General features: G+C 62.7%; 37 protein-coding genes and 5 pseudogenes (1 of these 42 running past the window's edge). 20 read left to right on the top strand and 22 right to left on the bottom strand.

What is annotated here, in order from left to right:
- From ACVWY0_RS13720 to ACVWY0_RS13710, 3 genes are all read left to right on the top strand, one after another.
- On the top strand, positions 1–2,163 hold a 2,163-nt coding region (locus ACVWY0_RS13720), incomplete at its 5' end, for a PKD domain-containing protein (protein ID WP_485837174.1).
- Between the two features lie 1,416 nt (positions 2,164–3,579).
- Positions 3,580–4,182: an HNH endonuclease gene (locus ACVWY0_RS13715; protein ID WP_485837173.1), complete on the top strand. Its 603-nt coding sequence runs from the start codon at positions 3,580–3,582 to the stop codon at positions 4,180–4,182.
- Positions 4,183–4,544: 362 nt separating this feature from the next.
- Positions 4,545–5,228, top strand: coding sequence for an HNH endonuclease (locus tag ACVWY0_RS13710; RefSeq protein ID WP_485837172.1), 684 nt, complete (start codon positions 4,545–4,547; stop codon positions 5,226–5,228).
- Between the two features lie 141 nt (positions 5,229–5,369).
- On the opposite strand, the gene ACVWY0_RS13705 is transcribed toward ACVWY0_RS13710, so the two are convergent.
- The 3 genes from ACVWY0_RS13705 to ACVWY0_RS13695 all read right to left on the bottom strand — a co-directional run bounded on the left by ACVWY0_RS13705 (position 5,370) and on the right by ACVWY0_RS13695 (position 10,932).
- Positions 5,370–7,085 (bottom strand): DNA/RNA helicase domain-containing protein, encoded by a 1,716-nt coding sequence (locus ACVWY0_RS13705; RefSeq protein WP_485837171.1) that lies wholly within the window; start codon positions 7,083–7,085, stop codon positions 5,370–5,372.
- A gap of 142 nt (positions 7,086–7,227) precedes the next feature.
- Positions 7,228–7,548: a nucleotide pyrophosphohydrolase gene (locus ACVWY0_RS13700; RefSeq protein ID WP_485837170.1), complete on the bottom strand. Its 321-nt coding sequence runs from the start codon at positions 7,546–7,548 to the stop codon at positions 7,228–7,230.
- Positions 7,549–7,812: 264 nt separating this feature from the next.
- Entirely contained in the window at positions 7,813–10,932 is a 3,120-nt protein-coding gene (locus tag ACVWY0_RS13695) for a DEAD/DEAH box helicase (protein WP_485837182.1), read from the bottom strand.
- Positions 10,933–11,122: 190 nt separating this feature from the next.
- Here ACVWY0_RS13695 and ACVWY0_RS13690 point away from each other — a divergent pair, with 190 nt between their 5' ends.
- The 5 genes from ACVWY0_RS13690 to ACVWY0_RS13670 all read left to right on the top strand — a co-directional run bounded on the left by ACVWY0_RS13690 (position 11,123) and on the right by ACVWY0_RS13670 (position 17,933).
- Positions 11,123–13,276: an AAA family ATPase gene (locus tag ACVWY0_RS13690; RefSeq protein ID WP_485837169.1), complete on the top strand. Its 2,154-nt coding sequence runs from the start codon at positions 11,123–11,125 to the stop codon at positions 13,274–13,276.
- A gap of 3 nt (positions 13,277–13,279) precedes the next feature.
- Positions 13,280–14,470 (top strand): McrC family protein, encoded by a 1,191-nt coding sequence (locus ACVWY0_RS13685; RefSeq protein WP_485837168.1) that lies wholly within the window; start codon positions 13,280–13,282, stop codon positions 14,468–14,470.
- Between the two features lie 175 nt (positions 14,471–14,645).
- On the top strand, positions 14,646–16,331 hold the full coding sequence (locus tag ACVWY0_RS13680) for a nuclease-related domain-containing DEAD/DEAH box helicase (RefSeq protein ID WP_485837167.1): 1,686 nt from the start codon (positions 14,646–14,648) through the stop codon (positions 16,329–16,331).
- Positions 16,332–16,461: 130 nt separating this feature from the next.
- On the top strand, positions 16,462–17,187 hold the full coding sequence (locus ACVWY0_RS13675) for a hypothetical protein (RefSeq protein ID WP_485837166.1): 726 nt from the start codon (positions 16,462–16,464) through the stop codon (positions 17,185–17,187).
- Complete coding sequence (locus tag ACVWY0_RS13670) at positions 17,184–17,933, top strand: S1C family serine protease (RefSeq protein WP_485837165.1); 750 nt, start codon at positions 17,184–17,186, stop codon at positions 17,931–17,933. Before ACVWY0_RS13675 ends, ACVWY0_RS13670 begins: the two co-directional genes overlap by 4 nt.
- Positions 17,934–17,990: 57 nt before the next feature.
- On the opposite strand, the pseudogene ACVWY0_RS13665 reads toward ACVWY0_RS13670, so the two are convergent.
- The 3 genes and pseudogenes from ACVWY0_RS13665 to hisC form a co-directional block, all read right to left on the bottom strand.
- Positions 17,991–18,563 (bottom strand): annotated as a pseudogene (locus tag ACVWY0_RS13665) (amino acid ABC transporter ATP-binding protein); the annotation flags it as partial.
- 249 nt (positions 18,564–18,812) lie between these two features.
- Entirely contained in the window at positions 18,813–20,225 is a 1,413-nt protein-coding gene (locus ACVWY0_RS13660; protein ID WP_485837164.1) for an amino acid permease, read from the bottom strand.
- 55 nt (positions 20,226–20,280) lie between these two features.
- A complete protein-coding gene (gene hisC, locus ACVWY0_RS13655) occupies positions 20,281–21,420 on the bottom strand; it encodes a histidinol-phosphate transaminase (RefSeq protein ID WP_485837163.1) in 1,140 nt (379 codons plus the stop codon).
- Between the two features lie 93 nt (positions 21,421–21,513).
- On the opposite strand from hisC, the pseudogene ACVWY0_RS13650 reads away from it, so the two are divergent.
- Positions 21,514–21,693, top strand: a pseudogene (locus tag ACVWY0_RS13650) (AsnC family transcriptional regulator); the annotation flags it as partial.
- Positions 21,694–21,730: 37 nt separating this feature from the next.
- On the opposite strand, the gene rbsD reads toward ACVWY0_RS13650, so the two are convergent.
- The 7 genes from rbsD to ACVWY0_RS13615 form a co-directional block, all read right to left on the bottom strand.
- Entirely contained in the window at positions 21,731–22,114 is a 384-nt protein-coding gene (gene rbsD / locus ACVWY0_RS13645; protein ID WP_485837162.1) for a D-ribose pyranase, read from the bottom strand.
- Positions 22,111–23,043, bottom strand: coding sequence for a ribokinase (locus tag ACVWY0_RS13640; RefSeq protein WP_485837161.1), 933 nt, complete (start codon positions 23,041–23,043; stop codon positions 22,111–22,113). Before ACVWY0_RS13640 ends, rbsD begins: the two co-directional genes overlap by 4 nt.
- Entirely contained in the window at positions 23,040–23,984 is a 945-nt protein-coding gene (locus ACVWY0_RS13635) for a substrate-binding domain-containing protein (RefSeq protein WP_485837160.1), read from the bottom strand. The genes ACVWY0_RS13640 and ACVWY0_RS13635 overlap by 4 nt, the downstream gene beginning before the upstream one ends.
- 63 nt (positions 23,985–24,047) lie before the next feature.
- Positions 24,048–25,019, bottom strand: a complete 972-nt coding sequence (locus ACVWY0_RS13630; RefSeq protein ID WP_485837159.1) for an ABC transporter permease — start codon at positions 25,017–25,019, stop codon at positions 24,048–24,050.
- Between the two features lie 62 nt (positions 25,020–25,081).
- The gene (locus ACVWY0_RS13625) at positions 25,082–26,623 is read right to left on the bottom strand and encodes a sugar ABC transporter ATP-binding protein (RefSeq protein WP_485837158.1); all 1,542 of its coding nucleotides are present in this window, start codon (positions 26,621–26,623) and stop codon (positions 25,082–25,084) included.
- 1 nt (position 26,624) lies between these two features.
- Positions 26,625–27,656, bottom strand: a complete 1,032-nt coding sequence (locus ACVWY0_RS13620; RefSeq protein WP_485837157.1) for a LacI family DNA-binding transcriptional regulator — start codon at positions 27,654–27,656, stop codon at positions 26,625–26,627.
- A 433-nt stretch (positions 27,657–28,089) separates the two neighbouring features.
- Complete coding sequence (locus tag ACVWY0_RS13615; RefSeq protein ID WP_485837156.1) at positions 28,090–28,257, bottom strand: hypothetical protein; 168 nt, start codon at positions 28,255–28,257, stop codon at positions 28,090–28,092.
- A gap of 80 nt (positions 28,258–28,337) precedes the next feature.
- On the opposite strand from ACVWY0_RS13615, the gene ACVWY0_RS13610 reads away from it, so the two are divergent.
- The 5 genes and pseudogenes from ACVWY0_RS13610 (at position 28,338) to ACVWY0_RS13590 (ending at position 33,273) form a co-directional block, all read left to right on the top strand.
- Positions 28,338–28,841 (top strand): Lrp/AsnC family transcriptional regulator, encoded by a 504-nt coding sequence (locus ACVWY0_RS13610; protein ID WP_320537683.1) that lies wholly within the window; start codon positions 28,338–28,340, stop codon positions 28,839–28,841.
- Positions 28,842–28,961: 120 nt separating this feature from the next.
- Positions 28,962–30,635, top strand: a complete 1,674-nt coding sequence (locus ACVWY0_RS13605) for a thiamine pyrophosphate-binding protein (protein ID WP_485837155.1) — start codon at positions 28,962–28,964, stop codon at positions 30,633–30,635.
- Between the two features lie 67 nt (positions 30,636–30,702).
- Positions 30,703–31,215 carry a methyltransferase family protein gene (locus ACVWY0_RS13600; protein ID WP_485837154.1) on the top strand — a complete coding sequence of 171 codons (513 nt, stop codon included), beginning with the start codon at positions 30,703–30,705 and terminating at the stop codon, positions 31,213–31,215.
- A gap of 118 nt (positions 31,216–31,333) precedes the next feature.
- Positions 31,334–31,540 (top strand): annotated as a pseudogene (locus tag ACVWY0_RS13595) (hypothetical protein); the annotation flags it as partial.
- A gap of 191 nt (positions 31,541–31,731) precedes the next feature.
- Positions 31,732–33,273, top strand: a complete 1,542-nt coding sequence (locus tag ACVWY0_RS13590) for an alanine/glycine:cation symporter family protein (RefSeq protein WP_485837153.1) — start codon at positions 31,732–31,734, stop codon at positions 33,271–33,273.
- A 737-nt stretch (positions 33,274–34,010) separates the two neighbouring features.
- On the opposite strand, the gene ACVWY0_RS13585 is transcribed toward ACVWY0_RS13590, so the two are convergent.
- Both ACVWY0_RS13585 and ACVWY0_RS13580 read right to left on the bottom strand, forming a co-directional pair.
- The gene (locus ACVWY0_RS13585) at positions 34,011–35,375 is read right to left on the bottom strand and encodes an MFS transporter (RefSeq protein ID WP_485837152.1); all 1,365 of its coding nucleotides are present in this window, start codon (positions 35,373–35,375) and stop codon (positions 34,011–34,013) included.
- 39 nt (positions 35,376–35,414) lie between these two features.
- Positions 35,415–35,961: pseudogene (locus ACVWY0_RS13580) on the bottom strand (hypothetical protein).
- A gap of 117 nt (positions 35,962–36,078) precedes the next feature.
- Here ACVWY0_RS13580 and ACVWY0_RS13575 point away from each other — a divergent pair.
- From ACVWY0_RS13575 to ACVWY0_RS13565, 3 genes and pseudogenes are all read left to right on the top strand, one after another.
- Positions 36,079–36,834 (top strand): ArsR/SmtB family transcription factor, encoded by a 756-nt coding sequence (locus ACVWY0_RS13575; RefSeq protein WP_485837181.1) that lies wholly within the window; start codon positions 36,079–36,081, stop codon positions 36,832–36,834.
- A gap of 124 nt (positions 36,835–36,958) precedes the next feature.
- Complete coding sequence (locus tag ACVWY0_RS13570) at positions 36,959–37,165, top strand: hypothetical protein (RefSeq protein WP_485837151.1); 207 nt, start codon at positions 36,959–36,961, stop codon at positions 37,163–37,165.
- Positions 37,166–37,256: 91 nt separating this feature from the next.
- A pseudogene (locus ACVWY0_RS13565) lies at positions 37,257–37,430 on the top strand (serine hydrolase); the annotation flags it as partial.
- 42 nt (positions 37,431–37,472) lie between these two features.
- Here the strand turns inward: ACVWY0_RS13565 and ACVWY0_RS13560 are convergent.
- The gene (locus tag ACVWY0_RS13560; RefSeq protein WP_485837184.1) at positions 37,473–37,727 is read right to left on the bottom strand and encodes a hypothetical protein; all 255 of its coding nucleotides are present in this window, start codon (positions 37,725–37,727) and stop codon (positions 37,473–37,475) included.
- Positions 37,728–37,922: 195 nt separating this feature from the next.
- Between ACVWY0_RS13560 and ACVWY0_RS13555 the strand changes: the two genes are divergently transcribed.
- Together ACVWY0_RS13555 and ACVWY0_RS13550 are read left to right on the top strand one after the other, a co-directional pair.
- Positions 37,923–38,816: a potassium channel family protein gene (locus ACVWY0_RS13555; RefSeq protein WP_485837150.1), complete on the top strand. Its 894-nt coding sequence runs from the start codon at positions 37,923–37,925 to the stop codon at positions 38,814–38,816.
- 332 nt (positions 38,817–39,148) lie between these two features.
- Positions 39,149–41,644: an ATP-dependent Clp protease ATP-binding subunit gene (locus tag ACVWY0_RS13550; protein WP_485837149.1), complete on the top strand. Its 2,496-nt coding sequence runs from the start codon at positions 39,149–39,151 to the stop codon at positions 41,642–41,644.
- Between the two features lie 314 nt (positions 41,645–41,958).
- Here the strand turns inward: ACVWY0_RS13550 and ACVWY0_RS13545 are convergent, their stop codons facing one another.
- The 5 genes from ACVWY0_RS13545 to ACVWY0_RS13525 form a co-directional block, all read right to left on the bottom strand.
- Positions 41,959–42,510, bottom strand: a complete 552-nt coding sequence (locus ACVWY0_RS13545) for a flavin reductase family protein (protein WP_485837148.1) — start codon at positions 42,508–42,510, stop codon at positions 41,959–41,961.
- A 150-nt stretch (positions 42,511–42,660) separates the two neighbouring features.
- Complete coding sequence (locus ACVWY0_RS13540) at positions 42,661–43,089, bottom strand: mycothiol transferase (RefSeq protein ID WP_485837147.1); 429 nt, start codon at positions 43,087–43,089, stop codon at positions 42,661–42,663.
- Positions 43,090–43,181: 92 nt separating this feature from the next.
- Positions 43,182–43,598, bottom strand: coding sequence for an ester cyclase (locus tag ACVWY0_RS13535; protein WP_485837146.1), 417 nt, complete (start codon positions 43,596–43,598; stop codon positions 43,182–43,184).
- 44 nt (positions 43,599–43,642) lie between these two features.
- Positions 43,643–44,461 (bottom strand): DUF2182 domain-containing protein, encoded by an 819-nt coding sequence (locus ACVWY0_RS13530; protein WP_252563701.1) that lies wholly within the window; start codon positions 44,459–44,461, stop codon positions 43,643–43,645.
- 46 nt (positions 44,462–44,507) lie between these two features.
- Entirely contained in the window at positions 44,508–45,113 is a 606-nt protein-coding gene (locus ACVWY0_RS13525; RefSeq protein ID WP_485837180.1) for a DUF1326 domain-containing protein, read from the bottom strand.
- 334 nt (positions 45,114–45,447) lie between these two features.
- On the opposite strand from ACVWY0_RS13525, the gene ACVWY0_RS13520 reads away from it, so the two are divergent.
- Complete coding sequence (locus ACVWY0_RS13520; RefSeq protein ID WP_485837145.1) at positions 45,448–47,136, top strand: sensor histidine kinase; 1,689 nt, start codon at positions 45,448–45,450, stop codon at positions 47,134–47,136.
- A gap of 139 nt (positions 47,137–47,275) precedes the next feature.
- Here ACVWY0_RS13520 and ACVWY0_RS13515 read toward each other — a convergent pair whose 3' ends face one another.
- Positions 47,276–47,609: the end of a methyltransferase gene (locus ACVWY0_RS13515; protein ID WP_485837144.1), read on the bottom strand. Its footprint extends 743 nt past the window's final position; 334 of the gene's 1,077 nt are visible here — the last part of the coding sequence; its start codon lies off the right edge, out of view — the gene reads right to left on this strand; its stop codon occupies positions 47,276–47,278.

The following is a 47,609-nucleotide window of genomic DNA, read 5'->3' as shown; positions in this document are numbered from 1 at the left end:
CCCACTTCCGGCACCGCGCCGCTGGACGTGGCCTTCACCGATACCTCCACCGACTCGCCGACGTCGTGGTCCTGGGCCTTCGGCGACGGCGGCACGTCCACCGCGCAGAACCCTGCCCACACCTACACCGCCGCCGGAACCTACACCGCGACCCTGACCGCCACCAACGGCACCGGCTCAAGTTCGACCACCTCGACCATCACGGTCAGCCCGGCACCGCCGCCCGGTGCCTCCTTCACGGCCACCCCCACTTCCGGCACCGCGCCGCTGGACGTGGCCTTCACCGATACCTCCACCGACTCGCCGACGTCGTGGTCCTGGGCCTTCGGCGACGGCGGCACCTCCGCCGCGCAGAACCCGGCCCACACCTACACCGCCGCCGGAACCTACACCGCGACCCTGACCGCCACCAACGACACCGGCTCAAGTTCGACCACCTCGACCATCACGGTCAGCCCGGCACCGCCCCCCGCCGCGCCCACGTTGGACGCACCCTCCGTCGTCAACGTTGCCAATGTCACGGCCGTGCCCGTCTCCGGCATCGCCGAGGCCGCGGACACCGTGAGTGTCGCAGCGTCCGACGGCGCGGGCCATGCCGTGAGCGGAACGGCCACGGCCAGCTCGACGGGAGCCTGGTCCCTTCCGACACTCAACCTTTCGAGCCTCAACGACGGCACCGTGACCCTGACCGCAACCGCAACTGATACGGCGGGCAACGTCAGCCCGGCAACGACGGCAACGGTCCCCAAGGACACCGTGCCCCCCGCCGCGCCCACGTTGGACGCACCCTCCGTCGTCAACGTTGCCAACGTCACGGCCGTGCCCGTCTCCGGCAGCGCCGAGGTCGGCACGACCGTCACGCTCAACGTCACGGACACCGACACCGTTCACACCGTCACCGTCACCGCGACCGCGGACGGAACCGGGTACTGGTCCATAACGCCACTGAACCTGACGAGTCTGAGCGACGGTCAGCTCACATACACCGCAACCGCGACCGATACGGCGGGCAACGTCAGCCCGGCAACGACGGCAACGGTCCCCAAGGACACCGTGCCCCCCGCCGCGCCCACGTTGACGGTCCCCGCCACGGTCACCGGCGCGACCGCAACGTCCGTGACGGTCAGCGGCAGCGCCGAGGCCGGCACGACCGTCACGCTCAACGTCACGGACACCGACGCCGTTCACACCGTCACCGCGACCGCGGACGCGGACGGAACCGGGTATTGGTCCATAACGCCACTGAACCTGACGAGTCTGATCGACGGCCAACTCACATACACCGCCACCGCGACGGACACGGCGGGCAACACCGGCGCGTCCGCAGCGCAGACCGGAACAAAGAAGACGACCGCAACGGCACCGCAGTTCACGAGCGTGCCGTCCCAGATCACGGGCGACACGGTGACCGCCGTGCCATTCGCGGGCACCTCCGATCCGGGGGCAGCCGTGGCGCTCACGGCCACCGATTCGGGGAATCACAGCCTATCGGCCACGGCAACCGCGAACGGCTCGGGAAACTGGTCCGCGACGATGAACCTGAGCCAACTCGACTCGGGCCTGGTCACGTTCTCGGCCCAGGCCACGGACGTCTACGGCAACATCAGCACGGTGACGACGGCGACGAGCCGCATCGGCCCGAGGGTCGTGTCCGTCACGCTCCAGAACGGCGGGACCGCCGGTAAAGCGGACATCAACGACAAGGTCGTGGTCGTGTTCAACGAGCCGATGAACCCGAGCTCGTTCTGCAGCACCTGGACGAGCACCACGGGGCCGTGGACCCAGAGCAGCAACAGCGTCAGCGTGCTGATCAGCCGCAACACCTCTGCCCCCTACGACGCCCTGACCCTCTCGGCGGGATGCACGACCAACAACTTCGGCACCGTCAACCTCGGCGCCCACTACACCACCAGCACCGGCGGAAACCTCACCTTCAAGGGGACCGGCACGCGCGGGGCGTCCTCCGTCTCGCTGAGCGCGGACGGCAAGACCCTCACGATCACACTCGGAGCCTTGAAGAGCGGTACCCCCGCCACGGGCGTCATCGCCGGCATTCCCTCATACCAGGGGACAGCGAGCGGACAATCGGGCATCGCGACGGACACGAGCGGAGTCCCGGTCGGACGCAATCCCTCCGGCTCCGGGACGGCGTCGCGCTTCTGATCCTCGAATCGCGCGGTTCGATGGTGCGGATGCAGGGGCGGCCAGCCTGCCCACCCCTGCGCACCTGCAGATCACCCTGCGTCCGACGGCGGCGGGGTTACTTCCGGTTCGCCTGGAGCTTCGGAAGCCTCAGCCGCCTTCGGCAGCATGAATTGCGACGCCGGTGCTGCCGCCGGCGGGTTTGTCACCCCAGGCACAAGCTCCGCGAGTTCCCTTCGTCGCGATAGCCAGTTACTCCGAGACAGCCACCGCGAGCGTCGACGACGCCTACCCCGGCGGGCTATACCAGGGCATGCCCGTCTGGCCACGCCTTTCTCGAAAGTCACCGCGCAAGCTACGTGCCGGCTGAAAGGGAAGGACGCGAAGTCTTCTGTGGTGGGTGTTCTTGCGCCAAAGCTGGGAAGAACCTGCGGAGGCCTTGACGCAGGGCGGTCAGAATTGCCTCCATCGCCCTGCCTTCCTGCTTTAGGCTACGCGGTTACGCTCGGCGAGCAATTTCGCATGATCACTACTTGATTTATGGGGGCAATAAATGAATACACTTTTTCGACGCAATGAAGCGCGAAAACCGGTCACCAATGAAGTTGGCCATGTGGTCCGGACTTCGCCGCGGTCACGCATTTCCCGACGGCAAGTGGCTGGTGGAGCTCTTGCGGTCGCCGTAGTCATTTCAGCGACGGCCTGCGGAGGTCAATCGGCGGCCTCTGTCGGTGCTTCCCTTGCCAGCGAGACCGCATCCGCCACGGCAACCCCGACACCCACTCCAACCGCGCCGGCTTCTTCCGCCTGCCTCACCGAGAATGCGACTGAAAAGTACCTGCCGAAGATCTTCATCTGCACCAAGACCGACGCCGGAAAACTACTGTGGTTGGAGCAGTCGGAATCGAAACGGATAACGGACGCGCGAGCGGCAGCGGCGGCTAAGGTTGCGGCAGAGAAGGCGGCCACAGACAAAGCAGCGCAAGAAGCTGCTGCAAAGGCAGCCGCAGAGCAGGCCGCTGCGGAGGCGGCCCGTCAGGAAGCTGCTGCAGCAGAAGCGGCCCGCCAGCAGCAAGCCGCTGCAGCAGCAGCCGCCGCGGCAGCCGCAAAAGCCCCGGCGCCCGTGCAGCCTGCCGCCCCCGCAGCGCCGTCCGGATGCGACGCGAACTACTCGGGAGCGTGTGTGCCCATTGCATCTGACGTCGATTGCGCCGGAGGGAGCGGCAACGGTCCTGCGTATGTGAGGGGACCTGTCACCGTCGTGGGATCTGACATCTATGGTCTCGACAACGATCGAGACGGTGTGGGTTGCGAAGGGTAACCAGCTAATCCACGGCGGCAGGTCCGTCTCCTATTGCACCTCGGGCAATAGGAGACGGACCTGCCCGGAGGCTTGACGATACTTTTGAAGGTCTTAGCGAGGTTGGGGAAAACTCTATGATGGAACTGAAACGCCTCTACTGGAGCCGCCAGGCTCTGCGCTTGGCATACACGACTGTAATGCTGTGGCTAGGAGTCTCAGTTTTCCTGGCCCTCATGCCAAAGTCGAAAGTGGTTTCCGGGACTGGCCTCTCCTCGGTGACCGAAGTCCTGCGCGGAATGCTAGAAAGCGTTCTGGCTGCGGCTGCCCTGCCCGGCGCATTTCTTGTCGTTCTGATCATCGTTGCTGCCGTCATCCGTGCCCAGGACCTCCGACGTCGGGACTCAGTAAGGCGCTTCAGCCGCCAGCAGCGCCGCGAAGGCATGACACGGGCCGCCGGCCTGTGTGAAATGGAGGCTGGGTTCCGGCGCCGTTGCTCCCGGCCCGCTGAACACGGCGACCATTTCTACCCCTGGTCCAAGGGCGGATCCACCAGCCTGCAGAACTTCGTCGCCGCCTGCGCCAGGTGCAACCGGGCGAAGGGCGCCAGGATTCCTTCCCCAGGCCAACAGGAGCGGATAGAACGACGACGGCGGGAATACGTTGCGCCCGACGGCGCGGTTAGCGTCGGCGAACGGCAGCCGCTCACTCGACCGGCGGTCAATGGGCGTAACGGATGAGCCGAAAGACAATCGCCTAGAAGAGGCGGAAGGAGTATTCGTAACTAGGATCGTGAACCTAATCCTGGCCTTCGCCGCGCCGATCCAAGCCGTCCGGTTTTCGAAAGCATTCCAACCACTATTACTGATCACATGGTTGAAGTAGACCAGCATGGGTAATTGCGGCGACTGCAGGGCGCTTTCCTCCCGCTTGCGACGTTGACTACCTTGGATGCTGAAGGGGCCAAGCTAACGTCAAGCGCAAGTCATTTCTGCGCCCCGCCCCGTGCAAGTCACTGCTGAGTCTGAAAATTCTGGTAGGCCGAACATCTCTCACTTGTGGTTGTGAGGCGCGGCGCAGAACGACGGGCGATGATGTGCGCATGAACCTGACACGCTTCAACGTGACAGAAGTTGGACCATCTGCGACCGGTCTAAGTAGTAGGCTCAGGTCAATTCAGAACGGGAAGCAGTCAGCTTGTCCGGGCGACTTATCAGGTAGGTATTTGGGGATGCTTCGGAGAGCCGAAAATGTCACGTACACCCAGGAGCGGGTCAGCTTCTGGACTGGTCGCGGTCGGGCCATACTGACGATAGGGAAGAGAGCCTTCGAGCTCGGCAAGTGGACACGGGAAGAGTTTCAGGAACGCCAGAACTATCAACTCCGTCGTCCCCTAAATATCACAACAATAAGTAGCAGACGGTACTGGCTGTTTGAGAACAAAATGTACTGGGAAAACGACGGTCTTAGCTCCGACCAGGTTTACGCCTTGATCGTGGCGCGACAGCAACGCGCCACGCAACACATTGAGCGCGCTCAAGCAACGGTTGCCATGGGATCGACCCCGCGAAACTCGACCGCCCGGCGATCCATTCCTGACGACCTCAAGCAGTACATCTGGACCCGCGACCAGGGCCTTTGCCAGGGCTGTGGTTCGACGTCTGAGCTCCAATATGACCACATCATCCCACTGGCCATGGGAGGCAGTAACAACGGGGAGAACTTGCAGATCCTGTGCGGACCCTGCAATAGGTCCAAGGCTGCAGGGCTGACCACTCGGCGCTAAGCCTATGTAGTCCACTCCTGGGAGGTCGTGGACTATCCCAACCTCGGATTCCCTATCGGCCTACTCGCGTATGGGAGCCCCGTGGAAGTGAACAACAGGGTGTGGGCCCTCCTTTTTTGGGGGCGGTGATGGCTACTGCAATCATCGTGATTCCGAGCGCCCGGCGCGCAAGTGGCGAAGTCCTGCGAGCTTTTTGGGACGCGGCACACCTTGGTGCCTTTCGGGCTCATGGTGCTTTACACCGCAGGGGTCATCACTTTTGCAGGGTGGTTGCAATTGTGGGACCTCGCTAGCCCCCAGCGGAATGAAATAGCGCAGGTATTCGCGGAGTGCATTGTCATGCACGTAAACGTAGGTCCCATGCATGCCCCTTGTCATAAGTACGGCATATATATTCGTGATGTATCTAAGCAAGTCACTGTCGGTGTACACCAACCCAAGCTTGGGGTTGTTTTCTTTGCCTTTCTTATCGAAGTAGCTAGCTCGATCGACAGCGATAGATTGAGTCTCCAGATCAAAGCGGAGATCAGGTCCGATAATGACACCTGCATAGTTTAGATCGTATCCCTGGACTGTATGAATAGAGCCAACCTCATCTATTGAATTCTTTGAGTTGATCCAGTCAGTTTGGGTCTGGTTCCAGCGAAGACGATGTCCATCAATGTCGATGTCAAAAGCATTAGGATCGGTTTTTGTTTTCCAGGGCCAAGCGAAGCCTGCGACAAGTCGCGCAAGTTGTACCTCTGACTCTCGCCTACGGATGGCCTCGTGCATATCCCTGACATCATCAAAGAATCGAAAATCGTAATTCTCGATCGGTGTATGAACGGGAGGTTCTGACGAAAAAATTTTACGAATATATTTGATGTAGTCCGTTCCACCCTGGACGCGCATCTGTGAATGCAAACGGTAAAACTTTTTCTCAACTTGCGAACGAAGTATGAGGGATCGGACTAAGTCCTTCGGCAAGTCCGCGGGCCTAACGCTCTGTTCAGCGTCCACTAGCAGAATCTGGTGCTTGCTGCTCTCGCGAACCCAGTCCAGCTGCGTGATCGACAGGTTATCTAAGCCAAATAGGGCTTCGGTAATCTCACGATATTTCTTGTTTTGAGGACCAGACGGCTGGTTTGCGCGTTGGCTGAGCCTATGCGCTTCGTCCACTATCAGCAAATCGTAGGGCTCTTCGGAGGGTGAGAGGTCAAATGGGCTCAGGACCATGCCGGGCTGAAGAGAAGGCGTCTTGTTGAAAACCTTTTTGATGGTTGAACGTAGTGACTGCTGCGGGACGACTAGGCCAACCTTGAGATTGGCAATGAGATCACGGTTGCCTTCTACAAAGTAATCCGAAAAGATTGAGTCACTATCGAAACTTTCACCTTCTTGAGAAAGCTGAATGTCGCGGAGCAGCTTCATTAGATATATTGCAATTATTGTTTTTCCAGTGCCCGGATCTCCCTGAATGACGCTGGTACTTGGCTCTCCACGCTCTATATCACTGAGAAGGCCATCCAAGATCTCTCCGACGGCACCCGCCTGATCGTGGTTAAGAGCTTTAAACGGCGAAAACTTGAAGAGATCGCTGTTCTCAATCTCAGGGATCGAGCGTTCAAACATTCCTTCTGCGCGCAGTTCCTCGAATATTTGCTCAAAAGACGTTGTGTACTTTGCGCGATCATAGTAGTCCGAGTCGCTGCCCCCAGCATTTCCATTCAGTACCTGATAGCGCCCTTCGCCAGCGAAAAGTCTAATTAGGAACGCCTCTAGATCAAGGCAGGCGGACTTATGAAAAGTATCATCAATGACAAGATGCATCCTTTGTAAGCCACTCTTTTCGCGCGTCTTCAAATGCTGCCGCATGCGAGAAGCTACACTTCTCGACTCGCCGACGTACACGTCTCTTGAGTCATTCAACGTGTAGACAACTGGCCAGTTAGTGAATTGGTCGCCGCTGCGGCTCAACAGCTCAATCTCGTGAGGCGAAAAATTCCGTCGTTCAATCCTAAAGCTCGTCATACTTCGAACTCCGCCCCCGAGCCTTCTCTACTGGGTATTTAGTCCGAGTCTCTTCCAGTTTTTCGGCCACAATCGTGTCAGGATCAAGGCCTAAACGATCAGCCAATAAATAGGCATATGTCAATACATCAGCAAGTTCTGACTGAACTCGCATCGATTCAGCTTCTTCGCCCCACTGGAAGCATTCCAAGAGCTCGCCCGCCTCAATTGAGATCGATTTCGCCAAATTCGAGCTGCTGTGGAACTGACTCCACTCACGCTCCGCAACGAACTCTCGGAGCAACCGAACTACAGAATTATCAGACATGATTTCACCGTAACATGCACCCCATGAAGCAAGCCCGAGCGTCCGTATTTTTGTTCAGTCGCCGGCACTAGTTCCCCAGGGTCGCGCGAAGCTCCTCGGTAACTTCGACTATCTGGCAACCGCGCGGACGCAAACAAAGCGAGTAGGTCCCTAAGCACGAATTATCCATCCACTGACCGTCAACTCTTCCCTAAAGTTCGAGAAATTGTGAACCATCTATGGCCGCCTAGAAAAAGTCACGAGCTGACCTCGCGTCATACGGAACTACTGCGCCACTGCAGCAGCCGTCGCATACACATCCGCGGGCATGGGGCGGTGCAGCTTCCACGTGATGGCAATGGGCCTCTCTCCTGAGTGCTGCACGTAGTCCACCTCCCCCAGGCACGTGTAGGGAACTGTCAGGCCAGTCTCGTCGTCCGCCGTGTCCCTCGTGAAGATCAGAACCTTCGTACCCTGCGCAGCTCGGTCGAGGTATCGGCGTCCTGTGGGGCTGGTGGGTGAGGTCGCGTTCTGCGATTCCCAATGGAACAGCTCAGGGCTGATGGCATAGTCCTTATACATCGTTGTGGCCGAGTGTTTCTTGTCATCCTTATTCAAGGTGACAAAGAAGGCGTCCGTCGAAGTCGCCGGACACCAAGCGACCCCCTCGCGGTGCTGGACGTTCTTGCCCTGCTCCAGCGAACCGTACTGCAATGCTGCCAGTATCTCCTCTCGCCTGTAGGTAGCGTGCGAGAGCAGCGGAACGTGCTGCAGCCCGGCACCGAGACTCTTCGCTGCGTGTTTGGAAGCGGCCACTCCAAGCGTCACGACCTGGCGAATCTCGCTGCACACAAACTGGTACCCGCGCAGGTAATCCAGTCCGGCGTCGTACGTCTGGAAACCGCCGCCGTCGTCCCAAAGGGTATAAAAAAGCATCCGCGCGAACGTCTGCTCGCGCATTCCAAGCTCCGCATAGCGGGACGCGTCGGGAGCAACCAGCATCGAATAAGCGGCGGCACGCTCCGGATCGTCAACATGAATCAGCGCAGCCATGCGGCCCAGCAGCTTCTTCTCCTCCGTGTCCGACACCGCCTCGATCTTCCCGCGGAGTACGGTCTCCAGGGGCGAGAACCCTTCGATCAGCCCAGCCTGGCGAAGGTAGCCGGTCCACGAATCCTTGGTCGAACGGTAGATCGCTTTCACGTCGTTCCCGGACCGCTCGAGGTATGCCTCCAGCTCCGTCTCCGCGTACGAGGCGATGTCCCGGACCAGCTGCGCCCTGTTGAACCGCAGCTGGGCCTTGATGTTGTCCAGCACCACTTTCTGCGCCACCCGGTCCAGCACGATCTGCGAGCCCGACGGCAGGTAAGGGAATTCGTCCTCAACGGCCTTCTCCAGCTCCTTGCGCCCGTAGCCTGTGAGCGCGCGGTACCGCAGATCAAAGCGGAACTCTCGCCGTTGCTGGCCGATGAAGTCCATAACCGTCAGGACCGCCTTTCCCTCGGCACGGCGTAGCCCCCGCCCCAGCTGCTGCAGGAAGATCGTGGCGCTCTGCGTGGGCCGGAGCAGCAGGATGGTGTCCACCTGCGGCAGGTCCAGACCTTCGTTAAAAAGGTCGACGGCGAAGATGCAGTTGACCTCTCGATTTCGGAGTCGGTCCAGCGCCGCTGCGCGGTCGGCGTCGTCGGTGCTTCCATCGACGGCAACGGAAGCTATGCCGGCACGGTTGAACACCTCTGCCATGTAGTGGGCGTGCTGGACCGATACGCAGAAGCCGATGGCCCGCATCAGGTCCGTGCTGGTGACCTTGTCGCGGAGTTCGCGGATCACCTTCGCAGCGCGGGCGTCGTTGCCGGTGTAGAGATTGCTGAGTTGGGTGGTGTCGTAGTTGCCGCGCTTCCATTCCAGCTGGCTCAGGTCGACGTCGTCCGAGACGCCGAAATAGTGGAATGGCACCAGCAGGTCAGCGTCCAGGGCGTCCCACAGCCTGAGTTCGCTGGCCGTGCGGCCATCAAAGAACTGCTTGGCTACGTCGACGCCGTCGCCACGTTCCGGTGTCGCGGTGAGCCCGAGAAGTTGCTGCGGCTTAAAGTGATCCAGCAGGCGTCGGTATGTGGGCGCCATGGCGTGGTGGAATTCATCGATGACGACGACGTCGAAGAAATCCGGTTCGAGCTGTTCGGTGCCAAGCGATGACAGCGACTGGACGGAGGCGAAGATGTGCTTCCACTGCTTGGGTTTGTGGTCCCCGACGTAGAGTTCGCCGAAGGCACCGTCCTGCATGACGTCCCGGTAGGTACGCATTGCTTGCTTCAGAATTTCCTGCCGGTGGGCGACGAAAAGCAGCCTCAGGCCGCGGCCGGCAGCCTCGCACAGGCGTTTGTAGTCGAGGGCCGCGATGACGGTCTTCCCTGTGCCGGTGGCCGCGACCAGAAGGTTGTGGTTGAAGCCCTTCAGCCGCTCGGATTCCAGTTCCTCGAGCATCTCCTCCTGGTGGAGGTAGGGCTGGACTTCAAGCCCGGTGGCTGCGTCCGGCGCTGCCATTCGCCGGCCCCCGTTGCGCTCCAGGGCAGCATCCAGCTTTTCACCGTCGCGTTCAGGATCGTAGCTTTGGAAGGCGCGCTGTTCCCAGTAGCTGTCGAAGGTGACCTCGAACTTCTGCAGCAGTGTTGGCGTGCCGACTGAGCTGAGTCTGACATTCCATTCGAGACCATCGAGGAGGGCTGCCTGGCTCAGGTTGGAACTGCCCACGTAGGCAGTGTCAAAGCCGGAATTGCGACGGAAGAGCCATGCTTTGGCGTGGAGTCGGGTGGCGTGGGTTTCGTAATTGATTTTCACTTCGGCGCCGTACCGCTTGACGAGCTCGTCAATGGCGCGGCGTTCCGTGGCACCCATGTAGGTGGTGGTGATGACTCGCAGTCTGGCGCCGCGGTCTTTGAGCTCCTCGAGGGCCGGCTCGAGCAGGCGGAGGCCCGTCCAGCGAACGAAGGCGCAGAGAAGGTCGACAGTGTTAGCCGACTCAATCTCGGCGCGGAGTTCCGCGGCAAGATTCGGCTCGTCCTTGCTGTTTGTCAGCAGTGCTGAGTCACTGAGCTTGGTGGTGGGCCGTCGGAGTTGGCGGCGCTTGAGGGCGTCCGGGCGGTGAAGGGACTGGAGCTGCGTGGGGCCCTCAACGATGCGGTCTGCGCTGTTCAGTTCCTGGAGGAGCCGGTTGGCCAGGCCGACTCTGTCAGCTGGGTTTGCCGCCGCGAGGGCTCGGCGGACAGCGTCGGTGACGTGGCGGGAGAGGATGTCCGGGGTGTCTTCGTCTTCGATCTCCCCGAAGACCGGCTGAAGATCCGACTGCCTGTTCAGGAGATGACCAAGTGCATCTGTGTTGAGTAGTTCGTACAAGCCCTCGGGCAGCCTCTCCGCTGGCTCTCCCCCAATGAAGTTATTCACATCGCCAGGGTATTGGGCCACACGCAGGAGGCCAAACGTCAACCCACCTTCCGTCGCTATTCTTCCGCTGAATGTTCATGTCGTATGTGGGCTGCAGGCACAAATTGTCAGGACCACGGACTAATCTGCGAGTAAGTCAAAAAAGGGAGTTCCAATGTCGGCTGCAGAAAGCAATGCACGACGCCTGCGTCTCGTTCTCGAGCTGCTGGCGGATAGTCCAGACGGCCTACCGAAGACGTCGGGCTCTGGAGCGGTCTTTCCGGAGGTATTTTCCCGTATCCCGCAGGTGGACTCGGAGGCAGACATACTTGACAGTGGGCTCTCACGTGCAGAGGCCTACCTGACATGGACGACCGTGGACCTGGTCAAGGCGGGCTGGCTGGAAAAGAGCGGCACGGGCCTCTGGAAAATCAAGGCAGAGGGCCGCCAGGCACTCGAGGACTACCCCGATGCGACGGCACTCGCAGCCGAGGCACGAAACCGATACAACGCATGGAGCGCCTTGAGCTATAAACAAAAACAGGAGCAGCTCAGCACCACCATCATCGCTGTGGACAAAGACGAGGAAGCGGTCCGATTGGCCGCTCTGCCTTTCGTCGAACGCGGGCTGCAGGAGGGCGATTCGGTATTTGCACCCGGCCGGGCTGTTTGGGGACCTGGCCCGGTCAGTGAGCTTCGCTCGGTGTTCGTCGACGCTCCCGACCCCGAGGCGGGGAACTTCGTAGACAAGCTCAAAGTCCAGATGGCAAAAGTCTCAGACGACGCACGACTCCTAATAGCGGAGCTGGTGTGTTGGCAGCTGCTGCCAATCAGCTCTGGAACAATCGGCGAGAGGGCGAAGAAAGAGCGCATACAGACCCTGCTTGGTTACATGGATCATCCTGTCCAGATACCCGCGGAGGTGGCGAAAGCATTCAAATCAGGGAGCTTTAATCCCGGCCTCGCCATGAATAACAACCTCTATTCTGCGCTCGTACTCATAATCAGACTGCTGGAGAACTGGCTCAAGAAAACCGAGACTGACAAGGAAATGCTTCTAGGGGACGCATGGACCTGGCGTGACTTTGTGAATGGCTTGCCTGGCCAGAGCTTTCCCACGCAACGGAATTCGCTGGCTTACATCGTCCACCCGCAAAACATCAGTTCGATTGTTTCGGAAAGACACAAGTTAGCTATCCGGGGAGCGTTCGTCGGTGAGATTACTGAAAGCTCCTCCGACATCGACCGCGACCTGCTGGCTATCATTTTAAGACTCCAACAAAAGGCCGGCGGATCCGTGAATTTCTATGAGGAACCGTTTGCCCATGAATGGAAACAGCAGCCAGTGGACTCAATTCAGCTTGACCTCGAGCCAGATGTTGAACCCCCGAGCGCCGATAAGGCGCCGTCTGGTCAACGGCATCGGTTCCGCCCTGCCGATACCGACCTGGCAGAATCGCTCTACTCTGACCAGGAATGGCTGCAAAAGCAATTGAATCTGCTCGAACGCCGGGGACAGGTCATCCTTTTCGGACCACCCGGGACCGGAAAAACATTTGTGGCGATGAAATTAGCAGAACACATTGCGGGCGATGACAAATATACGGAAATTGTCCAGTTCCATCCGAGCTATTCCTATGAGGACTTTTTTCAGGGATACCGCCCCGTAACCTCACATTCGGGGTCGCTGACATACGAGCTTAAAGATGGGCCGCTCCGCCGGATCGTCGATCAGGCTATCAAGAATCCCGAATTCAACTACGTTCTAGTGATCGATGAAATCAATCGGGGCAATCTGGCTAAGATCTTCGGTGAACTTTACTTCCTTCTCGAATACCGAGACCAGCCCATCAAATTGCAGTACAGCAAGGACGACGAAGATTTCTTCGTTCTACCTGCGAATCTCTTCTTCATCGGCACTATGAACACGAGCGACCGTTCCATCGCACTGCTCGATGCCGCCATGCGTAGGCGCTTTTCCTTTGTAGAACTGCATCCGGATAAGCACCCAACCAAAACTGTTCTCAGCAGGTGGCTACATCGCCACGGACTCGACACGGAGCCTGGGGACCTTCTGGCTGCAGTCAACAGTAAAATTGCAAACTCCGATTTCAGGATCGGTCCAAGTTACCTGATGCCCAGTAGCTGCCACTTCGGCCCTGGCCAGCTGGAGGAAATCTGGGAGTACGAAATCCTGCCCCTCCTCAATGAGCATCATTATGGCGAAAGAATTGATGTTGAGAAGGTCTATGGACTCGCGTCGCTCCGCACCCAACTGAGAACCCCTCCTCCGCCCGCCATTAGTCCCACGGAAACGCCGGCTGAATAGACAATGAGGTGGCTGCAACTGCGTGAAAGCAGTCTTCCCAAACGCTATAGTCTTCCCGAGAATGTGGCGACCGTTCTAAACCAACTCGATATCGCGACGGCGACGCCGGTCGGTGGGAACGACTGGTTGGTAGCCAACATCCGCAAGGTCGGCGTCGTTCGGGTGGGTGACTGCCAGATCACGATTCACCCCAAGGTCCCCGTGACCAGGCTCTTCTTCATGATGGGCTACTCCCTTGACCGTGACTTCTGGCGCGATGAGGATGTCACCATCAGCCGTGATACAGATCTGCTGAATACCATCGCTGCATCGTTCCTCTGGCACGTCGCCAGGGCAACACGGCAGGGGCTCATCCAAGGTTACGAATCCTACGAAGAATCCTTACCCATGGTGCGGGGGAGGATAAACATACCAGTTCAAATTGGCCGGCGTGGGGGGCTGGCCTTCCCAGCTCAAGTAGTCTTCGACGAATTCACGGTCGACGTGACCGAAAACCGACTGCTCCTGTCCGCGGCCCGGCGCCTCCTGAACTTACCAACATTGAGTAGTCAAACGCGGACGGACCTACGGAAGGTAATGCAGAAACTGGACGGGGTCAGCCCCTTGCCCAGCAGTCACCGCGTACCTCGCGTGCAATTCACCAGGTTGAACTCCAGATATAGGGCAGCGGTTGTTCTTGCAGAAATAATTCTCGGAAACTCTTCGCTCGAACAAGACCTCGGGGCTGTTACCGCCACAGCCTTCCTGTTCGACATGTGGAGGATCTTTGAAGACTTTGTCACAGCCGCACTTGCTCGTGATCTGGAGAACCGTCGAGGAACAGCGAGGACTCAGGCAACAGGCATGTACCTCGATGCCGGTTCACTAGTGGCGCTCCGGCCCGACCTGTTATGGCACGATGGCAATCGTCCCATTGCAGTCATTGATGCCAAATATAAAGCGACAAAATTCTCCAACTACCCCAACACAGACGTTTACCAGATGCTGGCCTACTGCGTCCGCTTCGGCCTCGATGTAGGACACCTCGTTTATGCCAAGGGTGAGGAAGAAACCGAGATCCATCAAGTCATAGGGCACCAGGTCTCAGTCCATTGTCATGCCGTCGACCTGGACCAGCACCCGACGGCGCTTTTGGACCAAATTTCAGGGTTGGCCGAAACGATAGCCAGATCAGCATCAAATTCTCCTGCATAAGGCAAGAACCGAGACTGGCCACAGCGCTTTTAGCGCGATGTTGATATCTTCAGTCCTTCCTGAACGGGGCCCGCACGGAGAGAGAGTTCGTGTCGCCGCAGCGAGCAGCTGCTGCCGGCTAACGTTGCAGCAGTGCTAACCGGACAGCCGGTTCATCAGTTTTTGGGGGGCGTCATTGAGGTGCATACCGGAGGACCCGGAATTCGGCGATGGACAGCTCGCGGAGAAGGCGGTCTGGACCGCTCTGAAAAACAGCCTCCCCGACGACGCCGTCCTGGCACACTCCGTCCAGCTACGCGATGGCCGGAACGAATACGAGATTGATCTGCTTGTCCTCTGGCCTGGACTGGGAATGGCGGCCATCGAAGTCAAAGGCGGACACGTCACCATCGCCGACGGGCAGTGGTACCAGTCAGACCGAAACCGAAAGCGCAAGATTCAGAGCGCCGTGGCGCAGACGCAAAGCTCGCTCCACGCGCTCAAGAACTGGCTCGAAATCCAGCTCGTTTCGCGCGTGAGTAGCCGTTGTGTGTACATGGTCAGCCTTCCCTACACCGACGTGCCCGGTGAATGGACCATGGCCGGCTGCCCCCGCGCTCTGATCCTCGACCAGACCGAGAGCAGGTCCCCCGCTGAGCTGGTGCGGCGCGCGATCGAGAACGAAGGGGGCGGTGCCGCCCCGCTGGCCCCGGCGTTCCTGGAACGCATCGTCCGTCAGCTGAGTGGAAACCTGGACACCGCTGTCGGGACCTCCGGCAATCCCCAGGAAGATGAGGCTGCCCAGGATCACCTCACCGAGCGTCAGGCCGTGTTGCTCCAGGCGACCCGGTCACTCCGCCGGATCCGCTTCACCGGCGGAGCGGGCAGCGGAAAGACCTGGCTGGCAGTGGAGAAGGCACGGCTGCAGAGCAGGCAAGGCAAACGCGTGGGCCTCTTTTGCTACAACAGGGGCCTCGGCCAGTATCTGCAGGATCGAGTGTCCACGTGGCGTCAGGCCAAGCCCGTGTTTACCGGTGAGTTCCACGAATACGTCCGCGGGCTGGGGGTTCCGGATGGCTCCGGGCAGGACTACTTCGACGTCGACATGCCCCACATGCTGAAGGAACTAGCAGCCAAAATGGATCCGCACGAACGACTGGATGCCGTCATCGTCGATGAAGCCCAGGACTTCGCCCCGCTGTGGTGGGATGCGCTGCTCGCCTGCACCAAGGACCCCGACGGCGGCGAGGTGTACGCCTATATGGACGACCGCCAGGACGTCTACCGCAGGTGGGGAGGCGCGACGGCGGATCTGGCCTTCGGCCCCACCGCGACGTTTGTCCCCATCCACATAGATGACAACCTGCGCAATACCCGCAAGATCGCCGAAACGCTCAAGCCTTTCTCCGGCGAGCACTTCACGCCGCGTGGCAGTTCGGGACTGCCCGTCCGGGTGGTGGACTGCCCCACCGACCAGGCACTCGATGTGGCCGGAGACTGTGTCGACGCGCTCATCAATGAAGGCTGGGCCAACAACCAGATTGCACTGCTGACCACCAAGGACCGGCACCCGATCCATCTGGACTTCTACCAGCGCAACGCCACCGACGAGTACTGGCGTGAGTTCCACGCTGGGGACGCCGAATTCTACGGCCACGTGCTGGGATTCAAAGGACTGGAACGGTCCGTGGTGGTGCTTTGCGTCAACGGTTTCAAGGACATGGACCGGGCGGCCGAGCAGCTCTACGTCGGGCTGTCCCGGGCGCGGAGTTTGCTGGTGGTGGTTGGCGATTCCGCGTTGCTGGAGGAAGCCGGCGGCCGGGAGCTGAAGGCCGTGTTGGGGCGGGCGCAGACGTGGACGTCACTCTTCGAGAAGGGTTAAGCGCAGGAGCGATGCCGAACAGTTTTAGGGATTCCCGAGAGGCATAAATTAGATGGCGCTCCAGCCAAAAAATGTCGGCGCGGTGGGTCATACTTCTTTCACCACAACAACAGATTGAGAGGAGCGCGACGTGTCAGTCGAATGGGCAACAGTGCTGGGCGCTTTATTGCTAATCGTCGCTTTCCTCGTCTGGGTCCTACTCCGGACTCGGACCACGAGCAGCCAGCCCAAGAGTAACTCCCAATCACAGCCCGACGATGAGTTGCCGCGAATCACCACCCGCCCCGGCCTGGCGGAGATTCCACGGACAGATGCGCAAAATCCAACCAGTGATCTGACTGCGCCATCCCCCCGGAAACCCATAAAGCGGTGGCCCTTCGTCGTATCAATTATTGCTTTGAGCGTGATAGCCGCCGGACTGGCTGCTGGATTGGCTTACTCAACCAATTCGGCACAGGAATGGCGAAATTCGGCGCAGGAATCAGATGCCAAGCTCGTATCAATGACAACTCAGCGCAACGATCTGAGCAAGCAAGCGGCCGACCTTCGCAGCCAACTGGGTGACATGACTGCGCAGTACAATACGGCATCGGATCGAATCCGATCCCTTTCGAATGAAAAAGCCCAAACCGGTGATGAAGCCGCCTACTACGCTACGATTTTGGTCTTGTCGCGGTCAGTGACCAGTGGTATGGATGCTTGCATCCGAGACTTACAGACACTTCAAACCTATCTCGTCAAGTATGCGTCCTACGATCCAGTTGCGCTGGGAGACTACGCCCGCCAAATCAACACCGGCTGCAACCAAGCGCGTTCCGCCAGCGATGACTTGTCAAGGAAATTGGCCGGCCGATGAAACTATGCAAAACCGGTCTTCGATACACCGCATTTTCCTCGCTTACATGCGCCGTCCTATCGGGATGTGCCTTCCTTCCTGTCCCGCCGCCGGCTCGAGTCAGCGAAAGTCCTGCCGGAAGTGCCATCAGCAGGCCCGCCGTGGTCCCAACAACCGCACCCGTCGTACCCCATGGGTTTTCGGACTATGAGAAAGCTTCTTTGCGTGTACGTAATGTCGGATGTGGCAGCGTCGCGAGCGGGTCAGGATTCGCAATCTCAGATCACGTGTTCGTGACAAATCGGCACGTCATCGGTGGTGCTGCGGTGATACAAGTCAGCACCTACGATGGCCATGATCTTACCGTCACCGCCGTTGGCGCCGCTGTGGTGGCTGACCTCGCACTGGTCTGGACAAAGGAATCGCTGCCCACGCAGATCCAACTGGCCCCGGATAACCCCCCACTGGGTTCAAAGGTGACGGCGATTGGGTTTCCCCTCGGCGGTCAGCTGACGACAACCCACGGCAAGGTGCTGGGCTACGGCGCGGACCCCGTCGGCTGGTCGACCCTGCCCATGCTGATCAACGACGCCCCAATTGAGCACGGGAGTTCGGGAAGCCCGCTCATAAACGACGGAGGCCAACTCGTGGGCATTGTCTATGCAACTGACGGGGATCAGTTCGCCGTTCCAGTCAACGTTCTGCGGCAATATTTGACCAATCCGCGAAGTTATTCGGGTCCTGCCAATTGCGATGGGAAGCTTTAACGCAGCCCGCCCCATCCCTCACAAAACCTTCGATAAAAACGCCTTCGTCCGGTCGTGCTACGGGTCGCTAAGGACCTGGCGGGGCGGTTCAGCCTCCACCACCACGCCGTCGTCCATGAACACCAGCGTGTCCGCCACCTCGCGGGCGAACCCCATCTCGTGGGTCACCACGATCATGGTCATGCCGCTCTTGGCCAGTCCTTTCATGACGTCCAGCACCTCACCCACCAGTTCCGGGTCCAGGGCACTGGTGGGCTCGTCAAAGAGCATCAGCTTCGGATCCATGGCCAGGGCACGGGCAATGGCCACGCGCTGCTGCTGGCCGCCGGACAGGTGCGCCGGGTAGGCATCGCCCCTGTCCCCCAGCCCCACGCGCTCCAACAGTTCATTGGCCCGGGCCACTGCTTTGGCTTTGGAAATGCCCTTCACCCGCATGGGGGCCAGGATGATGTTCTCCACCGCCGTCAGGTGCGGAAACAGGTTGAACCGCTGGAACACCATCCCGATCTCCTGGCGCTGGAACGCTGCCTCCTTGAGCTTGAGCTCGTAAAGCTTGTCCCCTTTCTGGCGGTAGCCCACCAGCTGGCCATCCACCGAGAGCCGGCCGCCGTCCACCCGTTCCAGGTGGTTATGGTGCCACTTTTGGCACCACATCTCAAGGCGTGCCTGCCCTTAAAACCGCCGCTGCCGGAACTTCTGAACGATCACGGACCCCGGCTCACAGCACGGGTGCCGCCGTCGGCCATGACAGGTTCCGGCAACCCCAGCCCGCCTCCCCGACGCCGGAAACCCCGGTATGCATGACAAGGGCGCGTCCGGACAAACCGGACGCGCCCTCCATGTGCAAGGAACCCGCGAAGTGGTCCAAAAGCACCTGATTCAGTCGATAAGCACCGGCTGCTTGTCACCGTCCGAAGATTCGATACGCGGCGCAGCCTTGCCGGAACGGTGGTGGAGCCAGTTTGCCACCGCCAAAAGCGCCACGAGTGCGAAAGTGCTCAGGAGCTGGGGACGTGAATCCTCGCCGATGAAGCCCACCGTGAAGATCGCCGCGAGGATGAGCAGGCCAAAGCACGTGAGCCAAGGGAAGCCGGGCATCCGCAGGGGAAGTTCCGTTCCGTCGCGGTCGGCGCGGAGGCGCAGCGCGAGCTGGGCGAGGAGCGCGGACGTCCAGACCAATAGGCAGGTCGAGCCCACAATGTTGAGCAGGATGGGAAGGACCTTCTCGGGGAAAGCCAGCTCCAGCACAACCGTGACAACGCCGAAGGCGACGCTGGCCAGGACGGCGACAACCGGTACCCGGGCCTTGGACACGGAAGCGAGCAGCCGTGGTGCTTCGCCCCGTTCCGCGAGGGAGAACGCCATCCGCGAGGCACCGTAGAGGTTGGCGTTGAGGGCGGAGAGCAGTGCGGCGACGGCTACCAGGGTGATGGCGGTGGCTGCTCCGGGCATGCCGGCGGCCTCCAACACGGCGGCGAACGGGCTCTTCAGCCCCGCCGAACCCACGGGAACCACAGCCGCGATAACGAAGATCGCACCAATGTAGAAGACCAGGATTCGCCACAGCACGGTCCGGACTGCCTTCCGCACGCTGCGGGCCGGCTCCTCTGTCTCAGCTGCCGCAACGGAAACGATCTCGGTGCCGCCGAACGCGAAAGCCACCACAAAGAGTGCCGTGGCAATTCCGGCGAAACCGCTGGGCGCGAATCCGTCTCCGGTGAAGTTGGCCAGGCCCGGCGATTGAACGCCCGGCAGCCAGCCGAAGAGCAGGGCAGCGCCGACCAGGAGGAACCCGACGATTGCTGCCACCTTGAGCAAAGCGAACCAGAACTCGAACTCACCGAAGTTCTTCACACTGGTGAGGTTCACTGCGGTCAGCACCACGATGAACACGAAGGCCATGAGCCACACCGGCAGGCCGGGGAAGATGGTGGACAGCAGGCCTGCCGCACCGAGCGCTTCCGCGGCGATGACCACCACGAGTTGCAGCCACCAGAGCCACCCCACCGTGGCACCGGCCACCGGCCCGTAGGCCTTGGCGGTATAGACGGAGAAGGCACCGCTGTCCGGATTGGCGGCGGCCATCTCGCCGAGGGCCCACATCACCAGGATGATGAGGGTGCCGGCCACGAGGTAGGAGATGAGCACGGCCGGCCCGGCAGCCTGGATGCCGGCGCCGGAGCCGATGAAGAGGCCCGCGCCGATGGCGCTTCCGAGGCCCATCATCGTGAGCTGGCGGGGTTTGAGTGCGGCGCCCAGTGCGCGGCCAGACGTCATTGTCTGTTGTTCCATGGGGAGTCCTCTGGTTGTAGGTGGAACGGATTGGGGTTTCAGGTCAATCGGTTATTCAGGCTGCGTGGGCTTCTAGGAGCCGGAGCACGCGATCGTTGGAGGCGGGGCTGGCAACGGTGATCCGCACACCGTCTCCCTGGTACGCCCGGACCAGGATGCCTGCGCGGTCAAACGCATCCACCAGCCTCGCGCAGAGATCGTCATCCGCACGGATCCAGAGGAAGTTGCCCTGGCTAGCCTGCAGCTTCCAGCCCTGGGCTTCCAGCTCCGCGGCCATCCTGGCGCGCTCCTGCTTGACGGCGGCCACGCGCGTTTCCATCTCCTCCTCGGCGTCCAGCGACGCAACGGCCGCCTTCTGGGCCAGCGCACTCACCGAGAAGGGAAGGGCGGTCCGGCGCAGTCCCTCGGCGATGCCCGGCGCCGCCACGGCGTATCCCACGCGCAGGCCGGCGAGTCCGTAGGCCTTCGAGAAGGTGCGCAGGATGCAGACGTTAGGGTACTGGCGGTAGAGCGCCAGGGAATCGGGGCCGCTGCCCGCTTCGGCGTATTCCACGTAGGCCTCGTCGATCACCACGAGAATGTCGGAGCGGACGGATTGCAGGAAGGCCTCGATGCGTCTGTGGCTGATCGGTACGCCGGTGGGATTGTTGGGGGTGCAGAGCAGGATGACCTTCGTGCGGGCAGTGACGGCCGCGGACATGGCATCGAGGTCGTGGCCCTCATCGACGTCCAGCGGGATGCGGACCGGCCGGGCGCCTGCCAGCTCAATCAGGATGGGGTAGGCCTCGAACGAGCGCCACGCGAAGATCACTTCATCCCCGGCGTCGCAGAGTCCGGTGATGATCTGCTGGAGGACGCCCACACTGCCGGGTCCCACCGCGATCTCTTCGGCCGTGACGCCGAGGTGGCGGGCAATCCGTTCGCGGAGCTCGACGGCGGCACTGTCAGGGTAGCGGTTCATGGTGCCGGCCGCTTCTGCCACCGCAGCCGCGGCAGCAGGCAGCGGAGCGTAGTGGCTTTCGTTGCTGGCGAGGGCTGCGATGTCTGTGCCGGCGCCGCGGCGGCCCGGAACGTAAGACGGGAGTCCGGCCACAGCGCCACGAAGGGTGGGAACGTAAGACGGGAGTCCGGCCACAGCGCCACGAAGGGTGGGAAGCGCGGTGTCCGGTGCGATGAGGAGCTGATCACTGGTCATGAGGAACGATCATGATTGTGACCCGCCCCACAATGCAAGATACCCTCAAGCCATTGGGACTTCTGCTCAACTTCTACTAACCGTGGTGAAAATATGACCATCCCGACACCCCGCACCCTGGATTCCCTCGACGGCAGGATCATCCTGGCCCTCGACAAGGATCCCGAAGCCAGCGCCCTGGCACTCTCCCGCACGCTCGGCGTCGCACGCAACACCGTCCACGCCCGGCTGGCGAGGCTTGAGCGCAGCGGCGCCCTCCGCTCCTTCAGCCGAATCCGTCTCTTCGGGTTGCAGACGTTTCCCGGGATGGCTAGAAAGGCACCCCGCAGGTCAACAGCGCATTGGCATAGGGCGTAGCTTCCCCTGTCCGGATGAACAGTCTGGCCGACCCGGACAAGACCTTGAGCTCCTCATGACTGACGTAGCTCAGTTGCCCGATGCGGCTGCCGACCCAATTTTCAGTGTCCGTGCCGCGTCCTTCCTTCGCCACCGTGGCACTTTCGAACACGAGGTCCCCGACTAGTGCCGCCAGAACGTCGTCAAAACGCGGTATGCCCTGGACTAGCGCCAGGTCGACCACCGGGACCCCGCAAGGGGCGGGCATGCCGCAATCGGCGAGCAGAACCAGGTCGCCATGGCCCAGCCGGCTCAGGGCAGCGTTGAGCTCGGCGTTGAGAATTCCGTGGCGCTTCACGCTTTCACCTCAGGGAGCACATCGGCCAGGGTCGGATAGGACGGCTGGGTTCCGTGTCCTTGCACCGCGAATGCGCCGACCCGGACCGCATAGCGGGAAGCCTCCAGGAGTGACGCGCCAGCGGCAAGACGCGTACTCAAGGCACCGACGAAGGCATCGCCCGCGCCCGAGGTGTCCACTGCTTGGACCGTCGGGGCCGGTACCAGGTGAGTGCCCGCACCGTCTGAGCAGATGGCGCCGTCCGCGCCACGGGTGAGGACGACAGACGGGATCCCTTGTGCCCGCAGTGAGGCGACCAGCGCCTCGTCATCCGCCGGCACCGGGGCGAGAGGGTCCAGCTGCGCAAGCACCAGGACTCCCTCGTGCTCGTTGACCACCAGCGGGCTCGCTGCACGGATAACCGCGGGGTCCACGGCGACCACTGGGGCTAGGTTCAGCAGCACCCGCCCGGTTGCAAGTTTGGCCGCCGCTGCAATCCCCTCCGCGGGAATTTCACCCTGCAGAACCACGACGGCTGCTTCGGCAATCCGGGCAGCAGCCCGTTCCACCGCCTCGGCGTCCACCGAGGAGTTGGCCCCCGGGATGACAACGATGGTGTTTTCGCCGCCATCCGCTACGCAAATGACAGCCACCCCCGTGGCTCCGTCCACAGTCCTGACGGCACCGAGGTCCACCCCTGAGGTTTCCAGGAGTGCCGTGGCAAGCGCGGCGTTTTGATCGTTACCCACCGCGCCGACCAGGCTTACAGTTGCGCCGCATTGAGCCGCAGCAAGGGCCTGGTTGGCTCCCTTCCCTCCGGGAAGCAGTGTGATCGAGCTGCCGAGCAGCGTCTCCCCCGGCAAGGGGTGACGCGTCAGGCGCACTACCTGATCCAGATTAATGGAGCCAACTACCGCGACTTTTCCGCCTGGCCCTTGCTGTTCTGTCACTTGCTGAAGTCTCCCACGTTGGTCTTGTTCACGGTCACGACGCCCACCGGGACCGTGGCGTCGATCTTGTCGCCCTTGAGGACCTTCGCGGCCTGCTCGACAGCAAACTGACCCAGCTTGGCCGGCTGCTGCGCGATCGACGCCACCAGGGTGCCGGCCTTGATGGCGGCAAGCCCATCGGTGGTTCCATCAAAACCAACGACCTTGACGTCCTTGCCGGCCTTGGCGCCCAAAGCCTGAACTGCGCCCAAAGCCATTTCGTCGTTTTCAGCGAAGACCCCCGTGACACCGGGGTTCGCCTGCAGCAGGTTAGTGGTGACATCCAATGCGGCTGCCCGATCGAAGTTGGCGGTCTGCTTGGCGACAATCTTGATGTCGGGGAAGGCCTTCATGCCCTCTGCGAAGCCGGCGCCGCGGTCACGGCTTGCGGAGGTTCCGGCAACGCCCTGCAGCACGATGACGGTGCCCTGCTTGCCCAGCGCTGCACCGAGCTCCTCCGCAGCCTGCTTGCCGCCGGCAACATTGTCGCTGGCCACCAGAGAGGTAAGGGTCGCGTTGTTGACCGTGCGGTCCACGCCGACTACCGGAATGCCTGCCTTGGTCAAGGCAGTCACTGATGCCGATGCTGCATCAGAATCCACCGGGTTGACGATGACGGCCTTGGCGCCCGACGTCTGGGCGTTGGCAAGCTGGTTGGCCTGCGTTGCGGAGTCATTTTGCGCGTCCACTACATCCAGCTGGATGTTTGCGGCCTTGGCGGCGGCCTGGGCGCCGTCGCGGACCTCGACGAAGAAGGGGTTGTTCAGGGTGGAAAGTGCCAGAACCACTTTGGGATTGCCGGCTGCGGCTGAATCGCCGCCGCGGTTGCAGGCCGTGGCTCCGGTAAGCAGGAGGCCGCCCACGGCGGTCAGTGCGAGGGCGCGGGTGAGGGAGAGCTTCATTGTTCTGTCCTTTGACTTGGAGGTTTGGAAAAATGATTCGGGTTGGAAAATCTGTTGGGAGCGTTAGCTGGAACGGGTCTTTCGACGAAGGACGTCCATGCCGACAGCCAAGGCAATAACGACGCCGATCACCACTTGCTGCCAGAAGGAGGTCACGTTGAGAAGATTCAGGCCGTTGCGAATGACCACCAATACCAGCGCACCGACGATCGTGCCGGAGATCCGGCCGAGGCCGCCCGCGAGGGATGCCCCACCGATCACGACGGCGGCAATCGCGTCGAGTTCATAGCCGGCCGCAGCCTGGGGCTGGGCGGAGTCCAGCCGGCCGGCCAGCAGGAGTCCTGCCAGGGCGGCGAAGAGCCCTGCCAGGGCAAAAACAGTGACGGTGATCTGCTTGACCGGCAGTCCTGAGAGTCGGGCTGCCTCGGCGTTGCCACCGACGGCGTACATTGAACGCCCTATGACGGTCCGGTTCAGGATGAAGGAGGCTACAGCTGCCGCGATGACCAGGACGATGATTGGGGTGGGGACAGGGCCGATGTTGCCACCGAGGAAAGAAACTTCCGGTGCCGTTTTGATGGGCCGGCCGTCTGAGATGACCAGTGTGAGGCCGCGGGCAATGCTGAGCATGGCCAAGGTGGCGATGAAGGAGGGCAGTTTTCCGTAGGCGCTGGCAACACCGTTGACGGTTCCCACCACCAGGCCTGTCAGCAGGCCGACAAGCAGGGCCAGGCCCCCGGGCAAACCGGAAGAGACAAACATGTAGCCGGATACCATGGCGCTCAGGGCAGCCACCGACCCAACCGAAAGGTCAATGCCGCCGGCCACGATCACGAAGGTCATGCCGAAGGCAAGGATGGCCACGGTGGAGACCTGGATGCCGATGTTGAGCAGGTTGGGCCCGGTAAGGAAGTCGGGGGTGATGATGAACAGGGCCAGAGCCAGTACCAGTAGGCCCACCAAGGCGCCGTTGTTCGCCAGGAACTTTCTGACGTCGAAGCCCTGATGTGGCTGGGTCAGGGTTGCAGTGGACATGTTGGTGTTCCTTGTCTGGGTCAATGGGGACTGTGACGTCTTCGTCTCGGGATTTGGGGCTTTCATTGGTCTTCATCCGTATCCAAAGCCGCCAGGGTCATGACGGCATCCTGGGTGGCATCGGCTGCGGGCAGCACACCGGCGACTTCACCGTCGCGCATGACGAGAATGCGGTCGCTCATGCCCAGGACTTCAGGAAGCTCGCTCGAGACCATCACGATGGCGCCGCCGGCGGCAGTTATTTGGTTCATCAGTTCGTAAATTTCCACTTTGGCGCCAACGTCGACGCCGCGGGTGGGTTCATCCAGCAGCAGCACCGAAGACGCAGCCATGATCCAGCGCCCGAAGACGGCCTTTTGCTGGTTACCGCCCGAAAGGGATCGGATCGGCTGGTCGATGTTGTGCATGCGGATGCGCAGCTTCTTGGCAATCTCCTCCGCTTTTTGGCGTTGGCCGGCGAAGTCGGCCAGGCCCATACGGGAGCTGGACTTCAACGTCGCGTAACCGAGGTTTTCGTTCACCGTGGCGTCCAACACGAGGCCTTGGACTTTCCGGTCTTCGGGAACGTGCCCGATGCCGGCAGCTATGGCTGCCCCCACGTCACCCTTGGGCAGCCGTTTGCCGCGCACTGTGACACTGCCGGCGTCGTGCCTGTCCACACCCGCGATGGCGCGGATGACTTCAGTCCGCCCGGCCCCTACCAGACCGGCAATGCCCAGTATTTCGCCGGCTTTGACGTCGAAGGAAATGTTGCTGAAACGGCCCTTGGACCCTAGGCCCTCGACCGCGAGGACAGTCTGAGGGGTTTCTGGCTCGACGATGCGGCGAGGGAACTGATCGTCGATGCTGCGGCCTACCATGAGCCGGACCAGTTCGTCCTCGTGGGTGGATCCGGGTACTTCGGCGATGAACTCACCATCACGCAAAACACACACGGAGTCACCGATTTCGGCAATTTCCTCAAGGTGGTGGCTGATGAAGAGCATGCCCACGCGCTCCGCGCGGAGTTCCTCCACCACCCGGAACAGGTTCTCTGTTTCGTGTTTGGTGAGCGCCGCCGTGGGTTCGTCCAGAATCAGCACCCGGGCGTTGATGCTGAGTGCCTTCGCGATTTCCACCAGCTGCTGCTGTGCGATGCCAAGCTCCCGCACCTGGGTGTTCACGTCCACGCGAAGTCCAATGCGGTCCAAAGCGATCCTGGCCTGACGCCTCAGTTCACGCCGGTCAACCATCCCGAATTTCTTTGGCGTGCGTCCCAGCATGATGTTTTCAGCGACACTCATGCTGCCCACCAGGTTTAGTTCCTGGTGGATGGTGGCGATGCCGTGAGCCTCCGCCGCACGGGTGTTCGGGAGAGTGACCGGTTCGTTGTTGATGAGGATCTGACCGTTGTCCGGCTGGTAAACCCCGGCCATGACCTTGATCAGGGTTGACTTTCCGGCGCCATTTTCACCCAGGAGCACTTGCACCTTTCCCGGGTAGACATTGACGGTCACGTCCTTGATCACTTTGACGGGCCCAAAGGATTTGCTGATGTTCTTCAGCGTGACAAGCGGTTCGCCGGGATGCTCTGCGGCGTTGGAGTTGGAGGAGCGATCGGTCATTTCAATTCTTCCTCTGGGTTTTCACTGGATCGGAATGACGGTGCAAGGATGACTCGCGAATAATGAGTTCGCTAGGCAAAGACACCGAGAGGGGTTCTTCGCCGTCGATGACTTTCAGCAGCAGATCCACCGCTATCCGGCCCATGTCCTCCACGCTGTGCGCTATGACGCTCAGCGCCGGGTTGAGCAGGGCAAACCAATTGATGTTGTCGAAGGCAACCAGGGCCACGTCCAGACCGATCCGGACGCCGAGCTCGTGTAGTTTCGCAACGGCACCCACGGCCATGGGACTGTCTGCTGCAAGGATTGCCGTGGGCGGGTCCTTGAGCTGGAGCAGCCGCTCGGTGGCTGCGGCGCCGCTCTCAAGCTGGAAGTCGCCGAAAACCGTCAGGGCTGGGTCTTGATCAAGTCCGGCCTCAAGCAGGGCGCCCACGAATGCGCCATAACGCTCCCGACCAGTGGAAATTGACTGCGGTCCGGCGATGTAACCGATCCGCCGGTGTCCTTGATCCGCGAGATGCCGGACCGCCTGGCTGATTCCAGGACGGCTGTCCGTGGTGACGCTGGGGACGTCAACGCCGTCGACTGTTCGGTCCACGAAGACTGTGGGGATCCCACGGTTCACAAGCGAACTAATGGAACCCTTGCCATCACCCTGCGGCGCCACGATCACGCCATCAACCCGCTGGTCTATCAGGGTGTCCAGGAACCGGTTCTGCTGGTCCTCGAGTTCATTGGCGTTGCCGAGGAGAATGACGTACCCGGTTTTTAGGGCCGCCTGTTCCACCGCATGCGCCAGATCGGCAAAGAACGGGTTCCGCACGTCTGAAACCAGAAGACCCAGCACATTCGTCCTGGCCGAACGAAGGCTCCGGGCCTGGGCGTTGGGACGGAAGTCCAACTGCTCGGCGGCCGCACTTACGCGTGCGCGGGATTCGCTGGATGTGGCGGGGTGTCCGGACAGCACCCGGGATGCCGTGGCCAGGGAGACTCCGGCCAGTGCTGCGACATCCTTAATGGTGACGCTTGTCATCGCAGACACTCCTTCGTGTGGACGGTTTCCAAATCCAGCTCATGGAATCGTTTCCATGAGATCGTTTCCACAAGTGTAAACAGAGGCATTGGCGTGTGTCAACCGTCACGAAATCGTCCGACTGTCCCCTATTCCACTCGGCCGCTCCGGTCCCAAATCCGGGCGCCGACCTGGAGCCGCCGTCGGCCGCTCCGGTCCCAAATCCGGACGCCAACCGGGCGCCGCCGTCGGCCGCGTGCTGGCCCGGAGCGGCGTCGGCCCGGATGGGACCCGAAAACCCCGTTGAGCAGGACGTGGAGGACCTTCTTGGGGAAGCCAGCTCCAGTCCAACCGTGAGAATGGCGAAGGCGACACTGGCGAGGACTGCGACAACCGGTACCCGGGCCGTGAACACCGAGTCAAGCAGGCGCGGCAATTCACCGCCCTCGCCCAATTAGTGCGCCATCCGGTATGCGCTCTCTTCATCGGGCCCCGCAATGCCCTTGCCGGCGCTGCGCCGGCCCGGGACGTAAGGCGGAAGTCCGGCCACGGCGCCACGAAGGGTGTGAAGCGCGGTGTGCGGTGCGGTCAGGATCTGATCACGGGCATGAGGAACGATCATGATTGTGACCCGGCCCACAATGCAAGATACCCTCAACCCATTGGGACTTCTGCTCAACATCTACTGTCTGTGGTGAAAATATGACCATCCCGAACCCCCGCACCCTGGATTCCCTTGACGGCAGGATCATCCTGGCCCTCGACAAGGATCCCGAAGCCAGCGCCCTGGCACTCTCGCGGACGCTCGGCGTCGCACGAAACACGGTCCACGCCCGGCTGGCGAGGCTCGAGCGCAGCGGCGCCCTCCGCTCCTTCAGCCGGAGGCTGGATCCCGCCGCGCTGGGCTATGACCTGATGGCCTTCCTCTCCCTGTCCATCAGCCAGACGCGGACAGGTGCGGTGGAGGACGGGCTGGCCGCGATCCCGGAGGTCATCGAGGTGCACGCCACCACCGGGGACGCGGACCTCATGGCCAAGGTGGTGGCGCGCAGCACGGCCGATCTCTACCGCATCACCAACGAGATCCTGGAAATCGAGGGGATCCAGCGGACCAGCACGGCCATTTCCGTGCTGGAACTTATGCCACCGCGCTACGACGGCCTCCTGAGCAGGCTCTCGGAGCAGGAATCCCGCCCCTCCAGCTAAGTGGGAGTGATGCACACCACAAGTGGTCAAATTTTCACTTGGACCGGTATTACCCTGCCAAATATCCCAATCAAATCCACCTCTCTTGCCTATCTGTGAACCAGCCCACAAGATTCCTGCATGACTACTCTTACCGTCTCCGGCCGCGTGGCGCAGGTTCTCAGCAGCTACCTCAGCGATGTCTTCGGCGTGATGGGCAACGGCAACGTCTACTTCCTGGACGCCGCGGAAAAGCTGGGCCTCCGCTTCTCCCCCGTCCGACATGAAGGCGCCGCCATCGCCGCGGCCGACGCCTACTACCGGACGTCGGGACGCCTCGCCGCGGGCACCACCACCTACGGCCCCGGCTACACCAATGCACTCACCGCCCTCGCAGAGGCGGTCCAGGCACAAATCCCCGTTGTGCTGGTCACCGGGGACGCTCCCACCAGCGGCGCCCGGCCTCAGGACGTGGACCAGGCGGCAATCGCCGCAGGTCTCGGCGCGGCGACCTTCACCGTCACCCGCGACGCCGCGGGCTCCATCACGCAGCAGGCGGTGGAGTACGCACTCACCAAGCGCACCGCCGTCGTGATTGCCATCCCCTACGACCTCGCGGCACTCGAGGCCGCGGACGAAGAACTTCCCGCGCCGCTAGCACCAACGGTGACGGACGACGTCGACGGCGGCCTTGGGCAGGTGGCCCGCCTGCTCGCAGGGGCGAAGCGGCCGCTGATCCTCGCCGGCCGCGGTGCGCATCTCGCCGGAGCCGGCCCGGAGCTCCGCGAGCTCGCCGACCGCCTCGGCGCACTAACCGCCGGAACCGCCCTGGCGCTCAACCTCCTCAATGGCGAGGGGTACCTGGGCGTCGCCGGCGGTTTCGGCACCGACACCGCGGCCGGGCTCATGGGCGAGGCCGACGTGGTCCTCGTGGCCGGGGCAAGCCTAAGCCCCTTCACCATGCGGTTCGGGCACCTGCTCGGCCCGGACAGCACCGTCATACAGATCGACACCGCCCTGCAGCCCACGCACCCCCGGGTGGACATGTTCGTCAGCGCGGACGCGAAGTCTGCTGCGGGACGCATCCTCCGGATGCTGGATGGCCCGGCCTCGCCGGACGCCAGCCGCGCAGAAGCCTGGCGCGCGGAAGCCCGCCGGCGCCTGGCCGAAGGACCGGGGCACCAGGCAGGTTCCGACGAGACCCCGGACGGACGGCTGGACCCGCGCTCCCTTGCCACGGCACTGGATGCGGTGCTGCCGGAGCGCCGCACGGTGGTCCAGGACGGAGGGCACTTCGTCGGCTGGGCACCCATGTACTGGCGCATCCCGAGGCCCCAGGACCTGGTCATGGTGGGGACCGCCTACCAGGCCATTGGGCTGGGCCTTGCCAGCGCCGTCGGGGCGGCCCGCGCCGTGGAGGACGGCCGCACCCTGGTACTGGCCTCCGGCGACGGCGGTTTCCTGATGGGCCTGTCCGACCTCGAATCGCTGATCGGGGCGGCGAGCAGCGCCGTCGTCGTGATCTACAACGATGCCGCCTACGGAGCCGAAATCCACCAGTACGGCTCCCAGGGCCTGACCCAAAAGCCCATGCTGATCCCCGAGGTGGACTTCAGCGGCATCGCCCGCGCGCTCGGTGCCGAGTCGGCGATCATCCGCTCGCTCGCGGACCTTGCCGCGCTCAAGGACTGGATCGACGCCGGCGCGAAGGGAACCTTCGTGGCCGACTGCCGGATCACGTCGAGCGTCCGGGCCCCGTGGCTGAGCGAATGGATGGAGGCCTCGCAGGCCGCAAAAGCGGCGGTGGCGGGCTAGATAACCAAGGTTGGCAGGGCAGCGGATTCAAGAGTGCGCCGAGGCTCGCGCGGCGTACCCTGAAACCATGGAAGCCGACGTCAGATCTGGGCACACGCTGGCGGGACGGGTGAAGGGGGTCTACGAAAACCTTCCTCTGCCGGCGCCCGTCGTGGCCGCGATGGCCATCGACTTCCTCCTTGCCAGGCTCCGCCCCATGCCACTTCCCGGCTCTCGTTCCCTCCACAGGTTGGTTGGGGCGGGACTGATGGTCACCGGCGTCAGCCTCAATGTTTGGGCTTTGGCTGAACGCCGGCGGCGCTCGGCGGGCCCCTTCGAGCTGGAGCGGCCGGAGGATCTGGTGGTCACCGGCCCGTATGCCATCACCCGCCACCCCATGTACGTGGGCTGGTGGCTCATCCAGCTCGGCACGGGAACCCTGGCCGGTTCAGCCTGGGTCCTCGCGCTGCTGCCGGCCGAACTGCTGGTGGAGCACCGCTTCGTCCGCGGCGAAGAGGCCACGCTCGCCGGGCTGTTTCCGCAGTCCTACCCGGATTACGCGGAACGGGTTCCACGGTATCTCAGGCTCCCCCGCGTGTAGGTTCCTTCGGCTGGAACCCAGGCGCCGCCGTCGTACGCCGCCGGACGACGGCGGTACTCACCCCGCCATGTCCACTCGGACTCCTTCAGGCCAACAGCCGCTCTGTGGCGTACTTGTTGAGGGGCACGCCGTTGACCGCACCCACAGGATCGGCCAGAACCGGAACGTCATGGCCTACCGGCTTGTCGCCAAGGACACCATCGAGGAGAAAGTCATGGCGCTCAAGGAAAAGAAAGCCAAGCTGTTCACCGCCGTACTGGACGACGACGCGATGTTTGCCTCAGCACTGACTGCGGATGACGTGCGGGGGCTGTTCGAGGGCTGAGACGGGCCGGATGCCCGGGCCGGTCAGGGAGGCCGGCGCCCCGGAAATGGCCGAGTGGACTAACACCGGCACGTTGTGGGACACTTCACAGGTTTTGGTGTCGTGCACCACATGGGTCTACCGCCATGCGCAGCACCAATCCGCATCCCCAACCGCATCATCCACGCTCTTCATGGAGGGACCCCACACTTATGAGCGATGTTTTATCAGCTATCAATGACGTTATCTGGAGCGACTGGCTCGTCTATCTCTGCCTCGCTACCGGCGTCTACTTCTCCATCCGTACGCGCTTCATGCAGGTGCGGCACGTCAAGGGCATGATCCAGCAGTTGCTTCGGGGCGAAAAGTCGGCCTCCGGAGTCTCCTCATTCCAGGCGCTGGCGATGTCCCTGGCCGGACGCGTCGGAACCGGCAACGTCGCCGGTGTAGCCACCGCTGTCGCCTTCGGCGGCCCCGGCGCGCTCTTCTGGATGTGGATGGTCGCCTTCCTGGGCGCCTCGACGTCCTTCATCGAGTGCACACTGGGCCAGATGTACAAGACCCGCGATCCGCTGACCGGCGAGTACCGTGGCGGCCCCGCGTATTACCTATCCCGCGCGCGTGCCCACACCAAGGGCGCCGGTTTCTTCAAGGTCTATGGCTACGTCTTCGCGGCCGTTACCGTGCTGGCCTGCGGCGTACTGATGCCCGGTGTCCAGGCCAACTCGATGGCCACCGCGATCAACGGTGCCTGGACCATCCCGTCCTGGGTCGTCGCCGTCGGATCCGTGATCCTCCTGGCTTTCGTCATCATCGGCGGCGTCAAGCGCATCGCCAGCGTCGCCGGCTTCGTCGTGCCGTTCATGGCCGCCGCCTATATCGTCCTCGCAATGGTGGTGGTCTTCGTCAACGCGGACCAGCTGCCGGCGATTCTCTCTCTGGTCTTCCGCAGCGCGTTCGGCATGGACGCGGCCCTCGGCTCCGTCATCGGCCTGGCCGTGATGTGGGGCGTCAAGCGCGGCGTCTACTCGAACGAGGCCGGCCAGGGAACGGGCCCTCACTCATCGGCCGCCGCCGAAGTCTCACACCCGGCCAAGCAGGGCCTGGTGCAGGCCTTCGCGGTCTACATTGACACCCTGTTCGTCTGCACGGCCACCGGGTTCCTGATCCTCTCGACGGGCGCCTACCGGGTCTTCTCCGGCGGCACCGAAAAGGGCGAAGTCCTCGTCGAGGGCGGCCTGCTCTCGGCCACGGCCACGGCCGGACCCCAGTTCGTGCAGACCGGTTTCGACTCGGTCTTCCCGGGCTTCGGCGCAGCGTTTATTGCGATCACGCTGATCTTCTTCTGCCTGACCACGGTGATCGCCTATTACTACATGGCGGAAACCAACCTGCGCTTCCTCGTGGGCGGTTCCTCGAACAAGCTGATCCCGGGCCTTAAAGTCAGCGTCGGCCGCGGCACCACGATGGCCTTGCAGATTCTGATCCTCATCGCAGTGGCGTACGGCAGCGTGAACACGGCCGCCGATGCCTGGCTGATGGGCGACATCGGCGTCGGCATGATGGCCTGGCTGAACATCATCGGCATCCTGATCCTGCAGAAGCCTGCCCTGGCGGCCCTCAAGGACTTCGAAGCGCAGCAGAAGATGGGCCTCGACCCGGTCTTCAACCCGCTGCCCCTCGGCATCACCGGGGCCACCTTCTGGGAGTCCTACAAGACCGCGGACCGCGAGAAGGAATCCGCGCGGGTCTAGTGCGGAGTGCACCGTGCGCCGCGCCGTTCATTCGGCGCGGCGCACGGTCGTATCCGGGCAAAGAAGCCCGGACGGCCGGCGCCGTCACTACGGAAGCTGCGCGCCGCCGTCGTACGCTCCGGCCGCCGAGGCGCACCTGGGCACGCAGCGGCGAGCTGGCACCGGTGATTGTCACCGAATAGGAACAGTCCTGGCCGCCTTCTGCGTCTGGCTCGTGCTCGGGATTCGCCACCATGGTCAGCAGCGCCTCCGGCAATCATGAAGCATGTTACTTCCGGGTACACCTACCCTGCCCGAAGGGCTGGAGATTCACGAAGTGGCTGGCCTCTCACCGTGCACAGGCTCGCCCGCCGCAGACTCAAAGGGTCTTTTCCACAACAGGGTTTTCAGACCCGTTCGGGAAAGGACTCCACCTTCGCGGGATCCCGCTCAACCAGATCCCCGAGGATGGCGTCGGCCCGGGTCAGGAGCGCCGGGTCAAGGGTTACTCCGGCCGCCGTGACATTGTCCCGCAGCTGTTCCGGGCGTGAGGCGGCCTGAAGCTGCCCAAGGCGTACGAGGTCAAGGGCTAGGCCCCCTGGCTTTAAGTTCGCGGCCGGGCGGCAGCTTTTGGAAGCTGCCGCCCGGCTGTTCTACGTACTCTCTAATCTGGTGTGACCGGCCCCTCGGTTTACGGCCTACTGGCGCGTGGAGCCCGCACCTAGCGACGAAACTTTTGGCCCAGCATCAGGCCGCACCTAAACCCCCGGCTTCCGCTTCCACGCCACCGCCAACCCCAGCACCACGGCGCCCAGTCCCAGCATCACCAGAACCATCAGCCCCCAGTTCGCCTGGTTCACGCCTGGCCCGTACAGCACACCGATGAGTACCGTCGCCGTGATCGCGCCGAGGTAGCGGCAGGTCTGGAAAATACCGGCCGCCACTCCCCTCTCCTCCGGCCGGGCTGACACGTACAGGCCCTGGTTCGACGCCGTGCTCACCACTCCGTACGGCACACCCATCAACGCGGTCAGCCCAAACACCAAGGGCGGCCACAAGGATAACGTCAACGCCCCTAGCCCGCCCGAGGCAACCAGCAGGATCAGCACTCCGCCGATCATCACCGAACGCACGCCGAACCGCTCAATCAGCCGGACCGTCACCGGTGTGACCAACACGGACATGGCCGCCAGGGGCAGCATCAGCAGGCCCACCAGTCCGGCGTCGTAATGTCCTGCCTCCTGCAGCAGCTGCGGCAGGCCGAAGAACGCAAAGTAGTAGACGCCGCTGAAGACGACGAACACGAGATACACCAGCAGCAGCGGCCGGTTCCGGCCGAGCAGCCGCAAGTCGACAAATGGCGGACGGAAGCGCAGCTCCCGCCACGCGAACAGCCCGGCAATGAGGGTCGCCGCGCCCAGGAGCCACCAGCGATATCCCGGCATCACGTTCAGCAGCGCCATCATCGCGAGCATCAGCGAGGCGACGAAGGCCAGGATGCCGGGGATGTCGGAGTCACGGATCAGGGTTGAGAGCTTCCCTGTTTCGCGTTCGGAATCGGCGGGCGCCGCCCGATGCACCACAATCAGCGCCAGCAGCGCGAGCGGCACGTTGACGGCGAACAGCGCCTGCCAGCCCAGCAGGCTCACCAGCAAACCGCCGACGACGGGTCCCACCGCGGCGGCCGACGTGTTCGCCATCTGGATCCGGCCCAGCGGGCGGGTGGCCGGCAGCTTCGCCAGCCGGCTCAGCTCGGTGACCATCACGACGGCGGACGGGTACGCCGTCGCTGTCCCCACAGCCATGAGCGCGCGGGCCACGCAGACCAGCGCGAAGTTGGGCGCGAACGGCGCCAGCGCGCACGTCACCGCCACCAGGGCCATCCCGAACGTGAACAGGCGGCGCGGCCCGAAACGGTCCGCGAGCCTGCCCATAAGCGGCTGTCCGGCCGCGGACGCGAGGTAGAACGAGGTGATCACCCAGGTGACGGTGGCGACGTCGAGCGCGAAATCCTCCCGCAGGACCACCAGCGCGACGGCGATCATGGACGAGTTCAGCGGGTTCAGGGAGGTGCCGAGGCTGAGCGCAGCGATCGCGAGGCCGGGACGGGGTTTGTTCGTCACGCCCCTAAGTCTGGTGCATGGTTGCCTTGGGTCACGAACCTACTCAGGGGCGCGCGGCGAGTCGAGCTCTCCGGCAATCTTCTCCTCCAAGGCGGCCAGCGCCGCTTCGGGCAGGACGATCAGTCCATCCAGCTCGAGCCGGGCGCGCTTGTAGGCCGTCTGCCGCTCCGCCGGCGTGGCGGCATTGTCCGAGGCGATGTTGAGCAACTTCCTGGCCGTCGCCAGCCGCTGGCGTTCGGGCCCCGTGAAGCAAACCGTCGGCCTCCCGCTTGGCCCGGAGGAAGGCGACGGTGAGAGGTTCGCGCACGTCCGTCATAACCGGGAAGTCGATGAGTTTCCCCACGTCAAGCTCATAGTCCAGCCACCGCCGGTTCACGGCGTCGTGCGCTGCCACCAGCGAGAGGACCTCAGCGTGGCTGGCCTGTTCCGCCTGCACCACCTGATTCTTGAGCTTGTAGAGCTCCACCCGACGGCGGTGGCGGCGTTCGCTGGCCTTGGACCACTGCCTGGCCCACCCGCCGACCATTCCGCTGAGAGGGAAGACAAGCCACCAGTAGTGTCCGACAAAATCGAAGAAGGGATCCACAGGTTCATCGTCCCACCTGCACCGTTCCACTGAAACGCATTTCCCGGGTCAGGTCTTCGTGGAACGGCATCTAAAAACCCGTTGACATGTGACTAAATGGTCACCTATTCTGGAGTTGTGGACGCCGTATTCAAGGCCCTCGCCGACCCCACCCGCCGGGACCTGCTCGATGAGCTCTTCCGGGAAGACGGGCAGACCCTGCACGCACTCGAGGCCCGTTTCGAGATGACCCGATATGGGGTCATGAAGCACCTCAAGCTGCTGGAGGACGCCGGCCTGGTGGTCACCCGCCGTCGGGGCCGCGAGAAACTCCATTTCCTCAATCCGGTGCCCATCCGACTGGTCCACGACCGCTGGGTCAGCAAATATGCACAACCATGGGCCGCTGCCCTCAGCGACCTCAAAACCAGATTGGAAAGTCCCATGGAAAAGATCTTCGAAATTTACATCAAGACCACCCCGGAGCGGCTCTGGGAGGCCATCACGGACAGCGAGATCCGCAGCAAATACCAGTTCGGCAACACCCACACCGCGGACTGGACGCCGGGCGGCCACTACGAGATGCACAATCCCAAGGCCAACGGCATGGTCCTGGGCGAAGGCGAAAACATCGAGGTCGATCCCCCGCGCAAACTCGTCCAGACCATGCGCGCCCTCTGGGGCGAGGACGTCAAGGAAGAGGGCACCTCCCGCGTCACCTGGGAGATCGAACCCGTGGGCGATTCCTGCCATCTGACCGTCACCCACGACCAGCTCCGCGAAGGCGCCAACGACCAGCTCTACGGCGGCTGGCCGATGATCCTCTCCGGCCTCAAAACCTGGCTCGAAACCGGCGAAAAACTCACCACCCCCGGCTCCCTCATGTACACGTGAGCCGACCGTCGGCGCCCAACCCGGGCGCCGCCGTCGCACTCCCCCATCCGGGAGGCTTGCATCGTGTTCCTCCTGGCCAGGCCATACCGTGAAGAGAGGGTCAGCCGGAAACGCAGGTATGGGCATGCGACAGATCTCCTGGTTATTGCGCTGTTTTCTGTTGTGCTTCCTGGCCATGGGGATCCTCGGCGGCGCCACCACACCGGCGCCGGCCCCTACTGACTCACCGCCCCTAGGACCGGCGAGTCCTGAGCAGGCCTATGAGGCGTTGGACTTCTTCCTGCAGGACCAGGTCGACGCCCTCGGAATGTGTGTGATCAACTATCTGTAGGCCGTTTCAGCCAAGAAATCCGGCCGAGTTGGTGGCTGGTTTCCTGCCAAAAGAGCGCTAAGAATCAGGCCAGGCAATTCCCTTCCAAATCATGGATTCGGGGAGCGCACAGAGAGTGAGATCACCCGGGCCCGGGCGGTTCCCAGTGCGTGTGCGCCGGAAGGGCTTGAACGTCCTCGGCCTCCTGGTGCAGACGGTCTCCGGCCAGCCGTTCGGGGACTACATGGAGCAGCACGTTTTCGAACCATTGGACATGACTCACAGCCACCCGACGCGGGCTGGCGCGCGCGGACAATATGGCGGCCGGCTATTCGCTGTGGTTTGGCTCGTTCTGGGCCCAGACCGACGTGCCCGCACCCACCACCGGAATGCCGTCCACCACCATGTACGCCTCGGCCGAGGACATCGGCACGAGCGGATCGCGTGGACGAGGGAGCGTACAGCGACGGCCGTATCCGCCGGCTCCTCCGGCGTTGGCGTCGCCATGGTCATCAACGGCAATGACATGTCGGCCCCGTCCCGGCTCAAGGCCGTGGATACCAACGTCCTGCGGATTCTCCACGGTCAGCCTCCGGTGCCCGCGGTAGTGCAGGAGGACTGGCTGCAGCGCTGCAGCTGGGCGGTCTCGCTGGCACTGCTGGTTGCGGAGCTGCTGAGCCGAGGGGGTGTCGGATGGAGAGCCCTTCGACAAAGAACAAGCCTGGATTCACCGGTGCCATGAAGACCGCAAGAGAATTCTCCGCCTCTAAGATGAGGCATGGACTTCGAGGACGCGCTTTGGACGGTGACGGGCGCCGGGCTGATTCTGCTGATGGTCGCAGACGTCTTTCACACGCTCCTTTATCCGCACGGGTCCGGTCCTGTGGGCCGGACGATAATGCGCGGATTCTGGCTTCTGTCGAGAAGGTCAAGGGGCCGGGCCTCCACCATCGCGGCACCCCTGGCAATGGCTGCCGTTATCGGCGCCTGGGCCGGCCTGGCGGCCATAGGCTGGGCCCTGCTGTACCTGCCACATCTGCCCCAAGGTTTCGTTTACGAAGACGGGGTGCCACAGCGGGGCGACTTCGCCGAAGCGGTCTACCTCTCGATGGTCACTCTTTCCACCGTGGGGTTCGGCGAAATTGTCGCAGCGCATCCGCTGCTCAGACTCGTCGCGGCCTTCCAGGCCGTCACAGGGTTCGGGTTGCTGACGGCCACGGTCACTTGGATCCTGCAAACATACCCGGCCCTTAGCCGGCGCCGGGCTGTTGCCCACCACCTGAACCTGTTCAGGGAAGCGGCAGGTCCGGAGGGCTTATCTTCGCTGGAACCACGGCATGCCGCCGGGCTGCTCGAATCGCTGGCCAAAAACGTGGCTTCCGTCAGCATAGATTTGCTGTCGTTCCATGAAACTTACTACTTCCGCGAAGTCGAGCAGAGGGGTTCCCTGCCAGCCACCGTTGCCTATGCCCACCAGTTGGCGTCTGAGGCCAAACTCAGTGAAAACCCGGAACTCCGGTTTGCCGGACGGATGCTTCATGCAGCGCTGGACGATCTCGCAGAGGTACTCCGCGGCAAGTTCGGCCATCCAGGGACGACGTCGTCGGAGGTGTTTGACAGCTACGCGCTGCACCACAGACACCGACAGCCACGGGAACTTGACACCAAATAGCCTCCCAGCCTTTGAGAGGGGGACTACGATTTCCCATTCCGGCGTCTCAACCTGCGTAACTTCGGTCTAGTTGTTCCGCTAACGTACGCGGAAGCTACTCAGCAGTTGAGACGGGACGTCTGTGGCTACAAAGGCATCCCATCAAGCACCCCAGCAGTCGGAAGGTCGCGAATTCATCAAGTCACCAGTTGATGCGCCAAGACAAGTAATGCTGCGAAAAACAGGACACTTACCGCTGAAAACTCACAAATACCTTGCATCTCGGCGAACACCCCCATGAGGGCCCGCGGCGACGTAGCATCAAGGTAGGCGGCAGCTAGGAGTGTGGCGAAATGTTTGAGCGATTTACGGACCGTGCCCGTCGCGTAGTTGTGCTTGCCCAAGAAGAGGCACGCATGCTGAACCACAATTACATTGGTACCGAACACATCCTCTTGGGTCTGATCCATGAGGGTGAGGGCGTTGCCGCCAAAGCTCTTGAGTCCTTGGGCATTTCGCTCGACGGCGTCCGCGGGCAGGTGCAGGAGATCATCGGCCCGGGCCAGCAGGCTCCGTCCGGCCACATCCCCTTCACCCCGCGCGCGAAGAAGGTGCTGGAGCTCGCGCTCCGTGAAGCCCTGCAGCTGGGCCACAACTACATCGGCACGGAGCACATCCTGCTGGGACTCATCCGTGAAGGTGAGGGCGTTGCCGCGCAGGTGCTCGTCAAGCTCGGAGCCGACCTCCCACGGGTCCGCGAGCAGGTCATCCAGCTGCTCTCCGGCTACCAGGGCAAGGAGACCACCGGTGCCGGCGTCGGCCCCGGCCAGGCGGAAGGTACTCCTGCCGGTTCCGTGGTCCTTGACCAGTTCGGCCGGAACCTGACCCAAGCTGCGCGCGAGAACAAGCTGGACCCGGTGATCGGACGCGAATCCGAAATGGAACGCGTTATGCAGGTCCTTTCGCGCCGTACCAAGAACAACCCTGTCCTGATCGGTGAGCCCGGCGTCGGCAAGACCGCCGTCGTCGAAGGCCTCGCCCAGGCGATCGTCCGCGGAGATGTGCCGGAGACTCTCAAGGACAAGCAGATCTATACCCTGGACTTGAGCTCCGTGGTGGCCGGCTCCCGGTACCGCGGTGACTTCGAAGAGCGCCTGAAGAAAGTCCTCAAGGAGATCCGCACCCGCGGCGACATCATCCTCTTCATCGACGAAATCCACACGCTTGTGGGTGCCGGTGCTGCTGAAGGTGCCATCGATGCTGCGTCCATCCTGAAGCCGTTGCTGGCCCGGGGTGAACTGCAGACCATCGGTGCCACCACCCTGGATGAGTACCGCAAGCACATCGAGAAGGATGCCGCACTCGAGCGCCGCTTCCAGCCGATCCAGGTCAAGGAGCCCTCCGTGGCCGACGCGATCGAGATCCTCAAGGGCCTCCGTGATCGGTACGAGGCGCACCACCGGGTCACCATCACCGACGGCGCGCTGGTCGCAGCGGCGAATCTCTCGGAGCGTTACATCTCGGACCGCTTCCTGCCGGACAAGGCCATCGACCTGATCGATGAGGCCGGTGCCCGGCTGCGCATCCGCCGGATGACCGCCCCGCCGGAGCTCAAGGCGATGGACGAGCGCATCGCCGCCACGAAGCTGGAGAAGGAGTCCGCGTTGGATGCGGAGGACTACGAGGGTGCCGCTTCGCTCCGCGACCAAGAGCAGAAGCTCATCGACGTGCGCAGAGAGAAGGAGCGCCACTGGAAGACCGGCGGCATGGACGACATCTCCGAAGTTGATGAGGAACTGATCGCCGAGGTGCTGGCGAACTCCACCGGCATCCCGGTCTTCAAGCTCACCGAGGAGGAATCCAGCCGTCTGCTGAGGATGGAAGACGAGCTGCACAAGCGTGTGGTGGGCCAGGAGGAGGCGATCAGGTCGGTTTCGCGGGCTATCCGCCGGACCCGTGCAGGCCTGAAGGACCCGAAGCGTCCGGGCGGCTCGTTCATCTTCGCCGGCCCCACCGGCGTCGGCAAGACCGAACTGGCCAAGGCCCTCGCTGAGTTCCTGTTCGGCGAGGAAGACACCCTGATCACCCTGGACATGTCCGAGTACTCGGAGAAGCACGCCGTGTCGCGGCTCTTCGGTGCCCCTCCGGGCTACGTCGGTTACGACGAAGGCGGGCAGCTGACCGAAAAGGTCCGGCGCCGTCCGTTCTCGGTAGTCCTGTTCGACGAGGTGGAGAAGGCCCACGCGGACCTGTTCAACTCCCTCCTGCAGATCCTGGAAGACGGCCGTCTGACCGATAGCCATGGCCGGGTGGTGGACTTCAAGAACACCGTGATCATCATGACCACCAACCTGGGCACCCGGGACATCTCCAAGAGCGTTGCCACCGGCTTCCAGTCGGGCACGGACACGCAGACCGGCTACAACCGGATGCGCGCCCGGGTCACAGAGGAGCTCAAGCAGCACTTCCGCCCCGAGTTCCTGAACCGTGTTGACGACGTCATTGTCTTCCCTCAGCTGACCCAGAACGAGATCATCCAGATCGTGAACCTGATGATCGGCCGTCTGGAGAAGCGTCTGGCGGACAAGGACATGGGCATCGAGCTCACCACCGCAGCCAAGGTGCTCCTGGCCACCCGCGGGTACGACCCGGCCATGGGTGCCCGACCGCTGCGCCGCACCATCCAGCGCGAAATCGAGGACCAGCTGTCCGAGAAGATCCTCTTCGGAGAGATCCACCCGGGCGACATCGTTGTGGTGGACGTTGACGGCGAGGGCGACGACGCGCAGTTCACCTTCGCAGGAAACACGAAACCCCGGATCCCGGACGCACTGCCGGCCGCGAGCTAACCAGCAAAAACGACGTCTGACCACCGTCGAGGCGGGCTGAAGTCCGGCGTATCTCACCTTGCCCTCAGCCTTCAGCCGGTCGTTGCCGGTGGGTCTCCTTAGTTGGCCGCCCCGTCGACGTGAATGCCGCAAGAGGCCGACAAAATAATTGTTGGGACAGACCCGCCATAAGAGGCAGAACTGGACCCATCCGGCATTTGAGGTGCCGCTGTGCCTCCGGCAATGGTGAGTTTTGATTTCAGGTCGGGGTGCCGTGTGCGGGCCCGGTGGTAGCCCGGGAGATCAGCGGTCTTCGCCGCCTTTGTGGGTAACTTCTAGGGCGCCAGCCGGTGGTAGGCAGAAGCAAAATGTATGAGGGGGTCCGGTACTTCCGCCGCTGGAGCGTCACTACCCATCGCAAGTACCTCTCCGACGATGAGCAGATGCGTTGCCGCCGGATGGATGGCAACCGTTCGCAGCTCGAAGTACGCGATCGATCCATCGAGGATCACCGATCCGGTGGCCGGGCCGCGGCGGTAGGGAACCTGGGCCAGCAGGCCCTCAACGGGGGTCCCTGGACTGGCCAGCCAATCCGCCGCGCCTTGGTGCTTGCTGCGCAACAGACTCAACGCCCACGTACCCCTCGTGGCAATTGCTTCGCCAATGCGTGAGCCCGCGTAGAGACTGACAAGCATCGTAGGCGGATCATAGGAGACGGAGAGAAAAGCAGTCACTGTTGCTGCGTAGTCGCGCTTGTGCAGCAATGTAGAAACCACGGCGACGCCGGCTGAGATGTCAGCGCTGAGCACGCGGTACAGATCGATGTCCGCTTCGGAAGGATGGTCGTCGCCTAGGCGATGCGCGTCCAACGTCCCTGGAATCTCCATAAGCACATCGTTTCACGCAGTGAACACATCAGGGCCGATCGTGACGAAGCCTTTGTGGTCGTTGTGGCTGTAGCATGCCTCCATCTCCCCGGTGCGCCGTCCGTCTGGCCCACGACGGCGGATCTCACACCAGCAGCTCGGCAGTATCAGTCAGGGGTTCAGGCCCTTGGCGTACGCGGCCTGCCCCACGTGCTGGAGGCAATCGGCAATGGTGCTGACCAGCCGCACCCCGAGAGTGACCGGCGGGTCCCAGCGGGTGTCGACGATGCGGTCAAAGTCCTCGTCACCGAGAGTTTGCAGAAAGTCCACGGTCTGCCGGTGAACGGCGTCGTAGTATTCGAGCAGCAGCGCTGACGGGGCCTTCACGGAATCGACTTTGGCTCTCGAATGGCCGTACCCGGTGTCACGCTCGGGAAGGGGGAGGCTGAAGCGGCCGACAAACCCCGGGGAGGTCCAGACCCGTTTTAGGCCGGCGGCGGAGGCTGTTAACGTCAACGTGGAACCAACGGCCGATGCCCTGTTGCAGAGGTAGCGGGTGTGGCCTCGCGCGCATAGGGGTGCGGCACCGCCACGGGACACTGCCCCACACGGGGGCCTCCCGCCGTCGGCCAGGATGACGGCGGAAGGCCCTTCTAGTGTTGGCCCGATTGCGGACGCCCGTCAGATGAGCCCTAAGCAGGGATGGCACCGAGCTGCTGCATGAGGCTCAGGTTGTCCGTGGTTCCCCAATGCTCGGCCACCTTGCCGTCCTCGACGCGAATAATGTCGGTGGTGCCGAATTCGACGCTTTTGCCGGTTGCAGCCATGCCGGCCATCTCGCCACGATGTGTGCCCGTGAGAATTACGTGGCACGCCTCCATACTTCCGTCAGCCAGTGACGCTTCCATCGTCTTGACTTTAATATCGGGGAACGCCGTCCGGATCGCGTTCACGAAGTACCGGACGCCGTCCTTGCCGGGCGGTTGCCCTGGAAGAGCCTCTTCGTGATCGACGTAGTCATCCGTCGCCAACTCGTCAATGAGGGACAGATTTCCGCCCTCGATTATCTCCTTGTAAAACCGCTGGATCAGTCCATTCCCGTCAGACATTTCCGACTCCTCTAGTACATGAGACCATTCAAGAACCCCCCGTTTTACATCCCCATCCCGACCAACGCCGCTGGCGTGAGGGCAACTCCGAGCGCAATCACGGCCAGTGCCACCGCAACCGAGCGGTTGGCGAGCCGCTTCCACGGGAGCATCTTCTCTCCTGCAATGAAGGCCCCAATCAGCGCCATCCAGCCGATGCTCATCACACCGAGCGCAAACAGCGCCACCATCAGCGCCCAGCAGCATGCGACGCACCACGCCCCGTGCTCAACTCCCATGCGCAGCGCGCCACGGTATCCGGGGCGCATGCGGTGCAGGATGAAGTCCATGGGCGTCCGGCATTTCATCAGGCTGACGTTCTTGGCGGGCGTGAGCTGATAGGCCGCCGCCGCCATAATCACCCCGGCCGCCAGGTACCGGCCGCCTTGATCCGCGGCGAAGAGCCCGGGAGCCAGCGACGCTACTGACATGTAGAGCGAATACGCCACGACGCCGAAGACCGTCCACGTGATCAGGTAACCGGCCACGAAAACGGCGGTGGATCCTGCCGGAGCATACCGCGCCATCTTGCGTCGGTGGCTCTGAATCCGGCCATATGCGACCACCATGGGTGCCACGGACGGGAACATCATGGCCGCCAACATCACCACCCACGTGGCGACGAAGAATCCCAGTGGCCCCGGCTCAGTCCACCGACCCATGTCCATCCCGCTCAGCTGAGTGGACGTGAAGACCCAACTCGCCGCGGCGAGTATCAGCAGGACCGCGATCAGGCCAGCCTCCCGCGGGTCGACGCGGGACGCGGCTGCCGTAGAACCGGCCGCTGTGGCAGGCGAAACGGCGGCGCGCGCAGACGGGCGCACGCCGCCTCTGGTGGACTGCTTCCTGCGCAGCATCAGCTGTCGGCGCTCATGCCCGGCCTTTGGGGGCGTCTTCGGCCATCGCGCTGGCGAAGGTGAAGTCCGCGGTCTCACCGTAGACGCCGTCGAAGTCAAGGCCAAAGAGGTCCGAGTGTACCTGCGCTTTGCCGATCCGGAATTCCGGGGCGAACCCGAACATCGCGTTCTTGACGGTGGTGACACCACCGTCGGGTCCCGGCAGGGCCTCGAACGTGTAGCTCACCCGCCCGGCAACCGAGGCGGACGGGGTGTCGCCGTCCGAGAATGTGACGCTGGCGCGCTCCACTCCCAGCCATTCTCCGTACAACGCCGCAAAATCCGCGAACGGGCCGCCGGCCTCACCATGAAGGATGCTTTCCAATGCAGCGGCTTGCGCAGCCGATGCGCCGTCGTCGACGACCACTCCCACCTTCCAGCCGCCGGCCGAGAGGTTCGACGGGAACCAGTTGCAGAAGGCGAAGGCGATGCCCGACAGATCGGTGTCATCGAGTTTTCCACTCGCGATTTGGAACACAGCCACGCCGCGGCACTCGCCATCCGATCCCGTGGGCGTACCATCCACCGGGCACGGACAAATCAGCTGGCAATTGCAGTTGCCGACATACTTTCCGGTCATTTCCCAAGACATTTAGAACTCCTTGCTGGCGCCCTCGCCTAGCAGAAGCGGCCCAGACTCCAGCGCCGAATATACTCAGGAACGGGGCGGAATGCCCCGTTAAGGCAGACAGTATTCCGGCGAAATCTGTGTGTCAATACGCCGAGGAAATAGGGCGCCGAAGGGGTCCCTTGTGGTTGATAAACCAGGGGTGCTGTCGTCGGGTTCAGAAGCACTCACAGCTAATACGGACACAGTCATGCCAGTGGGCCTATGGTGGCAGTAGGCTTCAGAAATCTCCCGGCACTGCAGGCGGCGGAAACAAACGGCAGGACAGATTTGAAAGGAAGCACGAATGGGTAACGCGATGCCGCTCCTTTCGCTCGATAATTACTTCCGGAACCTGAACCTTAGGGGTCGGATGGTGATATTCCAGTCGCCGCTGTCGGTGACGATGCTGCTCGTCGTTTTCCTGGCAGAGGCATTTCGCCCCGGACTCCTGCAGCCCGGCCCGTTCCTGTACAGTCTGGGCGCCCATCTGGTCCTTCTGGCCGCGTGCGCGCTGGTGCCGTGGGGGCGGCTGCCGACCCGCGCCTGGGTAGTCATTCCGGTCCTGGACTGCCTAGCCATCGGGTTCTCCCGCGCAGCGGCGGATCAATACCTCACTGTGCTGGGTTTCCTGCTGGTTTTTCCCGTCGTCTGGCTATCCCTCGGCCGCCACCGTAGCGGGGTTGTGATGGCGGTATCGGCCACGATTCTCAGTGCGGTCCTTCCGCCGCTGATCCTTGGAATGGGCTTCACAGGGCCGTCGTTCATCCGGATCGTACTCCTCCCGGTCATCCTCGGGGCGATCTCCCTCACCGCGCATGTGGTCTCCAACGCTGTCCTGCGTCAGCGGCTGCAGCTGGAAAACCAGGACAAGGAACTGCAGGAACTGCTCGCGGCAAGCGAACAGCGCGAGCGGTTGCTGGGCACCATCTTGGATACCGTCAGTGTGGGCGTGTGCGCGGTCGATGAACAGGGCCGGAAAATTCTCACGAACAAGCAGCAAAGCCACTACCTCACCGGTACCCTCAGCGAAAACGCGCCGGCGCCCGGGAGTGAGGAGGTGCCGGTGTTCGGCGTTGACCGGAGCAGCCCGCTGCCGCCGGCCCGGCACCCGCTGCGCCGAGCGGCCAGGGGCGAGGCGTTCACCGACGAATTGATCTGGATCGGCACCGGCACCGGTCAACGCGCCTTCTCCGCAACGTCTCGGCTGATCAAGGACGGCACCGGCCGGAGTTCCGGCGCCGTGCTGGCTTTTACCGACGTGACGGCGCTGGTCACAGCCCTTGCAGCCAAGGACCAGTTCGTCGCCAGTGTCTCGCATGAGCTGAGGACTCCCCTGACCTCGATCCTGGGCTACCTCGGCCTGGCCCAGGACGAACACCCCGACCTTCCCGCCGACCTGGCCCAGTACCTGGCCGTGGCCAAACGCAACGCCGAACGGCTGCTGCATCTGGTGACCGACCTGCTCTCAGTCGCCTCGGATACCCTGGTCATCAACTCCCGGCCAGCAGACCTGACCAAAGTGATCCGCCACAGCATCGAATCCGCCACTCCGCGCGCCAGTGCCGCGGGCATCAGCCTGCACCTTGAACCGTCCGGGCCCGTGACCGGCCGGTTCGATCCGGCCCGCATCGGCCAGGTCATCGATAACCTGCTCTCCAACGCGATCAAATACAGCCCCGACGGCGGGGCCGTCACGGTCCGAGCCCGCCGGGACGGGGACAACATCAGATGCGAGGTCGCCGATACCGGCATCGGGATGACCCAGGAAGAACAGGCCCAGGCCTTCACCCGATTCTTCCGCGCCGCACGCGCACACGCCTCCGCCATTCCCGGTGCGGGCCTGGGACTGCCGATCACCAAAACCATCATCGAAAACCATGGCGGGACGATCGCCCTGGCCAGCAGCCCCGGACGGGGGACCACCGTCACCCTGACACTGCCGGAGGCAGACGGCGGCTCCTTGGATGCCGGCGAAGTGCCGGCCATGTCATAGGCCAGCTAACCCAGCCTCGCAGAGCGCGATCCGGGTCAGCCGGAAACCTACTTCCGCTCCCGCCACAGCAGCGTCACGCCGAACGCGACGGCGCCGAGCACCAGTCCGGTGGCTGGCGCGCGTGCGGTGAAGCTTGTGACTACCGGGGAACAAGCCGCCACAGGGACGTGACCTCGGCCGTGCGCGCCTCGAACAGAGGATCGTCGCGGTCGGATGCCTTCGGATGCGTTGGCTTGGTGTCGAGCCGTTCCATCACTTTCAGCCCAGCCGCGTTGATGGCGGCCAGCAGATCGTCACGCGACCGCAGGCCAAGGTGCTCGGCCAGGTCGGAGAGGACAAGCCAGCCCTCACCGCCGGGCTCCAGATGGTCGGAGAGTTCGTTCAGGAAGCGGAACAGCATCCTGCTCCCGGGGTCGTAGACGGCACTGTCCAGGGTCGAATGCGGCGTGGCCGGAATCCAGGGCGGGTTGCAC

The organism is Arthrobacter sp. UYNi723 (genome assembly GCF_054057635.1).
This window is presented reverse-complemented; position numbering and strand designations above follow the sequence as displayed.

What these genes read in the sequence shown, in the direction of transcription:
- ACVWY0_RS13570 (WP_485837151.1), top strand. Translation starts at nt 36,959, where the DNA reads ATGCGACAGATCTCCTGGTTATTGCGCTGTTTTCTGTTGTGCTTCCTG.
- ACVWY0_RS13525 (WP_485837180.1), bottom strand. Translation starts at nt 45,113, where the DNA reads ATGACCGGAAAGTATGTCGGCAACTGCAATTGCCAGCTGATTTGTCCG.
- ACVWY0_RS13710 (WP_485837172.1), top strand. Translation starts at nt 4,545, where the DNA reads ATGAACCTGACACGCTTCAACGTGACAGAAGTTGGACCATCTGCGACC.
- ACVWY0_RS13685 (WP_485837168.1), top strand. Translation starts at nt 13,280, where the DNA reads ATGAGGTGGCTGCAACTGCGTGAAAGCAGTCTTCCCAAACGCTATAGT.
- ACVWY0_RS13705 (WP_485837171.1), bottom strand. Translation starts at nt 7,085, where the DNA reads ATGCGGCAGCATTTGAAGACGCGCGAAAAGAGTGGCTTACAAAGGATG.
- ACVWY0_RS13660 (WP_485837164.1), bottom strand. Translation starts at nt 20,225, where the DNA reads ATGGAACAACAGACAATGACGTCTGGCCGCGCACTGGGCGCCGCACTC.
- ACVWY0_RS13605 (WP_485837155.1), top strand. Translation starts at nt 28,962, where the DNA reads ATGACTACTCTTACCGTCTCCGGCCGCGTGGCGCAGGTTCTCAGCAGC.
- ACVWY0_RS13635 (WP_485837160.1), bottom strand. Translation starts at nt 23,984, where the DNA reads ATGAAGCTCTCCCTCACCCGCGCCCTCGCACTGACCGCCGTGGGCGGC.
- ACVWY0_RS13615 (WP_485837156.1), bottom strand. Translation starts at nt 28,257, where the DNA reads ATGATCGTTCCTCATGCCCGTGATCAGATCCTGACCGCACCGCACACC.
- ACVWY0_RS13535 (WP_485837146.1), bottom strand. Translation starts at nt 43,598, where the DNA reads ATGTCTGACGGGAATGGACTGATCCAGCGGTTTTACAAGGAGATAATC.
- ACVWY0_RS13600 (WP_485837154.1), top strand. Translation starts at nt 30,703, where the DNA reads ATGGAAGCCGACGTCAGATCTGGGCACACGCTGGCGGGACGGGTGAAG.
- ACVWY0_RS13670 (WP_485837165.1), top strand. Translation starts at nt 17,184, where the DNA reads ATGAAACTATGCAAAACCGGTCTTCGATACACCGCATTTTCCTCGCTT.
- ACVWY0_RS13610 (WP_320537683.1), top strand. Translation starts at nt 28,338, where the DNA reads ATGACCATCCCGAACCCCCGCACCCTGGATTCCCTTGACGGCAGGATC.
- ACVWY0_RS13550 (WP_485837149.1), top strand. Translation starts at nt 39,149, where the DNA reads ATGTTTGAGCGATTTACGGACCGTGCCCGTCGCGTAGTTGTGCTTGCC.
- ACVWY0_RS13700 (WP_485837170.1), bottom strand. Translation starts at nt 7,548, where the DNA reads ATGTCTGATAATTCTGTAGTTCGGTTGCTCCGAGAGTTCGTTGCGGAG.
- ACVWY0_RS13620 (WP_485837157.1), bottom strand. Translation starts at nt 27,656, where the DNA reads ATGACAAGCGTCACCATTAAGGATGTCGCAGCACTGGCCGGAGTCTCC.
- ACVWY0_RS13520 (WP_485837145.1), top strand. Translation starts at nt 45,448, where the DNA reads ATGGGTAACGCGATGCCGCTCCTTTCGCTCGATAATTACTTCCGGAAC.
- ACVWY0_RS13555 (WP_485837150.1), top strand. Translation starts at nt 37,923, where the DNA reads ATGGACTTCGAGGACGCGCTTTGGACGGTGACGGGCGCCGGGCTGATT.
- ACVWY0_RS13590 (WP_485837153.1), top strand. Translation starts at nt 31,732, where the DNA reads ATGAGCGATGTTTTATCAGCTATCAATGACGTTATCTGGAGCGACTGG.
- hisC (WP_485837163.1), bottom strand. Translation starts at nt 21,420, where the DNA reads ATGACCAGTGATCAGCTCCTCATCGCACCGGACACCGCGCTTCCCACC.
- ACVWY0_RS13690 (WP_485837169.1), top strand. Translation starts at nt 11,123, where the DNA reads ATGTCGGCTGCAGAAAGCAATGCACGACGCCTGCGTCTCGTTCTCGAG.
- ACVWY0_RS13715 (WP_485837173.1), top strand. Translation starts at nt 3,580, where the DNA reads ATGATGGAACTGAAACGCCTCTACTGGAGCCGCCAGGCTCTGCGCTTG.
- ACVWY0_RS13625 (WP_485837158.1), bottom strand. Translation starts at nt 26,623, where the DNA reads ATGACCGATCGCTCCTCCAACTCCAACGCCGCAGAGCATCCCGGCGAA.
- ACVWY0_RS13630 (WP_485837159.1), bottom strand. Translation starts at nt 25,019, where the DNA reads ATGTCCACTGCAACCCTGACCCAGCCACATCAGGGCTTCGACGTCAGA.
- ACVWY0_RS13545 (WP_485837148.1), bottom strand. Translation starts at nt 42,510, where the DNA reads ATGGAGATTCCAGGGACGTTGGACGCGCATCGCCTAGGCGACGACCAT.